This is a genomic window from Pseudoxanthomonas sp. LjRoot143, assembly GCF_964252945.1.
GTDB lineage: Bacteria > Pseudomonadota > Gammaproteobacteria > Xanthomonadales > Xanthomonadaceae > Pseudoxanthomonas_A.
Window position 1 is genome coordinate 674525 of record NZ_CAXUPM020000001.1, and the last position, 56256, is coordinate 730780.

General features: G+C 67.4%; 52 protein-coding genes (2 of these 52 only partly in view). 34 read left to right on the forward strand and 18 right to left on the reverse strand.

From position 1 onward, the window contains the following. Positions 1-112, forward strand: partial view of an alpha/beta hydrolase family protein gene (locus ACSQ1W_RS03200; protein ID WP_436041627.1) — the final stretch only. 725 nt of this gene lie to the left of the window's left edge; the window shows 112 of its 837 coding nt (coding positions 726-837); the start codon falls outside the window, past its left edge; it ends in the stop codon at positions 110-112. A 9-nt stretch (positions 113-121) separates the two neighbouring features. Here ACSQ1W_RS03200 and upp read toward each other — a convergent pair whose 3' ends face one another. Further along, positions 122-754 carry a uracil phosphoribosyltransferase gene (gene upp / locus ACSQ1W_RS03205; RefSeq protein WP_436041628.1) on the reverse strand — a complete coding sequence of 211 codons (633 nt, stop codon included), beginning with the start codon at positions 752-754 and terminating at the stop codon, positions 122-124. 170 nt (positions 755-924) lie between these two features. Here upp and ACSQ1W_RS03210 point away from each other — a divergent pair, with 170 nt between their 5' ends. From ACSQ1W_RS03210 to ACSQ1W_RS03225, 4 genes are all read left to right on the forward strand, one after another. Then, a complete protein-coding gene (locus tag ACSQ1W_RS03210) occupies positions 925-3462 on the forward strand; it encodes a TonB-dependent receptor (RefSeq protein WP_436041629.1) in 2538 nt (845 codons plus the stop codon). Between the two features lie 78 nt (positions 3463-3540). Further along, on the forward strand, positions 3541-4680 hold the full coding sequence (locus ACSQ1W_RS03215) for a phytase (RefSeq protein WP_436041630.1): 1140 nt from the start codon (positions 3541-3543) through the stop codon (positions 4678-4680). Beyond that, positions 4677-6056, forward strand: coding sequence for a metallophosphoesterase (locus tag ACSQ1W_RS03220; RefSeq protein WP_436041631.1), 1380 nt, complete (start codon positions 4677-4679; stop codon positions 6054-6056). The genes ACSQ1W_RS03215 and ACSQ1W_RS03220 overlap by 4 nt, the downstream gene beginning before the upstream one ends. A 100-nt stretch (positions 6057-6156) precedes the next feature. Further along, positions 6157-6759 (forward strand): inorganic diphosphatase, encoded by a 603-nt coding sequence (locus tag ACSQ1W_RS03225; protein ID WP_436041632.1) that lies wholly within the window; start codon positions 6157-6159, stop codon positions 6757-6759. A gap of 73 nt (positions 6760-6832) precedes the next feature. Here the strand turns inward: ACSQ1W_RS03225 and ACSQ1W_RS03230 are convergent, their stop codons facing one another. Next, positions 6833-8329: an aminotransferase class III-fold pyridoxal phosphate-dependent enzyme gene (locus ACSQ1W_RS03230; RefSeq protein WP_436041633.1), complete on the reverse strand. Its 1497-nt coding sequence runs from the start codon at positions 8327-8329 to the stop codon at positions 6833-6835. Between the two features lie 119 nt (positions 8330-8448). Between ACSQ1W_RS03230 and ACSQ1W_RS03235 the strand changes: the two genes are divergently transcribed. The 6 genes from ACSQ1W_RS03235 to secF all read left to right on the forward strand — a co-directional run bounded on the left by ACSQ1W_RS03235 (position 8449) and on the right by secF (position 14570). Next, entirely contained in the window at positions 8449-8880 is a 432-nt protein-coding gene (locus ACSQ1W_RS03235) for an Lrp/AsnC family transcriptional regulator (RefSeq protein ID WP_192269829.1), read from the forward strand. Between the two features lie 56 nt (positions 8881-8936). Further along, entirely contained in the window at positions 8937-9971 is a 1035-nt protein-coding gene (gene queA, locus ACSQ1W_RS03240) for a tRNA preQ1(34) S-adenosylmethionine ribosyltransferase-isomerase QueA (RefSeq protein ID WP_436041634.1), read from the forward strand. Next, positions 9968-11107, forward strand: a complete 1140-nt coding sequence (gene tgt / locus ACSQ1W_RS03245) for a tRNA guanosine(34) transglycosylase Tgt (RefSeq protein WP_436041635.1) — start codon at positions 9968-9970, stop codon at positions 11105-11107. Before queA ends, tgt begins: the two co-directional genes overlap by 4 nt. A gap of 150 nt (positions 11108-11257) precedes the next feature. Beyond that, complete coding sequence (gene yajC / locus ACSQ1W_RS03250; RefSeq protein ID WP_192269820.1) at positions 11258-11596, forward strand: preprotein translocase subunit YajC; 339 nt, start codon at positions 11258-11260, stop codon at positions 11594-11596. 102 nt (positions 11597-11698) lie between these two features. Beyond that, positions 11699-13582, forward strand: coding sequence for a protein translocase subunit SecD (gene secD / locus ACSQ1W_RS03255; protein WP_436041636.1), 1884 nt, complete (start codon positions 11699-11701; stop codon positions 13580-13582). Positions 13583-13595: 13 nt separating this feature from the next. After that, positions 13596-14570: a protein translocase subunit SecF gene (gene secF, locus ACSQ1W_RS03260; protein ID WP_436041637.1), complete on the forward strand. Its 975-nt coding sequence runs from the start codon at positions 13596-13598 to the stop codon at positions 14568-14570. 160 nt (positions 14571-14730) lie between these two features. On the opposite strand, the gene ACSQ1W_RS03265 is transcribed toward secF, so the two are convergent. Next, complete coding sequence (locus tag ACSQ1W_RS03265; RefSeq protein WP_436041638.1) at positions 14731-15552, reverse strand: inositol monophosphatase family protein; 822 nt, start codon at positions 15550-15552, stop codon at positions 14731-14733. A gap of 94 nt (positions 15553-15646) precedes the next feature. Between ACSQ1W_RS03265 and ACSQ1W_RS03270 the strand changes: the two genes are divergently transcribed. From ACSQ1W_RS03270 to ACSQ1W_RS03280, 3 genes are read left to right on the forward strand one after another with little or no spacing between them, the layout of a single operon-like run. Beyond that, entirely contained in the window at positions 15647-16453 is an 807-nt protein-coding gene (locus ACSQ1W_RS03270; RefSeq protein ID WP_436041639.1) for an RNA methyltransferase, read from the forward strand. A gap of 50 nt (positions 16454-16503) precedes the next feature. Then, positions 16504-17433 (forward strand): phosphate/phosphite/phosphonate ABC transporter substrate-binding protein, encoded by a 930-nt coding sequence (locus ACSQ1W_RS03275; RefSeq protein WP_436041640.1) that lies wholly within the window; start codon positions 16504-16506, stop codon positions 17431-17433. Then, positions 17430-19550, forward strand: coding sequence for a putative bifunctional diguanylate cyclase/phosphodiesterase (locus ACSQ1W_RS03280; protein ID WP_192269809.1), 2121 nt, complete (start codon positions 17430-17432; stop codon positions 19548-19550). The genes ACSQ1W_RS03275 and ACSQ1W_RS03280 overlap by 4 nt, the downstream gene beginning before the upstream one ends. Positions 19551-19667: 117 nt before the next feature. On the opposite strand, the gene ACSQ1W_RS03285 is transcribed toward ACSQ1W_RS03280, so the two are convergent. After that, positions 19668-20294 (reverse strand): exopolysaccharide biosynthesis protein, encoded by a 627-nt coding sequence (locus tag ACSQ1W_RS03285; RefSeq protein ID WP_436041641.1) that lies wholly within the window; start codon positions 20292-20294, stop codon positions 19668-19670. A 1-nt stretch (position 20295) separates the two neighbouring features. Continuing rightward, positions 20296-21603 carry a CNNM domain-containing protein gene (locus ACSQ1W_RS03290; RefSeq protein ID WP_192269805.1) on the reverse strand — a complete coding sequence of 436 codons (1308 nt, stop codon included), beginning with the start codon at positions 21601-21603 and terminating at the stop codon, positions 20296-20298. A 278-nt stretch (positions 21604-21881) separates the two neighbouring features. On the opposite strand from ACSQ1W_RS03290, the gene ACSQ1W_RS03295 reads away from it, so the two are divergent. Next, positions 21882-22508, forward strand: coding sequence for a DUF47 domain-containing protein (locus ACSQ1W_RS03295; protein ID WP_093490403.1), 627 nt, complete (start codon positions 21882-21884; stop codon positions 22506-22508). Between the two features lie 12 nt (positions 22509-22520). Further along, the gene (locus ACSQ1W_RS03300; RefSeq protein ID WP_192269802.1) at positions 22521-23642 is read left to right on the forward strand and encodes an inorganic phosphate transporter; all 1122 of its coding nucleotides are present in this window, start codon (positions 22521-22523) and stop codon (positions 23640-23642) included. 79 nt (positions 23643-23721) lie between these two features. Here ACSQ1W_RS03300 and ACSQ1W_RS03305 read toward each other — a convergent pair whose 3' ends face one another. Then, the gene (locus ACSQ1W_RS03305) at positions 23722-24132 is read right to left on the reverse strand and encodes a hypothetical protein (protein WP_192269799.1); all 411 of its coding nucleotides are present in this window, start codon (positions 24130-24132) and stop codon (positions 23722-23724) included. Positions 24133-24175: 43 nt separating this feature from the next. On the opposite strand from ACSQ1W_RS03305, the gene ACSQ1W_RS03310 reads away from it, so the two are divergent. Both ACSQ1W_RS03310 and ACSQ1W_RS03315 read left to right on the forward strand, forming a co-directional pair. Continuing rightward, positions 24176-24514 (forward strand): MGMT family protein, encoded by a 339-nt coding sequence (locus ACSQ1W_RS03310; RefSeq protein WP_192269796.1) that lies wholly within the window; start codon positions 24176-24178, stop codon positions 24512-24514. 43 nt (positions 24515-24557) lie between these two features. Further along, positions 24558-25229: a rhomboid family intramembrane serine protease gene (locus ACSQ1W_RS03315; protein ID WP_436041642.1), complete on the forward strand. Its 672-nt coding sequence runs from the start codon at positions 24558-24560 to the stop codon at positions 25227-25229. Positions 25230-25301: 72 nt separating this feature from the next. Here ACSQ1W_RS03315 and ACSQ1W_RS03320 read toward each other — a convergent pair whose 3' ends face one another. Next, entirely contained in the window at positions 25302-27323 is a 2022-nt protein-coding gene (locus tag ACSQ1W_RS03320; RefSeq protein WP_436041643.1) for a M13 family metallopeptidase, read from the reverse strand. A gap of 191 nt (positions 27324-27514) precedes the next feature. Beyond that, positions 27515-29647 carry a M13 family metallopeptidase gene (locus ACSQ1W_RS03325; RefSeq protein WP_436041644.1) on the reverse strand — a complete coding sequence of 711 codons (2133 nt, stop codon included), beginning with the start codon at positions 29645-29647 and terminating at the stop codon, positions 27515-27517. 135 nt (positions 29648-29782) lie between these two features. Here ACSQ1W_RS03325 and ACSQ1W_RS03330 point away from each other — a divergent pair, with 135 nt between their 5' ends. After that, on the forward strand, positions 29783-31156 hold the full coding sequence (locus ACSQ1W_RS03330) for an MBL fold metallo-hydrolase RNA specificity domain-containing protein (RefSeq protein WP_436041645.1): 1374 nt from the start codon (positions 29783-29785) through the stop codon (positions 31154-31156). 15 nt (positions 31157-31171) lie between these two features. On the opposite strand, the gene ACSQ1W_RS03335 is transcribed toward ACSQ1W_RS03330, so the two are convergent. From ACSQ1W_RS03335 to ACSQ1W_RS03355, 5 genes are all read right to left on the reverse strand, one after another. After that, entirely contained in the window at positions 31172-32881 is a 1710-nt protein-coding gene (locus ACSQ1W_RS03335) for a CHASE2 domain-containing protein (RefSeq protein ID WP_436041646.1), read from the reverse strand. Next, positions 32878-34527: a FecR domain-containing protein gene (locus ACSQ1W_RS03340; RefSeq protein ID WP_436041647.1), complete on the reverse strand. Its 1650-nt coding sequence runs from the start codon at positions 34525-34527 to the stop codon at positions 32878-32880. Before ACSQ1W_RS03340 ends, ACSQ1W_RS03335 begins: the two co-directional genes overlap by 4 nt. Before the next feature lie 123 nt (positions 34528-34650). Continuing rightward, positions 34651-35667 carry a serine hydrolase domain-containing protein gene (locus ACSQ1W_RS03345; RefSeq protein WP_436041648.1) on the reverse strand — a complete coding sequence of 339 codons (1017 nt, stop codon included), beginning with the start codon at positions 35665-35667 and terminating at the stop codon, positions 34651-34653. 75 nt (positions 35668-35742) lie between these two features. Then, positions 35743-36519, reverse strand: coding sequence for a queuosine precursor transporter (locus ACSQ1W_RS03350; RefSeq protein ID WP_436041649.1), 777 nt, complete (start codon positions 36517-36519; stop codon positions 35743-35745). Positions 36520-36522: 3 nt separating this feature from the next. Then, positions 36523-37194, reverse strand: coding sequence for a DUF502 domain-containing protein (locus ACSQ1W_RS03355; protein WP_436041650.1), 672 nt, complete (start codon positions 37192-37194; stop codon positions 36523-36525). Positions 37195-37266: 72 nt separating this feature from the next. Here ACSQ1W_RS03355 and ACSQ1W_RS03360 point away from each other — a divergent pair, with 72 nt between their 5' ends. Continuing rightward, positions 37267-38607 (forward strand): hypothetical protein, encoded by a 1341-nt coding sequence (locus ACSQ1W_RS03360; protein WP_436041651.1) that lies wholly within the window; start codon positions 37267-37269, stop codon positions 38605-38607. On the opposite strand, the gene ACSQ1W_RS03365 is transcribed toward ACSQ1W_RS03360, so the two are convergent. Continuing rightward, complete coding sequence (locus ACSQ1W_RS03365) at positions 38608-39069, reverse strand: DUF4442 domain-containing protein (protein ID WP_436041652.1); 462 nt, start codon at positions 39067-39069, stop codon at positions 38608-38610. 41 nt (positions 39070-39110) lie between these two features. Beyond that, positions 39111-39965 (reverse strand): thioredoxin, encoded by an 855-nt coding sequence (gene trxA, locus ACSQ1W_RS03370; protein ID WP_436041653.1) that lies wholly within the window; start codon positions 39963-39965, stop codon positions 39111-39113. A 140-nt stretch (positions 39966-40105) separates the two neighbouring features. Here trxA and ACSQ1W_RS03375 point away from each other — a divergent pair, with 140 nt between their 5' ends. From ACSQ1W_RS03375 to ACSQ1W_RS03390, 4 genes are all read left to right on the forward strand, one after another. Beyond that, entirely contained in the window at positions 40106-40735 is a 630-nt protein-coding gene (locus ACSQ1W_RS03375) for a hypothetical protein (RefSeq protein WP_436041654.1), read from the forward strand. Beyond that, a complete protein-coding gene (locus ACSQ1W_RS03380; RefSeq protein ID WP_436041655.1) occupies positions 40732-40950 on the forward strand; it encodes a helix-turn-helix transcriptional regulator in 219 nt (72 codons plus the stop codon). The genes ACSQ1W_RS03375 and ACSQ1W_RS03380 overlap by 4 nt, the downstream gene beginning before the upstream one ends. Positions 40951-41024: 74 nt before the next feature. Then, entirely contained in the window at positions 41025-41615 is a 591-nt protein-coding gene (locus tag ACSQ1W_RS03385) for a DUF4410 domain-containing protein (RefSeq protein WP_436041656.1), read from the forward strand. Between the two features lie 30 nt (positions 41616-41645). Further along, positions 41646-42242: a DUF998 domain-containing protein gene (locus ACSQ1W_RS03390; protein ID WP_436041657.1), complete on the forward strand. Its 597-nt coding sequence runs from the start codon at positions 41646-41648 to the stop codon at positions 42240-42242. Between the two features lie 12 nt (positions 42243-42254). Here ACSQ1W_RS03390 and ACSQ1W_RS03395 read toward each other — a convergent pair whose 3' ends face one another. Continuing rightward, positions 42255-43550, reverse strand: coding sequence for an amidohydrolase family protein (locus tag ACSQ1W_RS03395; RefSeq protein WP_436041658.1), 1296 nt, complete (start codon positions 43548-43550; stop codon positions 42255-42257). Positions 43551-43656: 106 nt separating this feature from the next. Between ACSQ1W_RS03395 and leuS the strand changes: the two genes are divergently transcribed. The 7 genes from leuS to rlmH all read left to right on the forward strand — a co-directional run bounded on the left by leuS (position 43657) and on the right by rlmH (position 50387). Further along, positions 43657-46290 carry a leucine--tRNA ligase gene (gene leuS, locus ACSQ1W_RS03400; protein WP_192269727.1) on the forward strand — a complete coding sequence of 878 codons (2634 nt, stop codon included), beginning with the start codon at positions 43657-43659 and terminating at the stop codon, positions 46288-46290. Between the two features lie 84 nt (positions 46291-46374). Beyond that, entirely contained in the window at positions 46375-46923 is a 549-nt protein-coding gene (locus ACSQ1W_RS03405) for an LPS assembly lipoprotein LptE (protein WP_436041659.1), read from the forward strand. Beyond that, positions 46923-47957: a DNA polymerase III subunit delta gene (holA, locus tag ACSQ1W_RS03410; protein ID WP_436041660.1), complete on the forward strand. Its 1035-nt coding sequence runs from the start codon at positions 46923-46925 to the stop codon at positions 47955-47957. Before ACSQ1W_RS03405 ends, holA begins: the two co-directional genes overlap by 1 nt. A gap of 6 nt (positions 47958-47963) precedes the next feature. Continuing rightward, positions 47964-48641, forward strand: a complete 678-nt coding sequence (gene nadD / locus ACSQ1W_RS03415) for a nicotinate-nucleotide adenylyltransferase (RefSeq protein WP_436041661.1) — start codon at positions 47964-47966, stop codon at positions 48639-48641. Between the two features lie 31 nt (positions 48642-48672). Then, a complete protein-coding gene (gene rsfS / locus ACSQ1W_RS03420; RefSeq protein WP_056878289.1) occupies positions 48673-49089 on the forward strand; it encodes a ribosome silencing factor in 417 nt (138 codons plus the stop codon). 10 nt (positions 49090-49099) lie between these two features. Further along, on the forward strand, positions 49100-49861 hold the full coding sequence (locus tag ACSQ1W_RS03425) for a DUF695 domain-containing protein (RefSeq protein WP_436041662.1): 762 nt from the start codon (positions 49100-49102) through the stop codon (positions 49859-49861). Positions 49862-49916: 55 nt separating this feature from the next. Then, positions 49917-50387, forward strand: a complete 471-nt coding sequence (gene rlmH / locus ACSQ1W_RS03430) for a 23S rRNA (pseudouridine(1915)-N(3))-methyltransferase RlmH (RefSeq protein WP_436041663.1) — start codon at positions 49917-49919, stop codon at positions 50385-50387. 66 nt (positions 50388-50453) lie between these two features. Here rlmH and ACSQ1W_RS03435 read toward each other — a convergent pair whose 3' ends face one another. Beyond that, positions 50454-51128, reverse strand: coding sequence for a TonB family protein (locus ACSQ1W_RS03435; protein ID WP_436041664.1), 675 nt, complete (start codon positions 51126-51128; stop codon positions 50454-50456). A gap of 209 nt (positions 51129-51337) precedes the next feature. After that, the gene (locus tag ACSQ1W_RS03440) at positions 51338-52081 is read right to left on the reverse strand and encodes an SIMPL domain-containing protein (RefSeq protein ID WP_436041665.1); all 744 of its coding nucleotides are present in this window, start codon (positions 52079-52081) and stop codon (positions 51338-51340) included. Between the two features lie 166 nt (positions 52082-52247). Here ACSQ1W_RS03440 and ACSQ1W_RS03445 point away from each other — a divergent pair, with 166 nt between their 5' ends. The 3 genes in view from ACSQ1W_RS03445 to ACSQ1W_RS03455 are tightly spaced (at most 24 nt apart) and all read left to right on the forward strand, a layout consistent with a single transcriptional unit that may run on beyond the window. After that, positions 52248-52844 carry a Maf family protein gene (locus ACSQ1W_RS03445; RefSeq protein ID WP_436041666.1) on the forward strand — a complete coding sequence of 199 codons (597 nt, stop codon included), beginning with the start codon at positions 52248-52250 and terminating at the stop codon, positions 52842-52844. Positions 52845-52856: 12 nt separating this feature from the next. Next, complete coding sequence (rng, locus tag ACSQ1W_RS03450; protein ID WP_162337581.1) at positions 52857-54344, forward strand: ribonuclease G; 1488 nt, start codon at positions 52857-52859, stop codon at positions 54342-54344. A 24-nt stretch (positions 54345-54368) separates the two neighbouring features. Continuing rightward, positions 54369-56256, forward strand: the start of a protein-coding gene (locus ACSQ1W_RS03455; RefSeq protein ID WP_436041667.1) for a YhdP family protein. The gene runs 1946 nt beyond the window's last position; the window shows 1888 of its 3834 coding nt (coding positions 1-1888); the start codon lies at positions 54369-54371; the stop codon falls past the right edge of the window.

Genomic DNA, 56256 nt, shown 5'->3' on the forward strand with positions numbered 1-56256 from the left:
TGCGCGTGATGTCGGCACCGCGTTCCTGCAGGCCGAAGTGCTGGGCAACGCCGATGCGGCGAAAGTGCTGGCGGCGGACGATTCGGAGGCCGAGCGCTGGATCCGCCGCTGAACGCGGATCTCAGCCGATGCGCGTACCGAAGATGCGGTCGCCGGCGTCACCCAGGCCCGGCAGGATGTAGCCCCTGTCGTTGAGGCGTTCGTCGATGGCGGCGGTATAGACCTCGACATCGGGGTGCGCCGCTTCCAGCGCCTTCAGGCCTTCCGGTGCGGCGACCAGGAAGATGCCCTTGATCCGCTTCGCACCCGCGCGCTTGAGCATGTCGATGGTGGCGATCAGCGTGCCGCCGGTGGCCAGCATCGGATCGAGGATCAATGCGTCGCGTTCTTCCAGCCGTCCGGTGAGCTTTTCGAAGTACGGCACCGGCTGCAGCGTCTCTTCGTCGCGCTGCAGGCCGACCACGCTGACGCGCGCGGTGGGGATCAGCGCCAGCACCCCCGGCAGCATGCCCAGACCGGCGCGCAGGATCGGCACCAGCGTGATCTTCGCGCCGGCAATCTTCTTCACCTGCACCGGACCGGCCCAGCCGGCCATCGTCTCGGTGGTCAGGTCCAGGTCGGCGGTCGCCTCGTAGGCGAGCAGCGTGCCCAGTTCGGTGACCAGCTCGCGGAAGTCCTTGGTATTGAGGCCGGCGTTGCGCAGCAGGCCGATCTTGTGTTGTACGAGAGGATGACGGACTTCGACGGTTTTCATGGGCGGCGACACGCGGGTTCGGTGATGCGGATAGTGTGACCGAAATATGACGTCATCGCAGTGTCATCCACGTGGCGAATGGATGCGTATCCATGGCGGGTTGTCATGCCAGTGAAAGATCGCGGACATAAGGTCTGCACCCGGTATTCACATCTCCCGGGATCTTCCCCATGTCGTCCAAACATCCGCTCCACGTCGCCATCGTGCTCGCGCTGGCGGTGGCCAGCCATGCATCGATTGCGCACGCCCAGTCCACCCCTGTCACCACGCCTGACGGCAGCGCCGATGCGACCACGCTGGATCGCATCGAAGTGCGCCCGCAGCTGGAACAGCAGATGCGCGCGATCGACTTCAAGCGCAGCGCCGACGTGATCCAGGACACGGTGTCGTCCGACGCCATGGGCCAGTACCCGGACAAGAACGTCGGCGAGTCGCTGTCGCGACTGCCCGGCGTCAGCGTGACCCGCGACCAGGGCGAAGGCCGCTTCGTGGTCGTGCGCGGCCTGGACGCTGCCTTCAACAGCGTCAGCGTCGACGGCGTCGCCATCGGCACGCCGGAAGACTCCAGCCGCGCCGCGCCGTTGGACGTGATTCCCTCCGACTCCACCGAGCGTCTCACCGTGGTCAAGGCGCCGACGCCGGACATGCCGGGCGATTCGATCGGCGGCGCCATTGTCGTGGAGTCCGCATCGGCGTTCGATCGCGACGGCCGGAGCATCCGTGCCAAGGCCGAGATGAGCCACCAGAACCTGAGCGGCGAGACCAGCCCGAAGGCCTCGTTCAACTACAGTGACCTCTTCGCCGACGGTACCTTCGGCGTGGCGCTGGGCCTGAGCCACCAGGACCGCAACTACGAGTCGGACAACATCGAAGTCGAGTACGACAAGCTGGACGAGCGCGACGGCCTGACGCCGATCGAGATCCAGCAGCGCAAGTACAGCATCAACCGCGAGCGCACGGGCGTGAACCTCAACCTCGACTGGCGTCCCAGCGAGGGTAACAGCTACTACCTGCGCACGCTGTACACCGACTTCACCGACGCCGAAACCCGCCAGAACAGCATCATTCCGGTGGGCGAGGGCGACATCACCGTCAACGCCGACGGCACCTACACCGTCGACGGCATCGATCCGGGCGACTTCAGCCGTCGCGTGCGCTTCCGCACCAAGGAAGAAGACACCTTCACGGTCAGTGCCGGTGGCGAGAACCGTTTCGGTGCAGGCTCCATCGTCGATTACAAGCTGGGCTTCACCAAGACGCGCGAGCGCGTGCTGGACGAAGTCGAGGCGCGGTTCGAGTACGACGGCGCCGACGACGTCTCGATCCTGATGGATACCTCGCGCGCGATCCCGCGCTACACGATCAGCGACAGCCCGGCGGGCGGCTGGCTGGACAACGACAACTACGAATTCAACCGTTTCGTCGTGGCGCCGATCTGGGTGGACGACAAGGAACACAGTGCCCAGGTCAACTTCACGTTCGCCGGCGACACGGTGACCTGGAAAACCGGCCTGCTGGGCCGCTGGCGCGACCGCGACGTCAACATCGACGAAGCCGAGCTGCGTCGCGGTCCGGACATCAACCTGGGCAGCTGGACCACCGGTTCGCCTAGCTACACGCACGGCAACATGGGCGATGGCATCAGCTCGCGTGCGATGAACCGCTACCTGCGCGACAACCTGTCCGCCTACACGGCACGCCCGCAGGACGTCGCCGCCAACACCGAGGTCTCGCTGATCGAGGACTACACGGCGAGCGAGGACATCCTGGCCGCTTACCTGATGGCGACGATGGACTTCGACAAGCTGCGGGTCATCGCCGGCGCGCGCGTCGAGCGCACCGAGTTCGAGGCGACCGGCAACGTGGTCGACCTGGAAGACGAAGAGACCATCGGCTCGATCACCACCCGCGACGTCTCCAGCAGTTACACCAGCGTGCTGCCGGGCCTGCACCTGCGCTACGACATGGGTGACTGGGTGCTGCGCGGCGCTTACACGACCACGATCGCGCGTCCGTCGTTCGGCAACATCTCGCCGCGTACCCGCATCAACCGCGACGAGGAGGAAGTCGAGCTGGGAAATCCCGCGCTGGATCCGTACAAGTCGCGCAACTTCGACATCTCGATCGAGCATTACCTCGGCGAGACCGGCATCGTCTCCGCCGGCCTGTTCTACAAGAACATCGACGACTACATCGTCGACGTGACCACGCGCGACAATCCGGCCTATCAGGACTTCGACGTGACCATGCCGGTCAACGGCGACAAGGCCACGGTGTACGGCGCCGAGCTGAACTGGCAGCAGCACTTCGACAATGGCCTGCTGCTGGGCTTCAGCGCGACCTGGCTGGATACCGAGTACGAGATCAACGGCCGGTCCTTCACGCTGCCGAATGCCTCGGACCGTCTCTACAGCGCCCACATCGGCTATGAGAAGGGCGGCCTGAGCACGCGCATCGCGGCGGTGCGGCGCAGCGAATACATCGACTCGGTCGACAGCGACGACAGCGACTTCGACATCTGGGTGGCCGAGAACACCCAGCTCGACTTCAGCCTGGACTACAAGGTCAGCGACCAGTGGGGCTTCTACTTCGAAGCGTCCAACCTGTTGGACGAACCGCTGGAGCTGTACCAGGGTTCGCCGTCGAACACGCTGCAGAACGAACTGTACGGCCGCACCTACACGGCCGGCGTCAAGCTGCGCTTCTGACGGATGCCCACGGTCCGCCGACCTTGCGTCGGCGGACCGTCGTCCGCTCTTGTGCCGCCGCACTCCAAGGAAACAACGATGACTCCGATCCGTACTTTGCTCCCTGCCCTCGTCGCCAGCCTGCTGGTCACCGGCTGCACCGGCAAACCGCCGGCAGCGGCCGCCGATGCACGCGATGCCGACGAGAAGGCGACGCCTGCTGCCACTGCCCCCGATACGCGCGATATCCCGGTGATCCAGGAAGCCTTCCTGACGCCGATGACACCCGCCGACAACATCGACTCGCCGGCGTCCTGGACGACACCGGAAGGCCAGCGCTGGCTGATCGCCACCGCCAAGGCGACCGACAGGCTGGTGGTGTACGACGGCCAGACCGGCGCGCACCTGCGCGAGGTCGGCACGACGGGCGAGGGTGCGGGCCAGTTCAAGCGCCCGAACGGCATTGCCGTGGTCGACGACATGGTCTTCATCGTCGAACGGGACAACCACCGTGTGCAGGTGCTCTCGCTGCCCGACTTTGCGCCGGTGCTGACCTTTGCCGCCGAGCAGCTGCAGAAGCCCTACGGCCTGTGGGTCAACAAGACCGATGCCGGTTACCAGGTCTACGTCACCGACGCCTACATGGCGGGTGAGGACGCGCAGGGCGAAGACATCCTGCCGCCGCTGGACCAGTTGGACGAGCGCGTATGGCGCTTCGACGTGGCGCGCAACGTCGCTGCGCTGTCGGCGAAGGTCGGCGGCAATTTCGGTGACGCATCACCGGAAGGCGCGCTGCGCGTCGTCGAGTCGATCTGGGGCGATCCGGCCAACGATCGCCTGCTGATTGCCGAGGAAGACGAGACCTACGCGAACGAGCTGAAAGTCTACGACCTGGCGGGGAAGTACGCAGGCAAGACGATCGGTCGCGACGTATTCAAGGCGCAGTCCGAAGGCATCATGCTGAAGACCTGCGCCGACGGAAGCGGCTGGTGGCTGACGACCGAGCAGGGCAAGGGACGCACGGTGTTCCACCTGTTCGACCGCAAGACGCTGGCGCACACCGGCGCCGTGACCGGTGCGAAGGTCGCCAACACCGATGGCATCTGGCTGGATGCGTCCGCGTCGGAGCGCTTCCCCGACGGTGTGCTGTACGCCGTGCATGACGACCAGGGCGTAGTGGCGTTGGACTGGCGCGATATCTCCAAGTCGCTGCAGCTGCCGGCGTGCCAGACCCCATGAATCCAGGGCGAGTGATGCGGCAGGGTCTGCTGGTCGCGCTGTTGCTGGGGACCTGCGCCGCGGCAAGCGCGCAGGAGGCAACAGCGCGCCAGCCGGAGCCCAACACGCGCGTTCCGAAGGGCGTGCAGCGCTATGCGCCGACCGGGTTCCCGGACCGCATCGTGGCGTCGCCGGCGCAGGACGCGGCCACTGGCTTTTCGGTGGCCTGGCGCACGGACACGAAGGTTGACGCGCCGGTGCTTGAAATCGTCGTGGCCGGTGATTCGCCCGACATGGGCGAGCCGCGCCGCGTCACCGCCATCAGCACACTGCTGAAGACCGAAAACGGCAGCGCGCATCACCATCGCGTCGATGTCGACGGACTGCAGGCGAATACGCTGTACGCCTGGCGCGTACAGGGCGACCGCACCTGGAGCGCCTGGCACCACACGCGTACCGCAGCAGCGACGACCTCCCCGCTGACGTTGCTGTACTTCGGCGACACCCAGAACAAGAACGTCAGCCTGACCACGCGCGTGGTGCGCGAGGCGATGCGGCATGCGCCGGACGCGAGGCTGGCGTTGTACGCCGGCGACCTGGTCAGCGGTGGTGACGGCGAAGACGACAACGAGTGGGGCGAGTGGTTCGAGGCCAACGAAGTGCTGCCGACCTCGCTGGTCGTGGCGCCGGCGCCAGGCAACCACGAGTACTTCGAGGAGTTCGAGGACACCCCGCAGGAGCGCCGTGTGCTCGGTGCGCACTGGCCGGTGACGTTCGCGCTGCCGGGCAACGGGGTGACGCAGGCGAAGAAGACCACCTACTGGTTCGATTACCAGGACGTACGTGTGGTGGTGATCGACGGTACGTCGGCGCTGGATCTGGGCACGGCCAAGGCGCAGGCGGCATGGCTGGACCAGGCGCTGGGGTCGAATCCGCATCGCTGGAGCATCGTGATGACGCACCAGCCGTTCTTCTCGCCGCGCGGAGGCCGCGACAACGTCGCGCTGCGCAAGCATCTGCTGCCGGTGATCCGCAAGCACAAGGTCGACCTGGTGCTGCAGGGGCACGACCATGTCTACGGGCGGCTGAAAAGCCCGCCGCCGGTGTTCGTGGTATCGGTCACCGGTGCCAAGCAGTACCGGCTGTCGGACGAGGCACGCAAGACGATGCAGCCGGTCGCCGAGGACACGCAGCTGTTCCAGGTGTTGCGCTTCGACGGTCCGCGCCTGCGTTACGAAGCGCGCACGGCGACAGGGCGTTTGTACGACGCGTTCGATCTCGTCGATGAGGGCGGGAAGGGTAAGCAGTTGGTCGAGCGCACGGAAGGCCGCATCGATGAGCGTGCCTGCACCCGTGCCGAAACCTTGAAGGGCCGCGCCGACCGGTGTTGGGAGTGATTCGGTCTCCGTAGAGCCGAGCTTGCTCGGCTGCTTTTCTCCCGCGCCACCCATCCACTACAGAAGCAGCGGAGCAAGCTCCGCTCTACAGGAGTCGATCATGAAGCAGGTTGTCGCCGTCGCCTTGTTGTTTCTCTCCGCGAACGTTTCCGCGCGCGAAGCGCATATCCGTCACCCGTTCCTCGCCGAGCAGCCGAAGGCGGCACCGGAAGAAGTGCTGCTGGCCGTGGAGATCCCCGCTGGCAGCTTCACCAAGTACGAGATCAACGACGAAGGCCTTGTCTACGTGGATCGCTTCCAGTCGATGCCGGTGGCCTATCCCGCCAATTACGGTTCGATGCCGCGCACGCTGGCGGGGGACGGCGATCCGCTCGATGCGCTGGTGCTGACGCGCGAGCCGCTGCATCCCGGCGTGCTGGTGAAGTTCCGCCCTATCGGCGTGCTGCGCATGATCGATGCGGGCGAGCACGACGAGAAGATCATCGGCGTGCCGACCGACAAGGTCGATCCGACGTACGCCAATATCCGCGACCTGGCCGATCTGCCGGAAATCGAGCGGCAGCGCATCGAGGCGTTCTTCCGCGTCTACAAGGAGCTGCCGAAGGGTCGCAATCCGGTGCAGCTCAACGGCTATGGCGATGCGAAGGAAGCGAAGGCGCTGATCCGCGAATCGCTGGAGCGTTTCGCGAAGCAGAACCCGTAAATCGGCGCGAGCGTCCGCAGGAAAGAAAAAGGCGAGCCGAGGCTCGCCTTTTTCGTGGTACCTGCCGCGTGGATCAGGCCGCCGCGGCCTGGCTGATGCGCGGACCTTCGCGCAGCGCCTTGCCGACCATCGCGACCAGCAGGTCCAGTTCCTCGGTGTCCATTGCGAAGTGCGGGGTGAAGCGCAGCGAGTTGGCGCCGCCGTGGATGACGTTCAGGCCCTGCTGGCGCAGCCATTCCTCGGTGGAGCCCGTGCCGTAGCACTTGAACGCCGGTGACAGTTCGCACGAGAACAGCAGGCCGGTGCCCTGCACGTTGGTGATCAGGCCGCCGAGGTCCGCCTGCAGCTGCTGGAGTTTCTGCACGGCCTCGACGCCGCGCTTGCGGATGTTCTCGCGCACCTGCGGGGTCAGCTGGGCCAGCGTGGCGCAGGCGACATCCAGCGCGCGCGGGTTGGTGGTCATGGTGTTGCCGTACACGCCCTTGCGGTACAGGCCGGCGGCGCGCTCGTTCACCGCCAGCACCGACAGCGGGTACTGGGCGGCGTTCAGCGCCTTGGAATAGGTTTCCATGTCCGGCGCATCCAGGCCTTCGAAGCCCGGGTAGTCGACGATCGACAGCACGCCATGCGCACGCAGGCCGGCCTGGATCGAGTCCACCAGGAACAGGCTGCCGTGGCTGCGGGTCAGTTCGCGCGCGGCGGCGTAGAACGCCGGCGGCACCGAGCGGCCCGGATCGCCTTCGCCCATCACCGGCTCCAGGAACACGGCCTCGACGAACCAGCCCTTGGTCTCGGCATCGGCGAACGCCTGCTTCAGTGCGTCCACGTCGTACGGCGGGATGGCGATCACCGAGTCTTCGCCACGGTAGCTGGCCAGGTGCTGCTGATACGACTTGCGCGAGGAATCCGAATACAGCGCCGGGCGCTCGGTGCGGCCGTGGAAGCTGCCCTTCACCACGATGCGCTTGATGGTGCGGCCGGCGTGGCGGCCGTCCGGATCGGTCATCAGCTTGCTGTTGATGTCGGCGATGCGCGCAGCCAGGCCGACCGACTCGGAACCGGAGTTCAGGCACAGGAACTTGGCGAACGGGCAACCGCCGCGGGTGTGGCCGATCTCCTTGCGCAGGGCGCGGTCGAAGCGCAGCTGCGACAGGCTGGGAGTCATGATGTTGGCCATCACCTGCGGGCGGGCCATCGCCTCCAGCACGGCGGCGGGGGTGTGGCCGAAGCCCAGCATGCCGTAGCCGCCGGCGTCGTACAGCACGGCGCCATTGAGCGTGACCACCCACGGACCGCGCGCGGCCAGCGCGATGTAGGGATTGACGGCGTCGTCGGCGTAGAAGTTGACGTAGCCGGCCTGCACCGCGCGCAGCTGTTCGGCTTCGTCCAGCGCGAACAGTTCGGCGAACTCGTCCTGCAGGCGCGCGTGCTCGGCGGCGGCGGCTTCGATGACGGCCACCAGGTCCGGGTGGCCCTTGGCGAGACGTTCGACGGTGGCGTCGTCCAGGCCATGGGTCAGGCGCTGGCCCGGATGGGCGCGCAGCGGGGCGAGATGGGCGGTCAGGGCCATGGGAATCCTCCGGCGGCAAACGGCAAACCCGTATTATCGGGAATAATTCGTCATTTGACAGTTGTGAACTGCGCTGGTTTAGGGGATATTTCGTCGATTCGACGAAACTCAAGCCGCGCATGAAGCTCACCGACGCCGACCAGCAACTGCTCTCAATGCTCCGTGAGAACGCACGGGCCTCCACCGCCCAGATCGCCCGCCGCCTGAACCTGTCGCGGACCACGGTGCAGAGCCGTATCGAGCGGCTGGAACGCGAGGGCGTGATCAGCGGCTACACCGTGCGCGTGCACGACGAATACGACCGCAGCCACCTGCGCGCGCACATCATGATCGCCGTGCACCCCAAGCAGATGACCTCGGTGGTCGCGGCGCTGCGCGCGATGCCGGAGCTGCGGGTGCTGCATTCGGTGAGCGGCAGCCACGACCTGATCGCCATCGGCGCCGTGCCCAGCGTCGGCGACATGGACGTGCTGACCGACCGCATCGGCGCACTCGATGGCGTGGAGCGCACCACCTCGTCCATCGTGCTGTCGACCAAGTTCGAACGCTGACGACGGGGCGTCCCGGCGGGCTCCCGTACAATGCACGCCCCCGCAAGGCCCCGACCGTGAAGAAGTCCGACTTCCATTTCGACCTGCCCGAGGCGTTGATCGCCCAGGCGCCCTTGCCGGAACGCTCCGCCAGCCGCCTGCTGGTGGTGCCGCCGGGCGATACACCGTTCGCCGACCGCCACGTGCGCGATCTGCCGGACTGGCTGCAGCCGGGCGACCTGCTGGTGTTCAACGACACCCGCGTGATCCCGGCGCGCCTGTTCGGGCAGAAGGAAAGCGGCGGGCGCGTGGAGATCCTGATCGAACGCCTGTTGCCGGAGAACGCGGCGCGTGCGCAGGTCGGCGCCAGCAAGTCGCCGAAGCCGGGCAGCCGCATCCAGCTGGATGCTGGTGGTGAAGTGGAAGTGATCGGGCGCGATGGCGAGTTCTACCAGCTCCGCTTCCATGTGCCGGGCGCGCTGGAAAGCTGGCTGCAGAAGGCGGGCCGGTTGCCGTTGCCGCCGTACATCCAGCGGGCGCCGGGGCAGGACGACGACGAGCGCTACCAGACCGTGTTCGCGCGCGAACTGGGCGCGGTGGCCGCGCCGACGGCCGGCCTGCACTTCGACGACGCGCTGCTGGCGACGTTGCGCGAGCGGGGCGTGGAATTCGGCCATGTGACGCTGCATGTCGGTGCCGGCACCTTCCAGCCGATGCGCGTGGACAACATCCACGATCACCACATGCACAGCGAATGGCTCAACGTCGGTGCGGCGCTGGTGGAACAGGTGCGTGCGACCCGCGCCCGCGGCGGCCGCGTCATCGCGGTGGGCACCACCGTCGTGCGCGCGCTGGAATCCGCGATGCGCGAAGGCGAACTGCAGCCGTTCGCCGGCGAGACGCAGATCTTCATCTTTCCCGGCTACCGCATCCGCAGCGTCGATGCGATGGTCACCAACTTCCACCTGCCGGAGAGCACGCTGCTGATGCTGGTCAGCGCGTTCGCCGGCAAGGCGCGGATATTCGACGCCTACGCCCATGCGGTGCGCGGGCAGTACCGTTTCTTTTCCTATGGAGACGCGATGCTCCTGTTCCCGGAAGCCGCCGCATGAGCCGGATGTCCTTCGATCTGCTGACCACCGACGGCGCCGCCCGCCGCGGCCGGCTGACGTTCCCGCGTGGCACCATCGAGACGCCGGCGTTCATGCCGGTGGGCACCTATGGCTCGGTGAAGGGCATCCTGCCCGAGCATGTCGAGGACCTCGGTGCCGAGATCATCCTCGGCAACACCTTCCATCTCTACCTGCGCCCGGGCCTGGACGTGATCGGCGCGCATGGCGGCCTGCATGGCTTCGCTCGCTGGAACAAGCCGATCCTTACCGACTCCGGCGGCTTCCAGGTGTTCTCGCTGGCGCACCGGCGCAAGATCACCGAGCAGGGCGTGACCTTCGCCTCGCCGGTGGATGGCAGCAAGGTGTTCCTGGGGCCCGAGGAAAGCATGCGCATCCAGAAGGTGCTGGACAGCGACATCGTGATGATCTTCGACGAATGTCCGCCGGTGAACATCGATGGCAAGCCGGTGGACCCGCGGGTGATCGAGCGCTCGATGGAGCTGTCGTTGCGTTGGGCCGAACGGTCCAGGCGCGCGCACGAAGGCAACGATGCCGCGCTGTTCGGCATCGTGCAGGGCGGCGTGCACCACGACCTGCGCACGCGCTCCGCGGAGGGACTGAAGGCGATCGGCTTTGACGGTTACGCGATCGGCGGCCTGGCGGTGGGCGAGACCGAGCAGGAGCGCAACACGACGCTCGAGCACACCTGCCCGCAGCTGCCGGCGGACCAGCCGCGCTATCTGATGGGCGTGGGCCGGCCGGAAGACCTGGTGGAGGCGGTCGCGCGCGGCGTGGACATGTTCGACTGCGTCATGCCGACCCGCAACGCGCGCAACGGCCACTACTTCACCTCGTCGGGCACGGTGCGCATCCGCAATTCGAAGTACGAGCACGACCTGCAGCCGATCGAGCCGGGTTGCGGCTGCTACGCCTGCCGCAACGGCTTCACCCGCAGCTACCTGCGCCACCTGGACCGCTGCAACGAAATGCTGGCGCCGATGCTGGGCACCCTGCACAACCTCTGGTACTACCAGCAGGTGATGGCGCAGATGCGTGCGGCCATCGCGGAAGGGCGGTTCGAAGCCTTCAGGACGGGCTTTTACGCAGCACGCGGGGCCGAGCCTCCGTCCGCCTGACGCCGGGCCTGCCTGCCGGTCCGACGTTCCCGGGGAACCATCCGGTGTTGGCGTGGTCTTTTCCGGTCCGGGCCGATGGGGTGGCCCGGACGGGGCTTCCCGGTGCGTGGCATAATCCCCGGCTGCTTTTCATACCCAATGGACAAGTCCATGAATCTGCTTGATTTCTTCGTTGCCCCCGTCCTCGCCCAGGCCGCTCCGGCCCAGCAGGGCATGGGCGGCTTCGGCCTGCTGATGCCGATCGCCCTGATCGCCATCATGTATTTCCTGATGATCCGCCCGCAGATGAAGCGCGCCAAGGAGCACCGCTCCATGCTGGACAAGCTGTCCAAGGGCGACGAAGTCATCACCTCCGGCGGCATCGCCGGCACCGTCACCGACATCGGCGACAACTTCGTCACCCTGGAAGTGGCCGACAACGTGCGCGTGCGCGTGCAGAAGGCCGCCGTCGGCAACGTGCTGCCGAAGGGCACGCTGAAGTCGGCCTGATCCGTTTCCCGCGTCCCGTCGCCCATGCGCCGGGACGCATCCCCGCTGTTTCCGAACCACTGCTGAGCGCATGCCCGGGAAGGGCCTGCGCGGGTCGCCACGATGCTTGAATTTCCCCGCTGGAAATACGTCCTGATCCTGATCGTCGTGTTGGCGAGCGCGCTGTATGCGCTGCCCAACCTGTATCCCCAGGATCCCTCCGTGCAGATCACCGCCAATCGCGGCTTCGCCATCGACACCGCCCTGCGCGGCCGCGTCGATGCTGCGCTGAAGGACGCAGGCGTACAGGCCAAGGAGATCGACACTGAAGCCGCCAGCATGCTGGTGCGCCTGCCCAGCCTGGAGGCGCAGACGACGGCCAACGACGCCCTGCGCAAGGCGCTCGGCGAGGACTACCTGGTCGCGCTGAACCTCGCCTCCACGGTGCCGGACTGGATGGGCAACTTCGGTGCCCGCCCGATGGTGCAGGGCCTGGACCTGCAGGGCGGTGTGCACTTCGTGCTGCAGGTCGATCAGAAGGCCGCGCTGGACAAGCGCGTCGACGGTTACCTGGAAGACACCCGCGTCACCCTGCGCGACAAGCGCATCCGCTACACCTCGGTCGAACGCCGTCCGAACAACAGCATCGTGGTCACGCTGGCCGACGATGAGGATGTGCCGGCGGCGCAGCAGGCACTGGCACAGACCCTCAGCTCGCGCGGCAACAATGCCAGCACGCTGGCGACCGGTTCGGGCCTGAGCTACCAGGCCGCGGGCCAGCAGATCACGATCGGCCTGCCGCAGGCGGAGCTGGAGCAGATCGCCAGCGAGGCGATCGAGCAGAACCTGACCACGCTGCGCAACCGCATCAACGAAATCGGCGTGGCCGAGCCGATCATCCAGCGCCAGGGTAACGACCGCGTGGTCGTGCAACTGCCCGGCGTGCAGGACACCGCCGAGGCCAAGCGCCTGATCGGCGCGACCGCCACGCTCGAGTTCCGCGCCGTGGTCGACGGCAATGCCGCCGACGCCGTGGCCAGTGGCCGCATCCCGCCGGAAGCCAAGGTGTTCCAGCTGCGCGACAATGGTGGCCCGGTGCTGCTCAACAAGCGCGTGCTGGCGTCGGGCGACGAGATGGTGAACGCCCGCGTGGGTCAGGACAACAACGGTCTGCCGGCCGTGGACGTGACCCTCAACAACATCGCCGGGCAGCGCATGTTCGACTACACCAGCGCCAACGTCGGCAAGCTGATGTCGGTGGTCTACATCGAACGCGTCCCGACCGTGACGATGGTCGACGGCAAGGAAGTGCGCAGCGTGCGCGTGCGCGAGGAAGCGCTGTCGCCGACCCGCATCGCCGGCGTGTTCGGCAAGAACTTCCAGACCACCGGTCTGGAGAAGACGGAAGCCGAGAACCTGGCCAAGCTGCTGCGCGCCGGTTCGCTGGCCGCGCCGATGGACTTCATCGAAGAGCGCGTGGTCGGCCCCAGTCTGGGTGCCGAGAACGTCGCCCGAGGCACCAAGGCGGTGGTGTACTCCTTCATCTTCGCGCTGGCGTTCTTCCTGGTGTACTACCGCATGTTCGGTCTGATCACCTGCGTCGCGCTGCTGCTCAACCTGGTGATGGTGGTGGCGGTGATGTCGCTGTTCGGCGCGACCATGACCTTGCCCGGCTTCGCCGGCCTGGCGCTGACCATCGGCATGTCGGTGGACGCCAACGTGCTGATCAACGAGCGCATACGCGAAGAACTGCGGGCGGGGGTACCGCCACAGGCGGCCATCGCGACCGGCTACGACAAGGCGTCGGGCACCATCTTCGACTCCAACATGACCGCGCTGCTCGCCGGCGTGGCGCTGTACGCCTTCGGCACCGGCCCGCTGAAGGGCTTCGCGGTGACGATGGTCATCGGCATCCTGACCTCGGTGTTCACCGCGGTCACCGTTTCGCGCGGCATCGCCACCCTGATCTACGGCGGTCGCCGCAAGATCAAGTCCATCGCCATCTGACGGGAGACAGAAGATGAGCCTTTTCCCGTTGCGGCTGATTCCGCACACCACCAACTTCAACTTCATGCGCGTGCGCTGGGTGTCCATCGGCATCGCGGCGCTGCTGGCCATCGCCGCGATTGGCGCCATCGCGTTCAAGAGTTTCAACTTCGCGCTGGATTTCACCGGCGGCACCGTCGTGGAACTGCGTTTCCAGACGCCGCCGAAGGTCGATGAAGTGCGCGAGCGCCTGGAAGCCGGCGGCTACGGCAGCGCGCAGGTGCAGACCTTCGGCACCGGCAGCGACCTGCTGGTACGCCTGCAGCCGCGCGAGGACGCCGGCACGGCGGAAGGCGCCGAAGCCAGCAACCGGACGGCGGCGGACGTGCTGCGCCTGGCGTCCACCGAGGGCAATACCGCCACGGTGATGCGCAGCGAGTTCGTCGGCCCGCAGGTCGGCAAGGAACTGGCGCTCAACGGCCTGTACACGCTGCTGTTCGTGGTGGTCGGCTTCCTGATCTATATCGCCGTGCGCTTCGAGTGGAAGTTCGCGGTCTCGGCCATCGTCACGACCCTGGCCGACGTGCTGATCGTGGCCGGCTTCTTCGCGGCCAGCGGCATCGAGTTCGACCTGACCATCCTGGCCGGCCTGCTGTCGGTGATGGGCTTCTCGATCAACGACAAGATCGTGGTGTTCGACCGCGTGCGCGAGAACTTCCGCAACCTGCGCGCCGAGCCGATGGAGATCCTGAACCGCTCGATCAACCAGACGCTGTCGCGCACCATCATCACCTCGTTCGTCGCGTTCCTGACCGTGTTCGCGCTGTACCTGTACGGCGGCGGCTCGCTGGAAGGCATGGCGCTGTCGCAGATGATCGGCATCGTGCTGGGCACGGTCTCGTCGATCTTCGTGGCCTGCCCGCTGCTGACCCTGGGCTTCCTGACGGTCACCAAGCAGGACCTGATGCCGAAGGCGAAGGACGAGGCGCTGCTGGCGCGTCGCCCGTAATCGCCGGTAGCCCGGTAACGGAAAAGGCCACGCAATGCGTGGCCTTTTTTATTGCTCATCGTAGAGCGGAGCTTGCTCCGCTGCTCCTGCTTGCGGCATTCCAGGCGTGTGGTGGTCCGCGGAGCCGAGCAAGCTCGGCTCTACGTCGGGCCTTACGGACTCAACCGTTGAACGAGGCTGCGTAGCCCGACGAAACGATGGTCTTCTGCAGCGCCTCGGCGACCTTGAGGTTGCCGGCGACGATCTGGCGGGCCAGGGCGGTGCGGCCGTCGATCTTGCCGAGCGCAGCGCCGCGGAAATCGCAGACCTTGCCACCCGCCTCGCGCACCAGAAGCACGCCTGCCGCGATGTCCCAGTCCTTCACGCCGGCCTCGAAGTAGGCGTCGGCGCGGCCACAGGCCACGTAGGCCAGGTCCAGCGCGGCCGACCCGGTGCGCCGGATGTCCTCGGCGTGCACCAGCAGCTCGCGGACGCACTCCAGCTGCGCGCCGGCGCGGGCGCGCTCACGCGGCGGGAAGCCGGTGGTGATGACGGTGCCGGCCAGTTCCTTGCGGTCGGCCACGCGGATGCGGCGCTCGTTGAGCTGTGCGCCGGCGCCGCGGCTGGCGGTGAACAGGTCGTTGCGCAGCGGGTCGAAGATCACCGCGTCGGTGGGTTCGCCGTTGTCCACCAGCGCGATCGACACGCAGTAGTGGGGGAACCCACGCAGGTAATTGCTGGTGCCGTCCAACGGGTCGATCACGAAGGTATAGCGGCCGTTGATCTGGGCGCCGCTCTCCTCGCCGACGAACCCGTAATCCGGGTAGGCGCGGCGCAGTTCCTTGATGATGACCTTCTCGGCGTCCGCATCGACTTCGCTCGCGTAGTCCATCCGCTCCTTCTGCACCACGTTCAGCGCGTCCAGCTTGTTGATGCTCCGCAACAGGACGTTGCCTGCGAGGCGGGCTGCCTTGGTCATGACGGTGACGACGGGCTTTTGCATGCGAACGGACCTCGGACAGGCGTGGGGCGGGCGAACAAGTGGAAAAGAGCAGCACGGCGCGGAGACCGGCCCGCGCAGTTTACCATTTGCCCCCATGAATACGCCCGTTTCCCCGACCGATTCCCTTTCCCCGGCCGCGGCCGCCCGCCTTCGCGTGGTGCTGGTCGGCACGCAGCACCCCGGCAACATCGGCGCAGCCGCGCGTGCCCTGAAGACAATGGGGCTGGCCCGCCTGGTGCTGGTCGCGCCCGAGGACTATCCCGCCGACGAGGCCTACCGGCGCGCGGCCGGTGCCGACGACCTGCTGGGCGACGCCCCGGTGGTGGCCACGCTGGCCGAGGCCGTGGCGGACTGCCACCTGGTGCTGGGATGCACCGCGCGCAGCCGTCGCGTCCAGTTGGAGGAGCACTCACCCCGGCAGGCGGCTGCGCTGGCAGTGGAGCGGGCTGCGGCCGGTGGCGAGGTGGCGCTGGTGTTCGGTCGCGAGCGTACCGGCCTGAGCAACGAGGAACTGCAGCTCTGCCACGCCGCAGTGCACATTCCCGCCAATCCCGAGTACAGCTCGCTGAACCTGGCGGCCGCCGTGCAGGTGCTGGCCTACGAACTGCGGCTGGCGCTGCTGGAGGGGACATCGGTGGCGATCCCGGAGCCGATCCATCCCGACGAAACCCCGGCCAGCCATGCCCATGTGGAAGGCTTCTTCGCACAGCTCGGCGATACGCTCGATGCGATCGACTTCCACAAGGGGCGCACACCGGATTCGGCGATGCGCAAGTTGAGACGGTTGTTCGCCAAGGCCGACCTGACCGAGCAGGAAGTACGCCTGCTGCGCGGCATCCTGGCCGATGCCCAGCGCATGGCCCGGCTGGCGGGCCAGGGCGGGGCCGGATCACTGTCTTGAATCCACGTTTTCCGATAGGCTGCCGCCATCGTTCTGGCGGGCGCCTATCGTTGCGTACAACCTGGTTCCGCCTAGCGCTGGCCGCCCTCGGCGCAGCCCTGCTTCCCGCCGCCGTGGTCCCGGCCAGCGCCGCCGGCGACGAGCGCGTCCTGGTCCTGGGCCGCATCAGCGACGACCCCAAGGCGCACTACGAACAGCTCAAGCCCCTGCTGGACTACGTGGTCCCGCGCATGCGCGATGTCGGCATCACCGAGGGCCGCATCCTGATGGCGCGCGATGCGCAGCAGATGACCAGCTACCTGCGGCGCGGCCGGGTGGATTGGGTTACCGAGACCGCCGGTACCGGCATGCGGCTGCAGGAGCGCGCCGGCGCGCACGCGCTGCTGCTGACCGAGCGCGGTGGCGTGAGCCGCTACCACGGCGTGTTCTTCGTCCGCCGCGACAGTGGGCTGGAGCGACTGGCGGACCTGAAGGGGCGCACCGTGGCCTTCCAGAACACCGCGTCGACCAGCGCGTACTTCGCGCCGTCGGTGGCCCTGCTGGACGCCGGCCAGCGGATGGAGATCCTGCTGTCGCCGATGGACCGGCCGTCCGCCGACTCGGTCGGCTACGTGTTCGCGCGTTCCGAACTCAACATCGCCGCCTGGGTGCACAAGCGGCTGGTCGATGGCGGCGTGGTGAGCAACCTTGACTGGGAGGACGTGCGCCGCATGCCGCCGTCGTTCCGGCGCGATTTCCGCGTGATCCACGAGACGCAGGACTTCCCGCGCGCGCTGGAAATGGTGCGCGGCGACCTCGACCCCAGGATCGAGGCGCGCCTGCGCGAGGTACTGCTGGAGGCCGCCAACGATCCGGCCGCCCGCGACGCGCTGAATGTCTTCTTCCGTACGACCCGCTTCCTGCCGGTCGACCCGGCGTCGCAGCAGGCGCTGGACGATCTGCGCCGCGGCGTGACCCGCGTCCGGGAGCAGGTCGAATGAAGTCCATGAAGTTCGGCCTGCAGGCGCGCTTCCTGGCGGCGATGGCGATCATGCTGGTGGTGGTGATCGCGCTGCTCGGCACGCTGCTGCACCGGCAGAAGGTGATGCAGCAGGATGTCGCGGACCTCGGTCGCGAAGCGATGCACGGCATGGTCGAGGACAGTCTGCGCCGCCATGGCGAAGCCACCGTCGACCAGCTGGGCGACGCCCTGGCGAACCCGCTGTACTACTTCGACCTGGACACGATCGGCAGCATCGTGCGCTCGGCGCAGAAGGAACCCGACGTCAGCTACGTGCTCGTCTACGACAACCAGGGCCGGATCATCCACGACGGCACCGCCGACATCGCGGTGTACGGCCAGACCATGACCGATCCGCTGGCGTACGAAGCGGTGAACGCGCGCAGCATGCATACGCAATGGTCGGCGCAGATCGTGGACGTGTCCGAGCCGATCATGATCGGCAGCGAGCGCATCGGCGGCGTGCGTGTCGGTTACTCGGTGGCGTCGGTGCGCGCCTACGAGGAGAAGGCCATCACCGAGGCGCGGGCACGGCTGAATGAGCTCGGCGCGCGCCACCTGGGCTGGATCGCATTGCTGCTGGCCGCGCTGGTGGCCGCATGCGTGGCGATCATGGTGTATGCCCAGCGCACGCTGGTCAGGCCGATCCGGCAGTTGGCGCGTGCGGCGCACGACATCGAGGTCGGCAACTACAACGGCGAGCGCATGTCCAGCGAACGCCAGGATGAAGTCGGCGAGCTGGTGCGTGCGTTCGGCACGATGAGCGACAGCATCGCGCGGCACGACCGCGACGTGCGACGCATGGCCTACACCGATTCGCTGACCGGCCTGACCAACCGTCTGGCGTTCCGCGAGAGCCTGGACCATCGCCTGATGATGCTGCGCGGCGCGGGCCGGCAGCTCGCACTGCTGTTCGCCGACATCGACGATTTCAAGCGCGTCAACGACACCCTCGGCCACGAGGCCGGCGACGAGGTGCTGCAACAGTTCGCCCACCGCATCCGTGACGCGGTGGAAACGATGGGAGGCGACGACGCGCTGCTGGCGCGCTTCGGCGGCGACGAGTTCGTCATCCTGATCCAGGATGGCGATGTGCGCGGTGGTGCCACGCGGCTGGCCGAGAAGCTGGTGGCCGAACTAGGGCGCCCGATCGTGGTGCAGGAACGCCAGGTGTTCCTGGGGACGTCCATCGGCATCACCCTGTTCCCGGAGGATGCTTCAGGCGCGACCGCGCTGATGAAGAACGGCGACATCGCGATGTACCAGGCGAAGGTCGCCGGCAAGAACTGCTACCGTTTCTACAGCCGTGCGATGGACCAGGCCGTCGAGCGGCGCGTGCGCATGGAGCAGGAGCTGCGCGGCGCGTGGGAGCGCGGCGAGCTGAGCCTGATGTACCAGCCGGTGTTCCGCATGGCCGACAGCCGCATCGTGGGCGCCGAAGCGCTGCTGCGCTGGCAGCATCCGGAACTGGGCATGGTGGCGCCGTCGGTGTTCATCGACGTGGCCGAGCAGAGCGGGCTGATCGAGAGCATCGGTCCCCGCGTGCTGCGCGCCGCGTGCGCCGCCGCTGCGCGTTGGGGCAGCGAACGCGACGCGATGGAGCCGTTGTTCGTCTCGGTCAACGTATCACCCCGCCAGCTGCGCAACGGCGATTTGCCGGACGTGGTCGCCGACTGTCTTCGCGATACGGGGCTGGCGGCGTCGCGCCTGCACCTGGAGCTGACCGAGACGGCCGTCATCAGCGACGAGGCGCATGCCAGCGCGCTGCTGGCCACGCTGCACCGCACCGGCGTGAAGGTGTGGCTGGACGATTTCGGCACCGGCTTCTCGGGCCTGAGCCACCTGCGCCGCGTGCCGGTCGATGGCGTGAAGATCGACCGCAGCTTCATCGCCGACATGCTGCGCGATCCTGACGACCTGGCGCTGACCACCGCGATCATCGCGATGGCGCACTCGCTGGGCATCACGGTCGTGGCCGAGGGCGTGGAGAAGGAAGGCCAGTTCAACCTGCTGCGTGAGCGCGGCTGCGACCTGGCACAGGGCTATTGGCTGGGATATCCGGTGACGGCCGCGGAGTTCGCACAGCTCGTGGCCTGAAGCGCCTGTGGTGCCGCCTGTGGGAGCGACGTAAGTCGCCATGAGGCTTTACCGGCGGGCCATCGCGACTTACGTCGCTCCCACACAAAGATTCCTGTCGAGGTCCGGTGCGAGGGCTCAGAACCACTTCGCGATCAGCGCACTCAGCGATTCGACCAGGTTGCCGGACAGGAAGCCGAACACCACCACGGCGATGCCGCCGGCGATCCACGCCACCAGCAGCAACGCGCCATCGCGTTCCAGCAGCGCCAATGCGAACAGCAGCAGCAGGAAGCCGAACACGTAGTTGGTGAACGGGATGGGCAACGCCAGCAGGATGCCCAGCAGGATCAGCAGCAGGCCGGTGAAGCTGAGTGCGATGCGGTTGTCGAGGAAGCCTGCCATGCGGGGGCGCACCAGCTTCTCCAGGCGACGCAACCACGGCGCCATGCGCTGGCGGAAGCGCATCATCGCGCTGCGGTGCGGGCCGCGGCGGGCCAGGAAGGCAGGCAGCCAGACCTTGCGCATACCCAGCAGCAGCTGCACGCCGACCAGGATCACCATCGGGCCGCCGATCGCGCCGCCGACGCCGGGCACCGGGATGAAGGCCGGCAGCACGCCGATGAAGAGCAGCATGCCGAACGCCGCCGGGCCGAAATCCTTCAGCAGATCGCCCAGGCGCAGGACTTCGTCGGGATCGCCGGCGGCGAAGCCGTCGATCAGCGTGGCGGTGCTGGTGTGTCGCGGCGCGTCGTCGGCGGACATGTCAGACCGCCAGGTCTTCGCCGTCGGTCTCGGGCAGTTTCTGCAGCAGCAGCTTGTCGATGCGCGCGCCGTCCAGGTCGACCACTTCGAAGCGCCATCCGGCCCAGTCCAGGCGTTCGCCGACATGCGGGATGCGACCGAAGCGCTCGATCATCATGCCGGCGACGGTGTTGTACTCGTCGTCGTCCGGCAGCGCCACGCCGCCCAGCAGTTCGCGCAGGTCGTCGTTGGGCAGCGAGCCGTCCACCAGCAGCGAGCCGTCGTCTCTCACCACTACCAGCGGTGCGTCCTCGGTGTTTTCCGCCGCCTGGAGGCGGCCGACCACGGCGCCCATCAGGTCGCTCTGGGTGACCAGGCCTTGGATCTCACCATACTCGTCGACGACCAGTGCCAGCGACTGCTGTTCCTCGCGGAAGATCTCCAGCAGCTTCATCGCATGGGTGGATTCGGAGACGAACAGCGGCTCGCGCAGTTTGATGAAGAGGTCGGGCTGGGCGACGCCGAAACGGTCCAGCAGGGACTTCACTTCCAGCACGCCCACCACGTCCTGGTCGTTGCCGCGATACACCGGGAAGCGCGAGAACGCGGACTCGTGCATCGTCTGCAGGTTGTCCTCGTACGGGGCGGCGGCGTCCAGCCAGGTGATCTTCTTGCGAGGCGTCATCAGGCTGTCGGCGGTGCGGTCGCCGAGGCGCAGCACGCGGTTCATCATGTTGCGTTCGTCGGCGTCGATCACGCCGGCTTCGTGTCCTTCGGACACCAGCATGCGGATTTCTTCCTCCGTGACCGCTTCCTTGTTGTCATCAGCCAGTCCGAAGATGCGCAGGACCAAGCGCGTGCTGAAAGCCAGCAGGGCGACGGCGGGGGCGGTGATCTTGGCCAGCCACCCCATGGGCACGGCGACGAAGCCGGCGATGGTTTCCGGACGGGTGATGGCGAGGCGCTTGGGTACCAGCTCGCCGAAGATCAGCGTCAGATAGGTGATCAATGCCACCGCGACGCCTATTCCGATCTTGGGTGCGTAGGGCGCGGAGGCAGGGATGGTGGAGGCGAGCCAGCCGCCGATGGCGCTGCCGATAGCATCACCGCCGAACGTACCGGTCAGCACGCCGATCAGCGTGATGCCGATCTGGACGGTGGACAGGAAGTTCTCGGGCTTCTCGGACAGATCCAGCGCACGCTGGGCGCGATGGCTGGTCTGGGCCATCTGCTTCAGACGGCTCTTGCGCGAGGTCATGACCGACATCTCGGACATGGCGAAGAAGCCGTTCAACAGCACGAGGGCAAACACGATGATCAGCTCAAGCACGGGAGCCTCCGTTCAATGCAGGGAGGGCCGGCGAGGCGGGCGGGGTCTGTCGCGGGGGACAGTGGGGGGAAGTAGGGTCGTCGTCCATAGGGTGCACCCGGAGGCGCGGCGCGAGTTTAGCAAACGGCCGGCGCGAGGACGCGTGAAGCTGAACAAGACATTCGTCCAATGCCGGCCCTCCGGAGGGCCGCAAACCAAGGGAGGCTGTCCGGGAGAGTCATGAAACGGTCATAATTCCGCCCCTGAAGCCGTCCATCCCGTGACGGTGGGACCGCCCGATGTTCTCCCTCCAGACGATCTTCGGCTCCGGCCAGCAGTTCTACACGCTGTTGGACGAGGCCGCCCAAGCTGCCCACGACAGCACCAAGGCCCTGCACACCATGATGAAGGCCACCGACCGCCAGCCGGCGCTCGATGCCTTCAAGCTGGCCCGCCTGCGCGAGCGCGCGGCCTCGGACAAGATCGGCAAGGCGCTGGTGGACAGCTTCATCACCCCGATCGAGCGCGAGGACATCGAAGCCCTGGGCTCGGCGCTGTACAAGATCCCCAAGCAGGTCGAGAAGTTCGCCGACCGCTATTCGCTGGCCATCCAGCACCTGGAAGGCATCGACTTCGCGCCGCGCGCGGCGATGCTGGAACAGGCGGCGGCCGTGGTCGTGGACATGGTCCACGAGATCAAGAAGATGAACATCGACCGCATGACTTCGCTCAACGAGAAGCTGCGCGCGATCGAGAACGAAGCCGACCGACTGATGCTGGAGCTGTACCGCGACATCTATTCCGGTCGCCTGGACCACCTGCAGATGTTCCTGCTGAAGGAGTTCTTCGAGATCCTGGAAAAGGCCATCGACCGCTGCCGCGAGGCCGGCGTGGTCGCCTACCAGATCGTCCTCAAGAACAGCTGACGGGTCGCGCCCATGCTTACCCTTGTTCTGGTGGTGATCTTCGCCGCGCTCGTCTTCGAGTTCATCAACGGCTTCCACGACACCGCCAATTCCATCGCCACCGTGGTCGCCACCAAGGTGCTGTCGCCGGGCCAGGCGGTGATGCTGGCGGCGGTGATGAACCTGATCGGCGCGCTGACCGGCACGGCGGTCGCCAAGACGATCGCTTCCGGTCTGGTCGACACCAACGTGGTGCAGGTGACCTCGCAGGTCATCCTGTGCGCGCTGTTGGGCGGCATCATCTGGAACCTGATCACCTGGTGGAAGGGCCTGCCCTCGTCGTCGTCGCACGCGCTGATCGGCGGCCTGTGCGGTGCCGCGCTGGCGGCCGCGCACAACGACTGGGGCGCGCTGATCTGGTCGCAGGCCGCCGGCGACTGGACCCAGAACAAAGGCATCCTGTGGAAGGTCGTGCTGCCGATGGTGACCTCGCCGGTGGCGGGCTTCCTGCTCGGCATCGTGGTAATGGTGCTGCTGTGGGCCCTGATCGTGCTGTTGGGGCGTATCGGAGGCTGGCTGGGCCGGCTGGCGCGTCCGCACTTCGTCAACAAGTTCTTCGGCAAGGCGCAGATCTTGTCGGCCGCCTACATGGGCTACGCGCATGGCCACAACGATGCGCAGAAGACGATGGGCATCATCGCGCTGACGCTGTTCGGCGCCGAGGCCAGTGGTGCGCTCGACAACCTGCCGGGCTGGCTGTCGTTCCTGCATCCCGGTACGGCCGGCGAGCAGGACATCGCCATGTGGATCGTCATCACCTGCGCCATCGTGATGGCCCTCGGTACGGCGTCGGGCGGCTGGAAGATCATCAAGACGCTCGGCCACAAGATGGTGAAGCTGCACCCGATCAATGGCTTCGCGGCGGAAACCAGCTCGGCCACCATCCTGACCGTGGCCGCGCACTTCGGCATGCCGGTGTCGACCACGCACAGCATCTCCACCGCCATCATGGGTGTCGGCTTCGCCAAGAACCCGCGCGCACTGAAGTTCGGCGTGATCGAGCGCATCCTGTGGGCGTGGGTGCTGACGATTCCCGCGGCGGGCGGCATTGCCTACGGACTGCTGCGATTGCTGGAGTCGATCGGCTGGGCGTGATGTCTCCGCTTGCGCAGCAAAAGAAAACGCCGGGGTTCCCCGGCGTTTTTGTTTTCGCGATGGCGGGCTTTAGTTCGCCCTACAGCAGGTCACCCTCCGCCGACAGCGCACGTTCCATGCTGTCGCCCAGGCCGCCGATCTCCAGCACCAGGCGGTCGACTTCGGCCGGGCTGAGGCTTTCATAAGGGCGGTTCTCGCACAGCTGCAGGTAGGGCACGCCGTCCAGTTCGCCGATGGCGAGGTAGCCGACGCTGCTCTGCCAATTGAACGTGAGGGCGCGCCTGGCGTCGATGCCGGTCATCGGCGCGATCACGGTGCTGACGCGCAGATAGCCGCGTTCGTCGTCGTTGCCCAGCTCGGACAGGAAGATCGCCTGGTGCCGCTTGCCGTTGCCGAGCGACAGTTCAACGCAAGCGACATACGGGTCGTGCATGGTCACCTTGTAACCAGAGGAATTGAGGTGGCCGCGGACCTGCTCGAAGTTGTGCATGGGATGCTCCCCCCTGTTGCCGTTGCCGCTATGCTAATCCGGCATGAGCGCCAAGTCTCCCGAAGATCGCATCCTGGCCGCAATCCGTGCGATACCGCACGGTCAGGTGGCCGGCTACGGCGAAGTCGCGCATCGCGCGGGCCTGCCGGGCCGTGCGCGATTGACCGCGCGCATCCTCGGCCAGAACGACGATCCGGCGCTGCCGTGGCACCGCGTGCTCCGCTCCGATGGCCGCATCGCATTTCCGGAAGGCTCGAAGGCTTTCCATGAGCAGAGCCAGCGCTTGCGCGCGGAAGGCGTCAAGGTCGAGAACGGGCGCGTGAAGCGGCCGCGCAAGGCGGACGATCTTGATGCTGCCTTGTGGGGGCCGGGCTCCCGTTAACGCGTGGCACGTATGATGTGACGCGACCGTTCCGAGGCTTGCCATGTTTCCCAGATTGACGCCTGCCGTACAGGCCCTGCTGATCGCCAACGTGGCGGTGTTTCTGCTGCAGTTCTTCCTTGCGGACCAGGCGCTCGAGTACTTCAAGCTCTGGCCGGTGAGTGCGCTCGCATCGTCTGCGGGCTACGGTTTCCAACCCTGGCAGCTGCTGACCGCCGGTTTCATGCATGGCGGCGTCATGCATCTGGCCTTCAACATGCTCGCGATCTGGATGTTCGGATCGGCGTTGGAGGAGCGATGGGGATACCGGCACTTCATGATCTTCTTCCTCATCTGCGTGGTCGGCAGCAATCTGTGCCAGTTGCTGGTGAGCAGTGTGATGGCGGCCTGGGACGGTTCCATCATCCGCACGGTGGGCGCGTCCGGCGGTGTGTATGGTGTGCTGCTGGGGTTCGCGATGGTGTATCCGGACCGCCGCATGGTGATGTTCCCGTTTCCCGTCGAAATCACGGCGCGTACGCTGGTAATGATCTACGGCGCGATCGCGCTGTTCTACGGCATCACCGGCACCGATGCCGGCGTGGCGCACTTCGCGCACCTCGGCGGCATGCTGTTCGGCTGGCTGGTGATCCGCTACTGGCGCGGCCAGCCGCCGTTCCGCAAGGGACCGGGACCACGCAAGCCGAAGCCGCCGCACTTGCGCAGCGTCAAGTAACACGGAACGGCGGGACGAAAAAAAACGGCGCGGAAATCCGCGCCGTTCTTCTTCATGGAACTCGGTTCCGGCTCAGCGCCAGATCCGCACCTGTGCCGCTTCCTGTACCTGCATCGGCTGGCCGGCCTTGCAGGTGAAGGCCTGCGCGAACGACGGCTGCTGGGTCAGCGGGCCGTTGGCGCGCCACTGGCCCGGGGCATGCACGTCGACGGCGGCGCGCTGCGCGGCTTCGATCTCCGACAGGTTCTGCGCCCACAGCGTGGCCCAGGCCTTGTAGAACGACTGCTTCGCCGCGGCGTTCGCCTGCGGTTCGGCGGTGGCGAAGGCATCCCACGCCAGTTCTACGCCGGCGAGGTCGGCCAGGTTCTCGTCGCGCGTCAGCGCACCGTTGACCTTGACGTTCTTCAAGTCGGGGAAGGCGTACGCGTTGTACTGCGCGACCACCTTGTCGCCCAGTGCGTTCCATGCGGCCACGTCGGCCGGCGTCCACCAGTCGCGCAGCTGGCCCTTGGCGTCGACCATGCGGCCCTTCACGTCGAAGCCGCGGCTCAGCTCGTGGCCGACCAGCGCGCCGAACGCGCCGTACTGCACGGCCGCCGGCTGTTTGGCGTCGAAGATCTCTTCCTGCAGCACGGCGGCGGTGACGATCAGGCGGTTCTGCGCCAGGTCGTAAGCCAGCGCCGGCTGCTGCGGCAGCACGTCCCAGCGGCGGTCGGCATTGCCCTTGCCGATGCGCTTCATCTCTTCGCGATGGCGCCAGGTGGAGGCGATCAGCAGGTTGCCGCCGAAGCTGCCGCGGCCCATCGGCTGCACGCTGTAGTCCAGGTCGCGCTTGGGCGTGCTGACTTCGATCTTCAGCTTGTCGAGCTTGGCCTTGGCTTCGGCCTTGGCGGCCTCGCTCAGCCAGGTGTTGCGTTCGATGCCGCGGCCCAGCGCATCGCGCACCTGGCCGGCGATCTGCTCGGCGCGACGCTTGTGGTCGGCCGGCACGTAGCGCTCGGCGTACTCCTTGCCCAGCATCGGGCCGGCGGCGAGGTTGATTGCATCCAGTACCTGCTGCCAGCGCGGTGCCGGTGCGGTCTGACCGCGCAGCACACGGCCACGGAAATCGAATTCGGCATCGCGGAACGGCTTGGCCAGGTACGGTGCCATGGCATCGCCCACGCGCCAGCGCAGGTAGGCCTTCCACTGGTCAGGCTTGAGGCTGCCGACCAGGCCGTCGAGGCGCTTGAACAGCGCCGGATCGGCCATCGACACGGTGTCGTCGCTGACGCCCTGCGCCTTCAGGAAAGCATCCAGCTGCAGGTTGCGGTACTGCTTGCCCAGGTCCTTGGTCGGCACGGGCGCGTAATTGGCGAACGGGCTGCGCAGGTCGACGATGGGCTTGGACACCTGCGCCAGCTTCGTCTCCACGTCGATGACCAGCGCGGATTCGGCGTCCAGCTTGGCCGCCGGCGTGCCGGTCAGCGCCAGCACCTGCTTCACGTAGGTGCGGTAGCGGCCGAGCAGCTCGCGCGTGTCGGCGTCGGTGCGGGTGTAGTAGGCCGGATCGGGCAGGCCCAGGCCGCCCTGCATGAAGTAGCCGATGTGGCGGTCAAGCGCCTGCAGGTCCACGTCGGGGCTGAAATTGAAGGCCACCGGGATGCCGACCTGGTGCAGCGCGGCGATGGCCGGCGCGACGTCCTTCGGCTTCTTGATGGCGTTGATGCGGTCCAGCAGCGGCGCGATGGGCTTGGAGCCGTCGGCTTCCACGGCGGCTTCGTCCAGGCCGCTGGCCCAGAAGTCGCCCAGCAGCTTCTGCACGTTGCCCTGCGGGGCCCTCATCGCGCCGTCGAGCAGGGCGCGCTGCTGTTCCTGCGTGCGCTCGCGGAAGGCGCCCAGGAGGCTGACCACGCCGTTGTCGGCGCTGGCGGGGTTCTTCTTCAGCCAGTCCGCGTTGGTGGCAGTGTAGAAGTCCGTGCATTGCGCGCTGACCGCGGGGGCGGCGGGGGCACGCTTTTTGCGCTGCGCTTCGGCATCCGGGGCGCCCAGGGCGATGACGAGGGCGAAGGCGATCAGGGTGGGGCGGCCGAGAGCGTGGCGCGGGCTGGGCATCAGGAACATCCGGGAGTTCAGGGGTCGGGCGATTCTAGCAAGGGAGCTGTCGCCGGCCCGAAGCCCCGTGAGCGGAACCCGGCGCCGCGTGGCGGCTTTTGCGGGCCTGCGTCACAGCTCGGCCACCGGTCCCTGGAAAAGGAAAGGCCCGGACATGCCGGGCCTTTCCAGTCACGACGGGAAGCGGGTGCTTACCAGATCACCACCTGCTGATCGCCGGTGCGCACCATCGGCGTGCCGGCCTTGCACGAGAACGCGGCGGCGAACGCGGGCAGGTTGGACGGCGCACCGATCGCGCGGAACTGCGCCGGGGCATGCTCGTCCGTGGCGATGCGGTTCTTCAGCTCTTCCGGGGTGAAGTTGCGGCGCCACACCGTAGCCCAGTTGAGGAAGAAGCGCTGGTCGCGGGTCAGGCCATCGGTCTTGGGGTCCGGCGTGTCGCCTGTCGCCGTCTTCATGGCGTCGTAGGCGGTGGCCAGGCCGCCGAGATCGGCGATGTTCTCGCCCAGCGTGTGGTTGCCGTTGATCGCCTGGCCCGCGTCGGTGCGGTAGCCGTTGAACTGCGCCACCAGCTTGCCGGTCAGCGCCTTGAAGCCCTTGGCGTCGGCATCGCTCCACCAGTTTTCGAACTTGCCGGTGGCACCGAAGCGGCTGCCCTGGTCGTCGTAGCCGTGGGTCATCTCGTGGCCGATCACCGCGCCGATGCCGCCGTAGTTCATTTCATCCGAGGCATTCGGATCGAAGAACGGCGGCTGCAGGATGGCGGCCGGGAACACGATTTCGTTCTGCAGCGGGTTGTAGTAGGCGTTGACCATCTGCGGCGGCATGCCCCACTCGGTGCGATCGACCGGCTTGCCGATCTTGCCCAGGTTCCACTTGTAGTTGAACTCGGCGGCCGCCTGCACGTTGCCGTAGTAGCTGTCGCGGCCGGTCGCCAGGCCGGACCAGTCGCGCCACTTGTCGGGATAGCCGATCTTGGTGGTGAACGCGGCCTGCTTCTCCATCGCCTTGGCCTTGGTCTCGTCGCTCATCCACGCCAGGTTCTGGATGCGCGCCTTCAGCGCGGTGCCCAGGTTGGCGACCAGCGTTTCCATCTTCGCCTTGGACTCAGGCGTGAAGGCGACCTTGACGTACATCTGGCCGAGCGCTTCGCCACTCTGTTCCTCGATGGTGCCCAGCACGCGCTTCCAGCGCGGCTGGATCTCCTTCTGGCCGCGCAGCGTCTTGTTGTAGAAGTTGAAGCTTTCGTTGGCGAACGCGTCGCTCAGGTAGGGCGCGGCACCATCGATGGTGTGGAAGCGCAGGTAAGCGCGCCATGCAGCCACGTCGGTATCGCCCAGCATCTTGCTGACTTCCTGGTGGAAGGCGGGCACGGCCAGCGAGAATTTCTCCTGCGGTGCGACGCCCTGCGATTCGAAGAACTTCGTCCACGAGAAGTTCGGCGTCAGCTTGTCGGCGTCGGCCAGCGTCACCGGGTTGTAGTAGATGGATACGTCACGCGACATTTCCTCGCGCGACTTGGATGCCTTCGCCAGACGGGTCTCGAACGCCATGATGTCGCTGGCCTGTTTCTGTGCATCGGCCGTGGCCACGCCCGACAGTTCCAGCACCTTGGCGATGTGCTTCACGTACTCATCGCGGATGCTCTTCTTGTCGGCGTCGAAATAGAAGTTCTTGTCCGGCAGGCCCAGGCCGCCCTGGAAGGCGTAGGCCATGTTCGTGTCCGGCTTCTGGAAGTCCGCCTCGGCACCGAAGCCGAACAGGAAAGCCTGGCCCTTCGCGGCGCTTTCGTTGAGGTACGCCACGATGGCGTCCTTGTCCTGCAGGCCGTCGATGGTCTTCAGCACGGGGGCGATCGGTTCGATGCCCTGCGCGTTCGCCTTCGCTTCGTCCATACCGGTCGCCCACAGGTCACCGACGATCTTCTCGACGCCGGTCGCGCTGGCGTGCGCGGCCGCCTGTTCGGCCAGCTGCTTCTGGATGGCGGTGGAACGCTCGGCGAGCATCTCGAAGGCACCCCAGCTGGTGCGGTCGCTGGGGATGGCGTTGGCGGCCAACCACTTGCCGTTGGCGTACCCGGCGAAGTCGGTACAGGCGTCCTTGGTGGTGTCCAGGTCGCCGATCTGGAAGCGGTTCACGCCCGGGAGGCTGCTCTCGTCCAGCTTCAGCTCCAGCGCGGCGGGCGCCGGGGCGGTGGCGGCGTCGGCCGGTGCGGCCTCTTCCTTCTTGGCGCAGGCGGCCAGCACGGCGGCCACGGCGACGGACAGCATCAGGATCTGGGGTTTGCGGGCAATCACGATCAACTCCGGCCCTGGGCAGGGCATTGAAATAAGGAACCCCCGGGAGGGGGCGTGGCGGCGACTCTACGCCTGTCACTGTGAGGGCAGGTGTGTCGAAGGTCATGCCCGCAGGGAGCGTCAGCGGCCATACTGGCCACCCGGAAAAGGGGGGGAGGTCTCATGCAGGTCCATTTCCATGGCGCGGCGGGCGAGGTCACCGGTTCGATGCACCTTGTCGAGGCCGCCGGCAAGCGCATCCTGCTGGATTGCGGGCTGATCCAGGGCAGCCGGGAGGCCGAGGCACGCAACGCCGAGCCGTTCCCGTTCGATCCCGCCACCCTCGATGCCGTGGTGCTGAGCCATGCCCACATCGACCACATCGGCCGCCTGCCGCTGCTGGTCAAGCGCGGGTTCCGCGGTCCCATCCATACCCAGGCCGCCAGCGCGGAACTGCTGCCGATCATGCTGTTCGATGCGGCTTCGCTGTCCGGATCCGAGGCCGAACGCGCCAACCGCCATCGCCGTCGTGGCGAGCCCGAAGCGCAGCCGCTGTTCTCCGACGAGGACGTGCATGCCACGATCAAGCAAGTGCGTCCGCTGCCCTACGACGAACGCACGACGATCCTGTCCGGCGTGGACATCGCGTTGCGCGATGCCGGCCATATCCTCGGCTCGGCCATCGTCGAACTGTGGGCCGATGGCCGGAAACTGGTGTTCTCCGGCGACCTGGGACCGAAGGGCACGCCGATCCTGCGCGATCCGGCGATGGTGAAACAGGCCGACCTGCTGCTGATGGAATCGACCTACGGCGACCGCAACCACCGCGACCGTCCGGAGACGATCCGCGAACTCGGCGCGATCTTCGAGCATGCCTGGCGCGACCGCGGCAACGTGCTGATCCCGGCATTCGCGGTCGGCCGCACCCAGGAGCTGCTGTACTGGTTCGCGCGCCACTGGGACGCCTGGAAGCTGGCGCGCTGGCGGATCTTCCTGGACAGCCCGATGGCGGCGAAGGTCATCAACGTGTATGCGCGCCATCATGGCCTGTTCGACGAGGACGCGCGCCGCGTATGGGCGCAGTCGCCGAATCCGTTCCGGTTGCCCAACCTGCACATCGCGGAAACCATCCAGCAGTCGACCGCGATCAACCAGGTCGAGGGCGGGGCCATCATCATCGCGGGCTCGGGCATGGCCAACGGCGGACGCATCCAGCACCACCTGCGCTACAACCTGGGGCGGCGCAACGCGCATGTCGTGTTCGTCGGCTACCAGGCCGAAGGCACGCTGGGGCGGCGACTGGTGGATGGCGCGCAATGGGTGCGCATCCATGGCCGCGACTACCGCGTCAACGCGCAGCGGCACACGGTCGGCGGCCTATCCGCGCATACCGATCAACAAGGCCTGCTGGCGTGGTACGGCAACTTCCAGCCCGCACCGCGGCTGGTGCTGGTGCACGGCGAAGACCGCGCGCGCGAAGCGCTGGCGGGCGAAATCGGTGAGCGTCACGGCGTGCCGGTGGATCTCGCGCGGCCGGGGATGGTCATCGATGTCTGAGGGGACCCGCGCGGGTCAGATGCGCTGGACGGGCGTGCCGACCGGTTCGTGTTCGCCGGTGTGGCTGAAGCTGCGGTTGCGGCCGGCCTGCTTGGCACGGTAGAGCGCGGCGTCGGCGCGGTCGAAGACGTCTTCCGGCCCTGCGTCATCGCCGCTCACGTAGGTATGGATACCGACGCTGGCCGTGAAGGGCGGTGGTGCGCTGGCGTTCGCGCCGTGCGGCTTGCGCCCGTGGTTGGCGAGGTCCACGTGGATGGTGGTCGCGATGGTCGCCGCCGCCTGCGCCGACGTCTCCGGGAGGAGGACGGCGAACTCATCGCCGCCCAGCCGGGCGACCAGATCGCGCGGGCGCCGCGCGCGACTGCGCAGGATGCGGCCAAGCGCCTTCAGCGCAGCGTCGCCAGCGGCATGGCCCTGAGTGTCGTTGAGCTGCTTGAAGTGGTCGATATCCATCACCAGCAGCGACAGCGGCTGGCCACTGCGGCGTGCGATACGCAGTTCGTGGTCCAGTGCGTGGTCGAAGCGGTTGCGGTTGGCCAGTCCGGTGAGCGCGTCCGACTGTGCCTGGTGGTGGGTGCGACGCAGCAGCCGGTACACCCACAGCGATGCACCCAGGGCGAGCACCAGCAGGGCCGGCACCGGCGAGAACCAGGCATGCCCGTAGCGCAGCAACAGCACCGAGAGCACCAGCGTGCCCACCATCGTCAGTACCGTCGGGCGCCAGATGCGCCGCAGCCCGGGCAGCAGCGACAGCAACAGGGGCAATGCGGAGAGCAGCGCGGCGAGCACGGCCTGCCAACCTTCGGACATCGGCGTGATGGCGGCGCGCTTCAGCAGCATGTTGAGCAGGTTGGCCTGGTAGTCGGTGCCGCTCATGCTGGTGGTGGGGGATTGCCCCGGAGCGCGCGCCAACGGTCCCATGCCGGTGGCGCTGACACCTACGATGATCCAGTTGCCGCGCAGCAGCGATGCCGGAATCCGCTGGTTGAGGACGTCGGTGTACGAGACGTGCCGGAAGGCGTTGGGCGGCGAGGTGAACGGGACCAACACCTCATAGTCGCGCACCCATTCGAAGGGCGACACCGGATCCAGGCCGGTGGCCGCCAGGCGGCGGCCCGGCAGGTGCGCGCCGACGCCTGAGGGTTGGTCAAGCTGCAACAGCGCCAGCGCCAACGCCGGCCAGTGCGGCGAGCCGAGGCCGGCACGCAGGTAGGCGCTACGCGCCACGCCATCGTCGTCCAGCGCCATTTCGGCATGGCCCAGCGAGGCCGCGGACGCGGCGAACTCGGGGATCGGCATAAGTTCCACGGTGGAGCTGTTGAGCTGGACGGGTTCCGCCAGCACCGGCAACACGACCCGGCCGCTGCGGCTGATCGCGCGCGCCAGCAACGCATCCCCTTCCGGATCGAACAGTGCGGGCTCCGACAGCAGGACGTTGAACGCGATGCCCTTCACCTCGGTCAGGCGAAGGCGGTCCACCAGCTGCGCATGCGTACGGCGCGACCACGGCCAGCGGCCGAGCTCGGCCAGGCTCTTCTGATCGACGTCCACCACCACAATGCGGGGATCGGCGTCGGCTGCCGCGCCCAGCACGAGCCGGTCGTAAATCCATGCGTCGAGCGGGGCCGTCAGGCCCGACAGCGCCACCAGGATCGCAAGGGCAGCCGCACCCACCGCCGTCAGCAGGCGGGGCTTCCACTTCGGCGTTGGCGCAGGGGTGCTCACAGGGCCAGCAGTATGAGCAATGCGCCGGCTCCGGCGCCAATCCGACACCAGCGACATGGGACCTCGATCACCTGCGGGGCAGGGAAAGGCCCTTCGAACCCATCCAGGTCGATGGTCTGGGCGCGCAGATACCACGTGCCGGAGCGTAGGCGGGGCAGGGTGATCTGGGCGACACCGACCACCTGGTCGACCTGCGGTGCGCTGAAGTCCGGCGTGCGCGACATCTGGAAGCGGTAGCGCTGGCCGGGCTGGCCTGTCGGCCAGCGGAACGTCACCTCGCGAGTATTGCCCGAGGTGGCGGCCGAACCGTCGATTTCGGTGACTTCGGCCAGGGGGCGCACGGTGAACGCCACGCGGTCGCCGAAGGGTCCGGCCTTGCCGGCGCCGTCCACACTGCGGATGCGCCAGTGGTAGTCGCCCGGAGGCAGCGGCTCGCGCAGGCGTGCGTTGGTTGCGCCGTCGACGCGCGCTTCGGCGACCGTCCCTGCGGCGTCCGCCGCGACTTCGTACTCGTAGGCCGTCGCGCCGGGCGCCTGCGTCCAGCTCAGTGCGACCTCGGGCGTGCGCACGACGCTGGCGGCCGCGGGCGCGATCGAATACGGCGGCGCGGGCTGGTCGTCGATACGGAGCTCGATGACGGCGTCGCGTCCCTCGAGTCCGCTGGCGGCGATCGCGCGCACGCGCACGAAGTAGTGGCCTGCTTCCAGCGCGGGCAGGGCATAGCGGGGCGCATCGCTCTCGGCATCCACCCGCAGGCTGTCGAAGGCGCGTCGTGCGCTCACCTGGATGCGGTACTGGTGTGCGCCCTCCACCGCCGGCCAGGCCAGTTCGGGGTTGGCCGTCTGCGACAGCGCGGCGATGCGCGACAGGTCGGGCGCGAGAAGCAGCCGGACGGGCGAGACGGTCGACTGTCCCGCTGCCACCACGGCGCCGAACCCCGGACGCAGCACCGCGCCGCGTTGGCGCGGGGCGTTCACCGCCACGCGGCCCTCCAGGACTTCCGTCTGCGAACGGGCATCGCCCGCTTCGACGCGGAACTTGGTTCCGCGTACCGCGGACGATGCGGTCGGCGTGTCGACGATGAAGTTGGCGGCCGGGCCATTCAGACGGCGCACGTCATTTCCTATCCTGCCGCGCTGCAGGCGCAGGCGGGTATCAGCCATGCCGGAGCGGCCGAAACGGGTAAGGCGGTCGAGCAGCAACTCGCTGTCGCCGAGCAGCAGCAGGCGTGAACCGTCGGCGAACTGCAGGCTCAGCGAGGCTTCCGGCGAGGTCTTCAGTCGCGCGCCGCTGGCCAGCGACATCCCCGGCGTCACGGGTGCATCGCGACCGCTGGCCATGCGCGCGGTGGCGTCGCCCTGCAGCGCGACGACCTTCGCGTTCGCTGGCTGGCGGTCCAGCCACTGCAACGGGATCCGCAGGGTGCTGCCGGGAGGGAGCTGGTAGGGATTGGCGATGCCGTTGTGTTCCTGCAGCCGCTGCCACGGGATCGACGGCTTGAGGTAGGCGCCGGTCACGTCCCACAGCGTGTCGCCGGGACGCACCCGATAGACCCATTCCTGCGCCTGGGCCGACCACGACGCCAGCAACAGCAGCACGAGCCCCCATCCCAGCCATCCTTTGCCCCGGATTGCCCGCCTCTGCATTGCCTGCTCCCGCGCCTGACCGTACGAAATGTCGAACTGGTCACAATTATAAGCGGGTCCATCGACCGCACTGGCCGGTCAGGAGTGGTTTTTCCGTCACCTCACACTAAGCCGTAGGCGTGCTTACGGCACACCACCCCACAGGGCGGCGATGCGCCGTGCCAGCGGATACGGCTCCGGGCCGTTGCGGTTGCTCAGCACGATCACGGTCAGACGCTGCGCCGGGAACCGGAGCATCACGTTGCGGAAGCCGATGCTCTCGCCGGAATGCCATTGCATGGCGCCCTGCAGGCGCCAACCGAAGCCGTAATGCGCGACGTCGGATTCCGTCGTGGGGGTGGCGGGTGCGAACGCCGCCGCGCGCGAGGTCGCCGACAGCAGACGGTCGTCGTACAGCGCCGCATCCCAGAGCGCGAGGTCTGCCAGCGAGGAGTAGATGCCGCCATCCCCGAGCACCGCACTGGTCGTGCTCTGGTCGGTGCGCTGCCAGCGACCATCGATGAGGCTGTAGCCGAACGCGCGATCCGTCACCGCCGGGCCTTCGTCCTCGCGCGCCTGTGTCGCCGTCATGCCCAGCGGCGCGAAGATACGGGTCTGCAGGAATGCGGCGAACCGTTGGCCAGAGGCGCGTTCGACCACCAGGGCCAATAGCGCGTAGCCGCTGTTGCTGTATCGATAAGCGCTGCCGGCGGGGAAATAGAGACGATCCTCGCGTTCGAGCAGCTGCAGCACGTCGGCGTCATGCACCTGTCGTGTCTCGTGCGCCGGCATCAGGTCTTCGTAGTCGACCAGACCGGAGGTGTGGCTGAGCAGGTGGCGCAGCGTGACGCCGTCCGCCGCCGCATGCAGGGACGGCAGCCAGTGCTTCAGCGGATCGTCGACCGACAGCGCGCCATCTTCTGCGAGCAACAGCAGGCAGGCAGCGGTGAACTGCTTGCTGACCGACGCCAGGCGGTAGCTGGTCGTGGGCGAGCTGGCGACGCCGGCTTCGAGGTCAGCCATGCCATAGCTACGCCGGAACGCCGGTGCGCCGTCCTTGAGTACCAGCACCGAGGCGCCGGGAACCTCACCGGTGTAATCGCGCATCCACGCATCGATGGTGGCCTCGCGCGTGGCGGCGCTTGCTGCCCCTGTGGTCATCAGCAGGACTCCCCATAGCCAGACCGCTTTCATCGCGTTCTCCCGGCGTCGCGGTGTCCAGCCTAACGCACGCGATCAGTCGATGGCGGCTTCGGCGCGCAGTTGCCGTTCGCGCTCGTGTCCGAGGTAGCGGCGGATGCCGTGGCGCATCAGGTACAACAGCGGGATCAGTGCGATCGCGGCCAGCATCTTGTAGGCGTAGTTGACCGTGCTGACCGCCAGGAACAACGAGGTTGGCCACTTCTGCGGCCCCAGCACGAAGGCGATGTAGATCACTACGAAGCTGTCCACCAGCTGCGAGATCGCGGTCGAGCCAGTGGCACGCAACCATACCCAGCGCTCGCCCGTGGCGTTGCGGATGCGGTGGAACACCGACACGTCGATCAGCTGGCCGACCAGGAACGCCACCACCGAGCCGGCGATGGTCCACATGCCCTGGCCGAAGATCGCGGCGAAGGCTTTCTGGTAATCCGGCACGCCCTGCGCCTGCGCGGCCTCCACCCACCAGCCGGCGGGCGCCAGCGCGATGGCGGCGAAGGCGAACAGGAAGCCGTAGACGATCAGCGCCACCGCGAGCCACGAGATGAAGCGCACGCCGCGCTTGCCGAAGAACTCGTTGATCGTGTCGGTCAGCACGAACACGAACGGCCACAGCAGCGTGCCAGCGGTGAAGCTGAGCGAGCCGGTCTGGCCGAACAGGTTCCATTCCAGCGGCGCGATGCCGAGCGTGTCTTCCAGCGCAAAGATCTTGACGCCGATGAACTCGGCAAGCACGGCGTTCGCGCAGAACACCGCCGCCAGCACGATGAAGAGGCGGACCGCGCGATCGTCCAGCGCGCGCGGCGCCTGCATCGTTCAGCGCTCCCCGGCGCGGGTGAAGGGCATGGTCTCCGGCGCGACCGCACCGCCGGAAATGATGAAGCTCATCGCCTGGTCCACCGTCCAGTCGGTCGGCGTCAGCAGTTCGACCGGCACGATTTCCAGGTAGCCCGACGTGGGATTCGGCGTGGTCGGTACGTAGACGGCGGCCAGTTCTCGGCCGCTGCCTTCCTCGCGGATCACCCGCGTGACCAGACCGACCGATTTCATGTCCCGGTGCGGGAAGTCGATCAGCACCACGCGCTGCGTGCTGCCCGGCTTGGTTTCCAGCATGTCCAGCAGCTTGCGCGCGCTGGTGTAGATGACGTTGGCCAGCGGCACGCGCGCGATCAGCGCTTCGAACCAGCTCAGCAGCCGCTGCCCGACCACGCGCCGGGTCAGCGCGCCGACGGCGACGATGACGAACAGCGTGGCGACCATCGCGATGGTGTTCTGCACCCACAGGCCGTTGAACCAGCCCAGCGACTGCGGGAATGTCGCCGCGATCTGGTGCGACAGCGGTTCCACCCACGGTTTGCTGATGTCGGACAGCAGTACGAAGACGAACTTGATGACGACCCAGGTCAGCCAGATCGGCAGCAGGGTCAGCAGGCCGGTGATGAAGAGTTTCTGCACCGAGGGGCGGTGCGCGGGATGGTCGGGGGGCATGGCGATATTGTAGGCCGCCGCGCAGTCACGGCTATATAGTCGTCGGCAGGACGCTGTTGCAGGGGGAATGGAATGAGCGGTTTCTTCAGGTGGTTCGGTCTGCTGGCCTTCGGTGTGGTGGTGATCGCGGTGTCCCTGTACACCGTCAGTCGGCTGATGCCGGTCCCGGCGGAGGATGCCAAGGCGCTGGCCCTGGTCGAGGCACCGCGCCCTCTTGCGGGCAGGAACGGTTTCGCGGCGCTGTGGTCGTTGAAGTACGACGTTCCGGTGGCGGAGGCCGAGCGCCTGCTGGCCGAAGACGTCGTCCGCTTCCGCGCGTTGCCCGTGTGGACGCTCGAGGGCGGGGGCGCGCCTCCGCATCGTCCGGCGCTGGACGCCCGGCCGCTGCTCGATGCAGGAGCGCACGGTGACATGCTCTGCGATGTCGGGGAGGCCGACTGCCTGCGGCACGTCCGCGCGCGAAAGGATGCCCTCGCGTCCGTCATGGCGTCCCGCACCGCGATCGAGGCACGTGCCACGGCGCTCGACGACTACGACTATTTCCGCAATCCATACCCGGCGCGGCCGGACATGCCGCTGCCTCCCCTGCAACCCTTGCTGCAGGCCCAGACCGCGCATGCCCATGCGTTCGTGCGCGGCGACCACGAGGCGGGGCTGCTGGGGGTCTGCCGCAACGCATCGGTGGCGCGCAAGCTGGTGGCCAGTGGAGACAACCTGATCGGTGGGATGGTGGGAACCGCGCTGATGAATGCGTCAGCGCAGCTCTTCGTCGACATGCTGGCGGAACTTCCTGTCGATCGGCCACTGCCCGCCACGTGCGAAGACGCCTTCAGGCCGGACGGTGCTATGGCGGCCGGTATCTGTCCCACGATGATTGGAGAGGGGAAGTTCGCGCTGGGTACCTTCCATGCGCTCAATGCGGGCGGACAACCCTGGTACCGCAAGCTCAAGACGGATCTGTTCCTCGATCAGCGCAAGACCATGGCGATGGGCGCGCGTCGCCATGCATGGTTCTGCAGCCCACAGGCGGAAGCGCTGGTACGCGCTGACAGGCCGCTAGGCGGTCATGCGCCCCTGTACGGAGGATGGACGTTTTCTTGTCTGGCGAACGCGGCCGGCTGCGTGCTCGACAACGTCGCTGCGCCGTCGCTGGCGGGCTATGCGGAACGCTTCCAGGATGCCGAGGCGCGGCTGCGCGCCGTGGCGGCTTGGCGCGCGATGCGTGGGCGACATGATGGCGCGCGTTCGCTGGCACAGCGACTCGACGCGTGGCAGGACGCCCAGCCGGCGGGTCGCAGGGTCCGCGTCAGCGCCGATGGCGGGGCGCTGGAGATCGACCTGTTCGACGACCGGCAAGGCAGTGTGTTTGCGCTGCCCCTGCCTGCCGACGGGACGGATGCCCGACGGCGGTGATCATCGCGCTTGGCGGGCGTCAGGCTTCAGCCGCACGTAGATCTGCTTGCGCACGCGGGCGACGACCTCGTTCTGCGCGTTGAACACATCCGCCGGCATCCAGCGCAGGTGCTTCTCGCCGTTGGCGGCCTCGGCGCGGATTTCCTCGAGCACGCGTTCGTCCAGACGAAACTCGGCGTGCAGCGTGCCTTTGCCGGGTTTGACGAATTCGATCTCGGCGGCCTTGTCCCAGACGTAGTACTCGCCGCCCAGGCGCTCCTTGGCCAGGATCATCCAGAACGGGTCGGTCATGGCGAACAGGCTGCCGCCGAAATGCGTGCCGACGTAGTTGCGGTTCCAGGGGCGCATGCGCAGCTCGACGCGCGCGAAGCTCCAGTCGGGGGCCATCTCGGTGACGTGGATGCCGCTGAGCAGGAAGGGCGGCCACACGTTGAAGATGTGGCGCAGGGTGCCGGGTTTCATGCAGGACTGCTTTGTTCGGTGATGACGGGAGTCTTCGCGGTTCAGAACAGCAGGGAGGACATCTTCCTGCGGTACTGGCTGACCAGCGCGTCGTCCTCGATCACCCGGAAGGCATCGATCAGGCTCTTGCGCGCCAGCCCGTCCTCATAGGCGCGATCGCGCTTGAGCATTTCCAGGAACTGTTCGAGCGCCGCTTCCGAGTCGCCGGCGACCAGTGCATGCACGCCGAGCAGGTGGCGGGCGCGCAGGTCGTCCGCGTTCGCGGCAACGGCGGAGCGGAGGGCGTCCGGCGCCGGCGCGTCCTTGAGGGCGGCGGCGAACCCCAGGCGTGCGCGCGCCTTGACCGCACGATCGTCGGTGGCGAGGTTGGCGGGCAGGGCGTCGAGCAGACGCTCGGCCTCGGGGGCCTCGCCGGTCTTCAGCAGGGCCAGCACGAGGTCCAGCTTCAGTTCTTCCTTGTCGGGGTCGGCCGAGACGGCCTCGCGTAGCGCTGCGACCTGCGCCTGAGGATCGAGCGGGATCTCTTCGGTGGCGGTGTCGGCCGCTTCGGCCGGCTGCACGCCATGCGAAGCCAGGAACTCGCGCAGCTGGCCTTCCGGCAACGCGCCGGGGAAGCCGTCGACGATCTGTCCGCCCTTGACCAGGAAGACGGTCGGTACCGAGCGGATCTGGAAGGCCGCCGCGATCTGCTGTTCCTTGTCGACATCGACCTTGGCCAGCAGGAAGGCACCGTTGTACTCGCCTGCCAGCTTTTCCAGGATCGGCCCCAGCGTCTTGCATGGCCCGCACCACGTCGCCCAGAAGTCGACCAGCACCGGCACCTCCAGCGACTTGCGCAGGACGGTGTCCTCGAAGGTCTCGGTGGTGGCGTCGAAGACGTGGGGCAGGTCGCTCATCGATGGGCTCATGGCGCGTGGAAGGTCGCCTTCACATGGAGTCACCGAGGTCAGGATACAAGTCGATGTAAAAATTATTTGACATCACAAGACTGAAATGTAATGTTTAACTTACATTTTGTCTGGCATGGGTGACCACGATGACGCTGCAACGGGGTGGATGGCTGGTCCTGCTGGTCGGCGCGATGCTGGCGTTCTGGGCGCTGCTGGCGGGCCCTGACACGTTGGCGGGGGTCGATCTGGGCAAGTGGGGCACGGCCCTGCTGGTGGCCTTGGCGTGGATCTCGATGTATGCGGTGTCGCGCGTGCCGGTCGGCGAGGCCGAGCGCGGCGTGTCGCCGGGCGAGTGGAAGGCCTGGGTGGGCGTGGCCTTCATGGTGGTGGCGACGGGGTACTTTCTCGCCAAGTCGCACGTGTTCGCCGACGGTCCGGCCTGGGACAACCCGGACGCCCAGGCGGTCGGACGCAACCTGGTCCTGCTGCTGGTCGCCTGGAGCGTGCTGACAGGCGTGCTGGGCTCTCGCTGGAAGGGGCGCGTGCAGGAAGACGAACGTGATCGCCGGATCGAACAACAAGCCGCCAGTTGGGGTCGCGGCGCGCTGACGTTCTGCGTGGTCGGTCTGGCGGTGATGCTGGCGTTCTCGCCGGCAGACCGGCTGGCGTGGGCCACGCATTTCATGATCGCCAACCTGCTGGTGTTCGCGCTGATGTGGGGCTGGTTGTGCGAGTACGCAGCGACGGCAGTGATGTATTGGCGCGACCGCCGATGACCGGTACCCCGATCGCCAACGACATCCGCCGCCTGCGCTTCGAGCGTGGCGAGATGACCCAGCAGGCGCTGGCCGATGCCTGCGGGGTAACCCGGCAGACCATCATCGCGCTGGAAGCGGGACGCTACGCGCCGTCGCTGGAACTGGCCTTCCGCATCGCGCGGACGTTTGGGGTGGGCGTCGAGGCGGTGTTCCGCTGGGAAGGCGCCGCATAGCGCGGCCGCCATGCCGGTCTGCTAGGGTCGCGTTCCCGGCGCGGAGCGGCGCCATCGACGGAGGAGCACGGATCATGGGCATGCGACGCATCGTGGTGGGACTGTTGCTGACGGTCGCCGTGGCCGGAACGGCGTGGGCGAAGGACGAGATCCGCGCGTCGTCGACCACCAATCCGCCGCCCAGCGAAGCGCTGGGACAGTTCGACCGTTATGAGTTGAAGCCGACCACGCTGGCCCCCGATTACGCGGAGCATCCGGCCAACAAGGAAGCGCTGGTGGCCTTCCAGCGCAATCTCGACGAGCGCGTGGGGGCGTGGGTGACCGAGCAGAATGCGGTTGCGCCGAAGCACACGCCGGCCCGTACGCTGGTGATCGAGCCGCGGATCGAGAAGATCCGCTTCATCAGCGGGGGCAAGCGGTTCTGGGCAGGCGCCTTCGCAGGCAGCTCGCAATTGCTGGTGAAGCTGAAGCTGACCGACGCGGCGACCGGCAACGTGATCGCCGAACCGGAGTTCTACCAGCATGCGAAGGGCATGGCGGGCGCGTGGACCTTCGGCGCTGCCGACAACACGATGCTGGTGCGGACCGCTTCGCTGGCGCGTGACTACCTGCAGGGCAACCACGCCGCGACGCAGGGCGGTGCGACGGGCTGGGAGCAGGACTGACGTGGCTGCACCGCATCAGGATCACGCCGCATGACACGAGCGTTGGGTTTCGCCGGACCCGCGGCCACGTTGCTGTTCGTGGCTGCGCTGCTCGGTTTCGGCCTGGCATTGCCGGGCTATTCGCAGGTCGCGCATCCGGTCGCGGTGCTGGGCGCCAAGGGCATGCCGAATGCGCTGGGCTTCAACGTGCTGGGATTCGTCATCGCCGGCGTGCTCGCGGCCGTGACCACGCTGGGCTTGCGCCGTCGCCTGCCAGGCGACGCGGGCTGGCGGTTGCGCGTCGGCGCGCAGCTGACCCTGCTGTCTGCGCTGGGTTTCGTCGCGATGGGGCTGCTGCCGCTGGACCCCGAAGATCTGGACAACCCGGCCAGCAGCCTGCACGCCACCGCCTGGATGCTGTGGTGGGTGGCGTTCGTGCCGGGTGCGTTGCTGGTCGCGCTGGGTCTGCGCGGGCGTCCTCAGTGGCGTCTGCTGGCGCGTACCAGCGTCGTGGCAGCGCTGCTGGTGCTGTTCGTCGCGCTGCTGGCGGTCGAACTGATGCCGGCCGGTGTCGCCCAGCGCCTGGGCTATCTCGGCTGGCTGGGCTGGCTGTGCGTCGCCTCGCTCGGTGCGCGAGGCGACGGCTAGCTTCGATGCGACTTACGGATGGCGGTACACCTTGCCGTCCTTCATCACGAAGTCGACCTTCAGCACCGCGTTGATGTCGGCGACCGGATCGCCCGGCACGGCGACGATATCGGCGCGCTTGCCGGCCTCGATCACGCCCTGGTCGTCGACGCCCAGCACTTCCGCAGCGCGGATCGTCGCGGCCTGCAGCGCGACGTTGGCGGGAATCCCGGCTTCGACCATGTAAAGGAATTCGCGCGCGTTGTCTCCGTGCGGGCCTACGCCCATGTCGGTGCCGAAGGCGATCTTCACGCCGTTGCGGTAGGCCTTGCCGGCGGTCTCCTGGATCAGTGCGCCGATGCGCTGGGCCTTGGGCCGCACCACGGGCGGGAAGTAGCCGTCGATCTTGGCCTTCTCCGCCACGAAACGGCCGGCGTAGATCGTCGGCACGTACCAGGTGCCGTGCTGCTTCATCAGCCGCATGATCTCGTCGTCCATGTAGGTGCCATGCTCGATGCTGGTCACGCCACCGACGATGGCGCGGCGCATGCCTTCCTTGCCGTGCGCGTGCGCGGCCACGCGGAAGCCGTAGTCGCGCGCCGTATCCACGATGGCCTTCACTTCGTCCACCACGAACTGCGGCGCGTCGCCGGACTTGGCGTAGCTCAGCACGCCGCCCGTGGCGGTGATCTTGATGACGTCGCTGCCGTCCTTGTAGCGCTGGCGCACCGCCTGGCGGGCCTCGTCCGGTGAATTGATCACGCCGTCGGTCGGGCCCGGCGGGCCGAGCAGGTGCGAAAGGCGGTCGTTGAAGCCATTGGTCGGATCGGCATGGCCGCCGGTGGTGGCGATCGACTTGCCGGCCGCGAAGATGCGTGGGCCTTTCACCAGCCCTTGGTTCACCGCATCGCGCAGGTGCGGCGCCACTTCGCCGCCCAGGTCGCGCACGCTGGTGAAGCCGGCCATCAGGGTCTTCTCGGCATAGCCCACCGAGCGGAAGGCATAGTCCACCGGATCCAGGCGGAAGCCTTCCGAATAGCTCTGCGGGCTGGATTCGCTACCCAGGTGCACGTGCAGGTCGGTCCAGCCGGGCGTGCAGGTGTGGTCGGCCAAGACGATGGACTCGGCATCGGCCAGCTTGGCGCGGCCGGGAATGACCTCGGCGATCCTGCCGTCGCGGACCAGCACCGTGTGCTCACCCAGGATCTTGCCGCTGCGGGCATCGAACAGCCGGTCGCAATGCAGGGCGAGCGTGGTCGGCGCGGCGGTCTGCGCGGTGGCGGGCAGGCCCATGGAGGCCAGGGCGAGGGCGAGCAAGGTCTTGGTCATCTGGGATCCCCGGTTTCGACCCCTCCATGCTACCCGCTGGCGTGGCGGGTCATGGTGCGCTGCGGTACCCTTGGCGGCTTTGCCGTTGCCGCCGTCGCACACCGCCATGTCCATTGCCGCCGAACCCGCTTCCTACGATCCGAAAACCGTCGAATCCCAGGCCCAGTCCTTCTGGGAGGCCCGGCGCGCCTTCGAGGTCGACGAGCAGTCGGACAAGCCCAAGTTCTACTGCCTGTCGATGCTGCCGTATCCGTCCGGCGCGCTGCACATGGGCCACGTGCGCAACTACACCATCGGCGACGTGATCAGCCGCTACAAGCGCATGACCGGCCACAACGTGCTGCAGCCGATGGGATGGGATGCGTTCGGTCTGCCGGCTGAGAACGCGGCGATCAAGAACAAGACCGCGCCGGCCAAGTGGACCTACGCCAACATCGAGCACATGCGCAGCCAGCTGAAATCGCTGGGCTACGCCATCGATTGGTCGCGCGAGTTCGCCACCTGCCGCCCCGACTACTACGTGCACGAGCAGCGCATGTTCACCCGCCTGCTGCGCAAGGGCCTGGCCTACCGCAAGAACTCGGTGGTGAACTGGGACCCGGTCGACCAGACCGTGCTGGCCAACGAGCAGGTCATCGACGGCCGCGGCTGGCGCAGTGGCGCGCTGGTCGAAAAGCGCGAGATCCCGCAGTGGTTCCTGCGCATCACCGATTACGCGCAGGAACTGCTGGACGGCCTGGACGACCTGCCGGGCTGGCCCGACGCGGTCAAGACCATGCAGCGCAACTGGATCGGCCGGTCGGAAGGCCTGGAAATCCAATTCGCGGTCGAAGGCCACGAACCGCTGACGGTGTTCACCACCCGTCCCGATACGCTGATGGGCGTGACCTTCGTGTCGATCGCCGGCGAGCATCCGCTGGCGCTGAAGGCGGCCGCGTCGAACCCGGCGTTGGCGGCGTTCCTGGAGGAACTGAAGCACGGCGGCGTGTCCGAGGCGGAGCTGGAAACGCAGGAAAAGCGCGGCATGGATACCGGCCTGCGCGCCGTGCATCCGATCACCGGCGACAAGGTGCCGGTGTGGGTCGCCAACTTCGTGCTGATGGGGTACGGCACCGGCGCGGTGATGGCCGTCCCCGGCCACGACCAGCGCGATTTCGAGTTCGCCAGCAAGTACGCGCTGCCGATCCAGCAGGTCATCGCGCTGAAGGCGCCGAAGAACGACGACGAGAAGACCTACGACGCCACCACCTGGCGCGACTGGTATGGCGACAAGGCGCGCGATGACCTGGAACTGGTCAATTCGGGCGAGTTCGACGGGCTGGATTACCGCGGCGCCTTCGAGGCGCTGGCCGAGCGCTTCGAGCGCAAGGGCCAGGGCCAGCGCCGGGTGAACTACCGCCTGCGCGACTGGGGCGTCAGTCGCCAGCGTTACTGGGGTTGCCCGATCCCGGTGATCTACTGCCAGAGCTGTGGTGCGGTCCCGGTGCCGGATTCGGACCTGCCCGTCGTGCTGCCGGAGAACGTCACCCTCGACGGCGTGAAGTCGCCGATCAAGGCCGATCCCGAGTGGCGCAAGACCAAGTGCCCGCAGTGCGGCGCGGCTGCCGAGCGCGAGACCGACACGTTCGACACCTTCATGGAATCGAGCTGGTACTACGCGCGCTATACCTCGCCGGGCGCGAAGGACATGGTCGACAAGCGCGGCAACTACTGGCTGCCGGTCGACCAGTACATCGGTGGCATCGAGCACGCCATCCTGCACCTGATGTATTTCCGCTTCTATCACAAGCTGTTGCGCGACGCGCGCATGGTGGACAGCGACGAGCCGGCCACCAACCTGCTGACCCAGGGCATGGTGATCGCCGAGACGTTCTACCGCGACAATGCCGACGGCTCGAAGGACTGGATCAATCCGGTCGACGTCGAGATCCAGCGCGACGACAAGGCGCGCGTGGTCGGTGCCACGCTGAAGGCCGACGGCCAGCCGGTGAAGATCGGCCCGGTCGAGAAGATGTCGAAGTCGAAGAACAACGGCGTCGACCCGCAGTCGATGGTCGACAAGTTCGGCGCCGACACCGTGCGCCTGTTCTCGATGTTCGCCGCGCCGCCGGAACAGTCGCTGGAGTGGAACGAGGCAGGCGTGGAAGGCATGGCGCGTTTCCTGCGCCGCCTGTGGACGCAGGTACAGAAGCATGCCGCCGACGGCGCCGTCGAGACGCTCGAGGCTGCGGTGCTGACCGCGGACCAGAAGGCCGTGCGCCGCAAGACGCACGAGACCATCGACAAGGTCGGCAACGACTATGGCAAGCGCCACAGCTTCAATACCGCCATCGCCGCGGTGATGGAACTGTCCAACACGCTGGGCAAGTTCGACGATGCCTCGCCGCAAGGACGCGCCGTGCGCCAGGAGGCACTTGAGGCTGCGGTGCTGTTGCTCAATCCGATTACCCCGCATGCCAGCCACACGCTGTGGCAAGCGTTGGGGCATGACGAGGCGCTGCTGGAGGACGTGGCGTTCCCGCAGTCGGACGCCGATGCACTGGTACGCGATTCGGTGACGCTGGCCGTGCAGGTCAACGGCAAGCTGCGCGGCACCATCGAGGTGGGCGCGGATGCGCCGCGTGACCAGGTGGAGGCGCTGGCCAAGGCGGAGCCCAACACCGCCAAGTTCCTCGAGGGCCTGGCGATCCGCAAGGTCATCGTGGTGCCGGGCAAGATCGTCAACATCGTGGCGGGATAAGGGGACGGGGCGTCTTGCCCCGGTGTTCACCTGCGGTCGGGCTACGCTCTTGCCGCCCATGACAGGCTCGTCCAGACTTCGCCCATGATCCGATTCCGCCTGCCGCTCCTCGTCGTCGCCCTGGCCTTCCTGGCCGGGTGCGGGTTCCACCTGCGCAACAAGATCGCGCTGCCCGCCGACCTCGGTCCGGTCCGGGTCACTTCGTCGTCGACGTCTTACAGCGCGCTGGTCACCAGCCTGTCGCGCGGCCTGCAGGCGGCGGGCGGTACGCTGGCGGCGCCGATCGGGGAAGAGGGCGCCGCGGCCGCCCCCGACACACAGGTAGCGACGCTGCGCGTCGTCTCCGAACGCTGGGGCGACCTCCCGATCGCGGTCGACCAGTTCGGCCGCTCACAGGAGTACACCCTGCGTTACGCGGTGGTGTTCGTCTTCAAGCGCGCGGACGGGACCGACCTCGTGCCGCAGCAGGTCGTCGAGCTGTCGCGCGACTATGTGTCGCAGCCCGACAACGCCACCGGCACCACCACCGAACGCGAAGTGCTCGCCGACGAACTGCGCCGTGAGATGGCCGCCTCGATCCTTCGCCGCATCGACGGCGTGGTGCGTTCGGGGCAGGTGAACGCGGCGCCCTGATGGAACTCAAGCCGGAACAGCTGGCGGCGCGCGGCACGTCCGAGCCGCTGTTGCCGGTCTACTTGATTGCAGGCCCCGAAACCCTGCGTGTGCTAGAAGCCGCCGATGCGGTGCGTGCCCATGCGCGTGCGCAGGGCATCGGCGAACGCGAGGTCTTCGATGCCGACGGGCGAGATTTCGACTGGGGTCAGCTGGAGGCCAGCTTCAACGCGCCCAGTCTGTTCAGTGCGCAGCGGCTCGTCGAAGTTCGCCTGCCGGGAGGCAAGCCCGGCAAGGAAGGCGCCGAGGTCATCGGTGCGTTCTGCGCCAACCCGCCGCCTGATGTCGTGCTCCTGATCACGGCGGGCGAGTGGGGCAAGGCCTATCAGGGCAAGTGGAGCGATGCGGTTGCCCGCGTCGGGGTGCTGGCCGTCGCCTGGGCGATCAAGCCGCACGAGTTGCCCGGGTGGATCGAGAGTCGCCTGCGCAGCAAAGGCCTGCGTGCCGATCGCGACGCGGTGCAGCTGCTGGCGGACCGCGTCGAGGGCAACCTGCTCGCTGCCGCGCAGGAGATCGACAAGCTGGCCTTGCTCAGCGACGGCCAGATGCTGGACGTCGAACGCATGGAGTCGCTGGTCGCCAATGCCGCGCGCTACGACGTGTTCCGCCTCACCGACGCCGTGCTGGCGGGGCAGGGCGCGCAGGTATCCCGCATCCTCGCTGGCCTGCGTGCCGAGGGCGACGTGGTCGCCGGCCTGATGCCGATGATCGTCAAGGAGCTGCTGCGCACGGCGACGCTCGCGCGCGTGCAGGCCAATGGCGGCAATCTCGCCAACGAGATGAAGGCACAGGGCATCTGGGAGGCGAAGCAGGCGCCGTTCAAGCGCGCGCTGCAACGTCATGCCACGCCCGCGCGCTGGGACCGCTTCGTCGCCGAGGCATCCAGGATCGACCGCACCGCCAAAGGCCGGGGCGATGGTGATGCCTGGGTCGGGCTGGAGCGGCTGCTGCTGGCCATCGCGGATGCGAAGGCCGTGCGCCTGCTGGTCGCCTGACGGGCGATGCTGCAGGTCTTTTATGGCGGCACGTTCGACCCCGTCCACAACGGACACCTGGCTATCGCGCGTGCGGCCTATGACACGTTCGGCGTGCCGATCCGCCTGATGCCCGCGGCGGATCCGCCGCACCGTGCACCGCCGGGCGCCACCGCCGCCCAGCGTGTCCATCTGCTCGATCTCGCTGTGCAGGATGGGCCCGGCCTGTGTGTGGATCGGCGCGAACTCGAGCGCGCCGAGCGCGATCCCGGGGCGCGGTCGTACACGGTCGACACGCTGCGCGAACTGCGGCAAGAACGCGGAGAGGCGCTTCCGGTGGCCTTGCTGATCGGCGCGGACAGCCTGCTGGGCCTGCCTGCATGGAAGGCGTGGTCCGAGCTGTTCGACCTGGCGCATTTCATCGTCGCCGACCGTCCTGGGAGCGGCCTCGATGCCGGCTTCGCCCCTGTACTGGCGATGGCACTGGAACGGCGCTGGACCGACCAGCCGGCGGACTTGCATCGGTCGCCCGCAGGCTGCGTGTACCGCCTACACCAGCCCCTCCAACCGGAATCGGCCACCGAGATCCGTTGGCGGATCGGCGCCGGCGAGGCCTGGCGCCATCTGGTCCCGGCGGCGGTCGCGGATGCCATCGCCGACGAAAGGCTCTACGTCCCACGGGCCGTTGACGCCGGTCCGCTATAATCCCAGTCGAGTTCCCGGAGCCGCCAAGCCTTTGTCCAGCCAAGCCCACGTCATCAAGACCCGCCTTCCCAGCCCGCCCCCGGCCTTGCCGGACCTGCTCGCCACGGTGCATGCCGCGGTGCAGGAACTGAAAGCCAAGGATGTCGTCGAGATCGACGTGCGCGGCAAGTCCAGCGTCGCCGACTATCTGGTGATCGCCTCGGGCACCTCCACCCGCCACGTGAAGTCGATCGCCGACGAGGTGGTGAAGTTCGCCAAGAAGCTCGACGTGATGCCGCTGGGCGTGGAAGGCGAGCGCGAGGCCGAGTGGGTGCTGGTGGATCTGGGCGACGTCATCGTCCACGTCATGCTGCCGCGCGTGCGCGAGTTCTATGCGCTGGAACGCCTGTGGACTGTCGGCGACCAGCCGCCGGAAGACGTCGAGACGGCGGACGAATCGCGGCTGTAGGGAGTCGCCGGTGGCCAGGGAAGGTCGTTGGAATTTCTACGCGCTCCGGGTGGACGACCAACCTGCGTCCATCTACCTCGACCTGAACCTCGCCGATGAAGTAGCGACGGACGAGTACCCGGTGATGGCTTGGCTGCGCGTGGAAATGCGCGAGCCCCGCGATGATGGACTGTCCAGCCAGCAGGAATTCGATGCGCTGATGGCGCTGGAAGATCGGGTGATCCCGTTGCTGGTGCCTGACGGCGATGGCGTCTATGCCGGCCGCAACACCTCGTCGGGTTGCCGCGATTTCTACTTCTACCTGCCGCAGGGCGATGCCTGGGACGCCCAGGTCGAGCGGGCCATGCGCGCGGCACCCGAGTATCGCTACCAGTCGGGATATCGCCCCGATCCGGCATGGAGCACGTATCACAGGTTCCTCTATCCCGGTCCGCGTGCGCGCGAATCGATGGAGAACCGCGATGTCTGCGCCGCACTCGAAGAGCAGGGCGATGCGCTGCGGCAGCCGCGCGAGATCGATCACTGGGCCGCCTTTCCCAGCGCCACCGCACGCGACGAGTTCTTGCAGAAAGCCGCCGCCATGGGGTTCGAGAACCGCACGCCGGATCGCTACGACGACGGTGAGCGGGAATGGGGCGCGCAGGTGTTCCGTCACGACGTCCCTGCGTACGGCACCATCGACGATATCTGCCTGCCGCTCTACGATCTTGCGGGCGAGTGCGGGGGTCACTACGACGGTTGGGAATGCGAAGTGCTCGCCGGAGCTTCGTAGTCCGCTCTTACGGATTTCCGTGCAACGCGGCGTCCCGCGCCGGTAACATGCGGCCATGAAATGCCGCCTCATCGCCACCGGCGAGCGTGCGCCGACCTGGGTAGCGCAGGGCTTCGCCGAGTACCAGAAGCGCCTGTCGCACTGGCTGCCGTTCGACCTGGTCGAGATCGAGCCTGGTTTGCGCGGCAAGGGGCGGGATCCGCAGCGAGCGATCGAGGACGAGGGCAAGCGCGTGCTGGCGGCGTTGCCGAAGAGTGCACATGTCGTCGCACTGGAGGTCACGGGGAAGCCCTACTCGTCAGAACAGCTCGCGCAACGGCTCGAACATTGGCGCACGCTGGGTCGCGACATCGCCCTGCTGATCGGCGGGCCGGAAGGACACGCACCGGACGTGTTGGCCGCCGCACACGAGAAATGGTCGCTCAGCCCGCTGACGCTGCCGCACATGCTGGTGCGGCTGGTGGTGGCCGAACAGGTCTATCGCGCCGCCGCGATGCGGGCGAACCATCCCTATCACCGCGCCTGACGGCGACGGGTGCGCCCCAAAAGAAAGCCCGCCGGAAGGCGGGCTTTCTGGTTCACGTGTCGTACGTCACTGCAGGTTGAACGCGATCGGCACCAGTCCGTAGGCCTGTACCGCCTGCCCGTTCTGCATGGCGGGCTTGAAGCGCCAGGTCTTCAACACATGCTGGCGGGCTTCCTTGTCCAGATTGCGGTTGCCGCTGCTGGTCTCGATGGTCACGTCGATCGGCTTTCCGTCGACATCCACCAGCACGCGCAGGATCACCGTGCCCTGGATGCCGTTGCGCAGCTCGTTGATCGGATAGCGCGGCGACGTCGCGCGGACGTACTCCAGTGTCGCCGAGGACAACGGGCCGGTCGTGCCTTGTCCGGACGTGCCGCCGATCTCGCCGCTGTCGATCGCCGGGATATCGATGACGCGCTCGCTTCCGGTGTTGTCGATGATGGGGACATCGATCACGGGAGGCGTCTCGATACGCGGCTGCACCACCGGCCGGGGCTCGACGGGTTTGGGCTCTACCCGCTTCACGATCTCGGCATCGACCGGCTTCTTCGGTTCGACCTTTTCCTTCGGGTACCAGCGGACGTCTTCTTTCGGCTTGGCAGGGGCTGCGAGGGGCGGCGCGGCCATCGGCATCAACAGCATGAGCAGGGCGGCAGCGTGGACCGCGATGGCAGCCGCGATGGCGGCGATGCGGCCGATGTCGATGCGGGTATCGGAACCGTGGGGTAGTGCGCGAACCATGATCCACCTCCTTGAGGGCTGTGAACGGAACAACGCTCGGCCGCAGGGAGAGGGGTTGCAACGTCCCGGCGCCGCAAGCCCAGACTGTACTCCGGCGGATGGCATCCGCAAGAGGGGGCGGGTTCGACCTTGGGCGTAGTCCGGAGGTCCGGCCCGGAAACGAAAACGGCGCCCTACGGGCGCCGTCATCGCAAACGGTCGGGCAGGGTTTACTTGCCCAGTTCGAACACCACGTCCAGATTGATCGAGACCGTGGTCTCGCCGGGCGAGACCGGCGGGGCGCCACTGGCGTCGCGGGCTTCCATCTTGGCCATCGCCATCATCGGCATCGGGCGGAAGCCGCCGTTGCCCTCGGAGATGCTGACGATGCGGCGCACCTTCAGGCCCAGCGACTTCGCGTAGGTCTCGGCACGGGCCTGCGCCTTCTTCAGCGCAGCCAGGCGGGCTTCGTCATAGACTGGCTCCGGATTGTCGATCTCGAAGCTGGGACCGTTGATCTGATTGGCACCCACGCCGGCCAGGGCATCCAGCACCTTGCCGAGCTTTGCGATGTCGCGGACCTTGATGCTGACCGTGTTGTTGGCCTGGTAGCCGGTGATCTTGGGGGCTTCATTCTCGGCATAGCGGTACTGCGGGTTGAGGCTGATTCCGCTGGTCTGCACGTCCTTGTCGGCGATGCCAGCGGCCTTGATGGCGGCCACGACCTTGGCCATCTGCTCGCTGTTCTGGCGCATGGCGGTGTTGCCGTCGACGGCCTGGGTGACGACGCCGGCGGAGATCGTGGCGATGTCCGGCACGCGCGAGGCTTCCGCCTGCGCCGAGACGTTGAGCAGGGTGCCGTCGGCCGGGATGGCGTAGGCCGGAGCGGTCTGGGCGGACGAGGTCATGGCGGCAGTGGTTCCGAGGGACAGGGTCAGGGCGAGCAGCAGGGGGCGGATCAGGGGCAGACGCATGGGATCTCCTTGTCGTGTTGTCGTGTTGGGGGTGGCGCGGCACCCGGTCGTCGAGGCGAAAGGGTGTTCACGATGACATGAACGAGCCGTGATCCTGCGCAGGGTTATGCGGTCCCGGCTCGTATCAGGGACCATTCAGTCAGGCGCCGCGGGTTATTCTTCCGCGATGCTCTATCTGGCTTCCCAATCCCCGCGTCGTGCCGAACTGCTGACCCGCCTCGGGTTGTCGTTCGGACGTATCGACCTCGACATCCCCGAGCACCGCCAGCCCAATGAGCCGGCCACCGACTACGTCCGCCGCGTAGCGCGCGAAAAAGCGGGCGCGGGACTGCTGAAGGTCGTCGCCACGCCGGGCGCAGTGGTGCTGGGCGCCGACACCGAGGTGATCCTCGGCGACGAGGTCTTCGGCAAGCCCGTGGATGAAGCCGACGCGGCTGCCATGCTGCGTCGCCTGTCCGGCCGCACGCACCAGGCGGTTTCCGCCGTGTCCGTGGTCAGTGCATCGCGCGAGGCGCAGGCCCTCGTCGTCACCGAGGTCAGTTTCGCCGAACTGGACGACGACGAGATCGCTGCCTACGTCGCCAGCGGCGAGGCCATGGGCAAGGCCGGCGCGTACGGCATCCAGGGGCGGGCCGAACAGTTCGTCACCCGCCTGGCCGGCAGCTACTCGGCGGTCATGGGCCTGCCATTGCATGAAACGGCGAGGCTGCTGCGCGACTTCGGCATCCACCCATCGGCAACCGCCGCCACCGCGTCAGCCTGAGGGAAGGACCCCATGTCGGAAGAAATCCTGGTCAACGTCACCCCGCGCGAAACACGCGTCGCGGTGATCGAAAACGGCATGCTGCAGGAACTGCACATCGAGCGCGGCTGGCGCCGCGGCGTGGTGGGCAACATTTACAAGGGCAAGGTGCAGCGGGTCATGCCTGGCATGCAGGCCGCATTCGTCGAGGTCGGATTGGACCGTGCCGCCTTCCTGCACGCGAACGACATCGTGCGCTCGTCGCCGGGCGCGGTGGTCGAAGGCGAGGAGGCGCCCCTGCCCACGCCGCCGGCCGCGCCGATCATGGACCTGCTGCGCGACGGGCAGGACATCGTGGTGCAGGTGGTGAAGGATCCGATCGGCAGCAAGGGCGCGCGGCTGACCACGCAGATCAGCATCCCGTCGCGCTACCTGGTGCTGCTGCCGCAGTCGAAGGTCATCGGCGTGTCGGCGCGGATCGAAGATGAAGCCGAGCGTCATCGCCTCAAGCAGGTCGTGACCGAACTCGCGGGCCTCCATGGCGGGCACGGCTACATCATCCGCACCAATGCCGAGGGCCAGCCGGCCGAAGCGCTCGCCGAAGACATCGCTTACCTGTCGCGCGTCTGGAACGTCGTTGAACGGCGCGGGCGCGAGTCGCCCTCGTGCAGCATCCTGTACGAAGACCTCAGCCTGCCGCTGCGCGCCGTGCGCGACCTGATCCGCAAGGACGTGGAGAAGGTGAAGGTCGACTCCAAGGAAACCCACGAACGGCTGCAGGCCTTCGTCGCCAAGTACATGCCGGTGCTGGCCGAGCGCATCGAACTCTACAGTGGCGAGCGGCCAATCTTCGATCTGTACGGCGTCGAGGATGAGATCGGACGCGCGCTGGACAAGCAGGTGCCGCTGAAATCCGGTGGCTACCTGGTGATCGACCAGACCGAGGCGATGACCACGGTCGACGTGAACACCGGTTCTTTCCTGGGCCAGCGCAATCTGGAAGAGACCGTCTATCGCACCAACCTGGAAGCGGCGCAGGCGGTGGCGCGCCAGCTGCGGCTGCGCAATCTGGGCGGCATCATCATCATCGACTTCATCGACATGGACGATCCCGAACATCGTCGCCAGGTGCTGCGCACGCTGGAGAAGTCGCTGGCGAAGGACCACGCCAAGACCACGGTGTACGAGTTCTCGCCGCTGGGCCTGGTCGAAATGACACGCAAGCGCACGGTCGAGAGCTTGGCGCGGCAGCTGTCCGAGCCGTGCCCGGAGTGCAGCGGCCGTGGCAGCATCAAGACCACCGAAACCGTCACCTACGAGATCTTCCGCGAGATCACCCGCGCCGTGCGCCAGTTCGAAGCCGCGCGCCTGCTGGTGATCGCTTCGCCCAAGGTCGTTGCGCGCATTACCGACGAAGAGTCGACCGCGGTGGCCGAACTGGAAGAGTTCCTCGGCAAGTCGATCCGCTTCCAGGCCGACGAGCAGTACCTGCAGGAGCAGTTCGATGTCGTGCTGCTCTGACGCGCGGGGCAGGGCGGACGCGTAGTGCCCACGCCGCTGCGCCGCCGCCTGCGCCTGGCCCGCCGGGGTGCCGTCTATGGCATCGCGGTGGTGCTCGTGTGCATGGCCGTGGTGCTCGGCATCGCCAGCCAGGTGCTGCCGTTGGCCGAGCGGCATCCGGACCGCGTCGCGGCATGGCTCAGTGAGCGCGCGGGCCGGCCGGTCGCCTTCGATGCGGTGAAGACGCAATGGACACGGCGCGGCCCGCTGTTGCAGCTCGACGGCCTGCGCCTGGGTGAGGGCGACAGTGGCGTGCGTATCGGGCAGGCCGAAGTGCTGGTGTCGATGTACGCCGGTCTGCTGCCGGGACGGTCCTTTACCGAATTGCGCCTGCGCGGGCTGTCGCTGACGTTGCAGCGTGGCGATGACGGCAAGTGGGCGGTGCGCGGTCTGCCCGGGCAGCAGCAGTCCACGGAAGATCCGCTGCAGAGCCTGGAAGGCCTTGGCGAACTGCAGGTGATCGACGGCAAGCTGGCGATCGTTGCGCCGTCGCTCGGCTGGGATATCCGTCTGCCCGAGATCGACCTGCGCCTGCGGGTGGACGGCGACCGTGTCCGTGCGGGTACGCGTGCCTGGATCCGCAAGGACGCCGCGCCGTTGAACGTGGCGGTCGACTTCGACCGCAAGGCCGGCGATGGACGCGCCTACCTCGACGTATCGGCGGACGACATCGGTGCGTGGTCGCCGCTGCTGCGCTATGCCGGCGTGGTCGCCGAGCGCGGCAACGGGCGCGTGCAAGCATGGACGGAACTGCGCCAGCATCGCGTGGTGCTGGTGACGGCCGACGCCCGCCTGCGCCAGGTCGGATTGCAGGGGGCACCCCTGCCGGACTCCGATGCGCCCTCGCGCATCGCGTTCGAACAGATGGAAGGCCGCCTGCGCTGGCGACTGGTGTCGGGAGGGTGGCGACTGGATGCGCCCCGACTGCGCGTCGGCACGGCGCCGGCCGTACAGACCCTCGACGGTCTGGTCCTTGCGGGTGGCGAACGCTATGCCCTGCTGGCCGATCAGGTGGATGCAGCGCCATTGTTCGCCGTGCTGGGCCTCAGCGACAAGGTCGATGCCGGCTTGCGGCGCTGGCTCGTACAGGCGCGGCCCGGTGCGCGACTGGCGAGACTGACGCTGGCCGGCCGCAAGGACGGCGCGGTGCATGCCGAAGGACAGTTGCGCGACATCTCCTTCAGGGCGGTGGGCGATGCACCCGGGTTGAGCGGGCTGGCGGGCGATTTCGACGGCGATGCGGCGGGCTTCCGGCTGAAACTGGATCCGACGGCGGCGATGCGCTTCGACTGGCCCAGCGGATTCGCGGTGGTGCACGACGTTCGCCTGCAGGGCGACGTGCTCGGTTGGCGCGAAGGCGCGGGCTGGCGCGTGGGCTCTACCGCGCTGCACGTGCAGGGCAAGGATTATGCGGCCGACGTGCGGGGCGGCATGTGGTTCCAGGGCGACGGCACACGGCCATGGATCGATCTGGCGGCGGAGCTCGCCGACGCGCCGGTGCCGGTGGCGAAGGGCTTCTGGATCCACCACAAGATGCCGAAGGCGGCCGTCGACTGGCTCAATGGAGCGCTGGTCGGTGGCACCGTGCGGAACGGACGCGCGATCGTCAGCGGCGACCTGGACGACTGGCCGTTCACCGACCGCAACGGCCGGTTCGAAGCCGTGGCTCACATCGAGCACGGGCAGTTCAAGTTCCAGCCGGAGTGGCCGCAGCTCGAACAGGTGGATGCGGACATCGCCTTCATCGGCAATGGCTTCGAGCTGAAGGGGCGCGGCGCGCTCGCGGACGTCGCGATCCCGGCCTTCCAGGCCGGCATTGCCGACTTCGGCGACGGCGACCTGAAGATCAGCGCGCGAACCGCCACCGATTCCG

Bases quoted from the DNA above. Each gene is read 5' to 3' on its own strand.
- ACSQ1W_RS03315 (WP_436041642.1), top strand. From the start codon at position 24,558: ATGTTTCCCAGATTGACGCCTGCCGTACAGGCCCTGCTGATCGCCAAC.
- ACSQ1W_RS03295 (WP_093490403.1), top strand. From the start codon at position 21,882: ATGTTCTCCCTCCAGACGATCTTCGGCTCCGGCCAGCAGTTCTACACG.
- upp (WP_436041628.1), bottom strand. From the start codon at position 754: ATGAAAACCGTCGAAGTCCGTCATCCTCTCGTACAACACAAGATCGGC.
- holA (WP_436041660.1), top strand. From the start codon at position 46,923: ATGGAACTCAAGCCGGAACAGCTGGCGGCGCGCGGCACGTCCGAGCCG.
- ACSQ1W_RS03365 (WP_436041652.1), bottom strand. From the start codon at position 39,069: ATGAAACCCGGCACCCTGCGCCACATCTTCAACGTGTGGCCGCCCTTC.
- trxA (WP_436041653.1), bottom strand. From the start codon at position 39,965: ATGAGCGACCTGCCCCACGTCTTCGACGCCACCACCGAGACCTTCGAG.
- ACSQ1W_RS03375 (WP_436041654.1), top strand. From the start codon at position 40,106: ATGACGCTGCAACGGGGTGGATGGCTGGTCCTGCTGGTCGGCGCGATG.
- ACSQ1W_RS03440 (WP_436041665.1), bottom strand. From the start codon at position 52,081: ATGCGTCTGCCCCTGATCCGCCCCCTGCTGCTCGCCCTGACCCTGTCC.
- ACSQ1W_RS03325 (WP_436041644.1), bottom strand. From the start codon at position 29,647: ATGCCCTGCCCAGGGCCGGAGTTGATCGTGATTGCCCGCAAACCCCAG.
- ACSQ1W_RS03445 (WP_436041666.1), top strand. From the start codon at position 52,248: ATGCTCTATCTGGCTTCCCAATCCCCGCGTCGTGCCGAACTGCTGACC.
- ACSQ1W_RS03220 (WP_436041631.1), top strand. From the start codon at position 4,677: ATGAATCCAGGGCGAGTGATGCGGCAGGGTCTGCTGGTCGCGCTGTTG.
- rlmH (WP_436041663.1), top strand. From the start codon at position 49,917: ATGAAATGCCGCCTCATCGCCACCGGCGAGCGTGCGCCGACCTGGGTA.
- ACSQ1W_RS03310 (WP_192269796.1), top strand. From the start codon at position 24,176: ATGAGCGCCAAGTCTCCCGAAGATCGCATCCTGGCCGCAATCCGTGCG.
- ACSQ1W_RS03300 (WP_192269802.1), top strand. From the start codon at position 22,521: ATGCTTACCCTTGTTCTGGTGGTGATCTTCGCCGCGCTCGTCTTCGAG.
- ACSQ1W_RS03350 (WP_436041649.1), bottom strand. From the start codon at position 36,519: ATGCAGGCGCCGCGCGCGCTGGACGATCGCGCGGTCCGCCTCTTCATC.
- ACSQ1W_RS03235 (WP_192269829.1), top strand. From the start codon at position 8,449: ATGAAGCTCACCGACGCCGACCAGCAACTGCTCTCAATGCTCCGTGAG.
- ACSQ1W_RS03320 (WP_436041643.1), bottom strand. From the start codon at position 27,323: ATGCCCAGCCCGCGCCACGCTCTCGGCCGCCCCACCCTGATCGCCTTC.
- ACSQ1W_RS03265 (WP_436041638.1), bottom strand. From the start codon at position 15,552: ATGCAAAAGCCCGTCGTCACCGTCATGACCAAGGCAGCCCGCCTCGCA.
- tgt (WP_436041635.1), top strand. From the start codon at position 9,968: ATGAGCCGGATGTCCTTCGATCTGCTGACCACCGACGGCGCCGCCCGC.
- ACSQ1W_RS03280 (WP_192269809.1), top strand. From the start codon at position 17,430: ATGAAGTCCATGAAGTTCGGCCTGCAGGCGCGCTTCCTGGCGGCGATG.
- rng (WP_162337581.1), top strand. From the start codon at position 52,857: ATGTCGGAAGAAATCCTGGTCAACGTCACCCCGCGCGAAACACGCGTC.
- ACSQ1W_RS03385 (WP_436041656.1), top strand. From the start codon at position 41,025: ATGGGCATGCGACGCATCGTGGTGGGACTGTTGCTGACGGTCGCCGTG.
- ACSQ1W_RS03390 (WP_436041657.1), top strand. From the start codon at position 41,646: ATGACACGAGCGTTGGGTTTCGCCGGACCCGCGGCCACGTTGCTGTTC.
- secF (WP_436041637.1), top strand. From the start codon at position 13,596: ATGAGCCTTTTCCCGTTGCGGCTGATTCCGCACACCACCAACTTCAAC.
- ACSQ1W_RS03225 (WP_436041632.1), top strand. From the start codon at position 6,157: ATGAAGCAGGTTGTCGCCGTCGCCTTGTTGTTTCTCTCCGCGAACGTT.
- nadD (WP_436041661.1), top strand. From the start codon at position 47,964: ATGCTGCAGGTCTTTTATGGCGGCACGTTCGACCCCGTCCACAACGGA.
- yajC (WP_192269820.1), top strand. From the start codon at position 11,258: ATGAATCTGCTTGATTTCTTCGTTGCCCCCGTCCTCGCCCAGGCCGCT.
- ACSQ1W_RS03380 (WP_436041655.1), top strand. From the start codon at position 40,732: ATGACCGGTACCCCGATCGCCAACGACATCCGCCGCCTGCGCTTCGAG.
- ACSQ1W_RS03285 (WP_436041641.1), bottom strand. From the start codon at position 20,294: ATGTCCGCCGACGACGCGCCGCGACACACCAGCACCGCCACGCTGATC.
- ACSQ1W_RS03305 (WP_192269799.1), bottom strand. From the start codon at position 24,132: ATGCACAACTTCGAGCAGGTCCGCGGCCACCTCAATTCCTCTGGTTAC.
- ACSQ1W_RS03395 (WP_436041658.1), bottom strand. From the start codon at position 43,550: ATGACCAAGACCTTGCTCGCCCTCGCCCTGGCCTCCATGGGCCTGCCC.
- ACSQ1W_RS03405 (WP_436041659.1), top strand. From the start codon at position 46,375: ATGATCCGATTCCGCCTGCCGCTCCTCGTCGTCGCCCTGGCCTTCCTG.
- ACSQ1W_RS03210 (WP_436041629.1), top strand. From the start codon at position 925: ATGTCGTCCAAACATCCGCTCCACGTCGCCATCGTGCTCGCGCTGGCG.
- ACSQ1W_RS03340 (WP_436041647.1), bottom strand. From the start codon at position 34,527: ATGCAGAGGCGGGCAATCCGGGGCAAAGGATGGCTGGGATGGGGGCTC.
- ACSQ1W_RS03270 (WP_436041639.1), top strand. From the start codon at position 15,647: ATGAATACGCCCGTTTCCCCGACCGATTCCCTTTCCCCGGCCGCGGCC.
- ACSQ1W_RS03330 (WP_436041645.1), top strand. From the start codon at position 29,783: ATGCAGGTCCATTTCCATGGCGCGGCGGGCGAGGTCACCGGTTCGATG.
- ACSQ1W_RS03360 (WP_436041651.1), top strand. From the start codon at position 37,267: ATGAGCGGTTTCTTCAGGTGGTTCGGTCTGCTGGCCTTCGGTGTGGTG.
- ACSQ1W_RS03345 (WP_436041648.1), bottom strand. From the start codon at position 35,667: ATGACCACAGGGGCAGCAAGCGCCGCCACGCGCGAGGCCACCATCGAT.
- ACSQ1W_RS03355 (WP_436041650.1), bottom strand. From the start codon at position 37,194: ATGCCCCCCGACCATCCCGCGCACCGCCCCTCGGTGCAGAAACTCTTC.
- leuS (WP_192269727.1), top strand. From the start codon at position 43,657: ATGTCCATTGCCGCCGAACCCGCTTCCTACGATCCGAAAACCGTCGAA.
- ACSQ1W_RS03435 (WP_436041664.1), bottom strand. From the start codon at position 51,128: ATGGTTCGCGCACTACCCCACGGTTCCGATACCCGCATCGACATCGGC.
- secD (WP_436041636.1), top strand. From the start codon at position 11,699: ATGCTTGAATTTCCCCGCTGGAAATACGTCCTGATCCTGATCGTCGTG.
- ACSQ1W_RS03215 (WP_436041630.1), top strand. From the start codon at position 3,541: ATGACTCCGATCCGTACTTTGCTCCCTGCCCTCGTCGCCAGCCTGCTG.
- ACSQ1W_RS03230 (WP_436041633.1), bottom strand. From the start codon at position 8,329: ATGGCCCTGACCGCCCATCTCGCCCCGCTGCGCGCCCATCCGGGCCAG.